This is a genomic window from Streptomyces sp. XH2 (genome assembly GCF_049725035.1).
Lineage (GTDB): Bacteria > Actinomycetota > Actinomycetes > Streptomycetales > Streptomycetaceae > Streptomyces > Streptomyces roseoverticillatus.
The window spans coordinates 233,065-290,228 of record NZ_JBMMMZ010000009.1; the positions used below are offsets into that span (position 1 = coordinate 233,065).

Below are 57,164 nucleotides of genomic sequence, written 5' to 3' on the forward strand. Positions count from 1 at the left end.
TCCAAGAACGCCTGGCTCGCCGATGCCATCGCCCACCGGCTCTCCCCGCAGGAGCAGCGGGCCCTCGCCGACGCCACCCGTCTGCTCCAGCGCCTGGTGGAGGAATGAAAGCCTTAACCGCCGGGGGCACCGGCACCGCGACCGGCGAGGGGTTCGGCGCCCGCCTGATGACGCCGCTGCTCCTCGGCGCCGTCCTCAACCCCCTCAACAGCACCATGATCGCCACCGGCCTGGTGGCGATCGGCCGCGACTTCGGCGCCGGGCCCTCCGGCACCGCCTGGCTGCTGTCCTCCCTCTACCTCGCCAGCGCCGTCGGCCAGCCCCTCATGGGCCGCCTCGCCGACTCCCTCGGCCCCCGCCGCGTCTTCCTCGCGGGCCTCCTCCTCGTCTGTGCCGCCGGCCTGCTCGGCACGCTCGCACCCGGCTTCGGATGGCTGATGGCCGCCCGCGTCCTGCTGGGCCTCGGCACGTCGGCCGCGTACCCGGCCGCGATGGCGATGCTCCGGGCCGAGTCCCTGCGCACCGGCCGTCCCGCACCCCGCCCCGTGATGGGCCGCCTCTCGCTCGCCGCCCTCGGCAGCGCGGCCCTCGGCCCCACCCTGGGCGGGCTCCTCACCGCGACCACCGGCTGGCGGGGCATCTTCGCGGTCAACGTCCCCCTGGCCCTCCTCGCGCTCGCAGCCGCCCTGCCGTGGCTCCCGCACGACAAGCACGACAAGCACGACCGGCACGGCCCGCAGCGCCCGGCCGGCGACGGGACCCGCCCCGTACGGCAGGCGCAGGACCCCGGCGGACCCGCACCGTCCCGGCCCGCCCTCCTGCGCACCTACCTCCGCCACGGGCTCGCCTACCTGTCCATCTACTCCGCCCTCTACGGATACTCCCAATGGCTGGAGGAGGCCCACGGCTACACCTCCTTCCAAACCGGCCTGGTCATGCTGCCGATGTCCCTCGCGGCCGCGGCCTGCTCGCTGCTCGGCGCCCGTACGAAGGGCCTCCGCGCCCCGCTCACCACGGCCGCCGCGCTGCTCGCCGCGGGCAGCGGCGTCCTGGTCGCCGCCACCGGCGGCACCCCGCTCGCCGCACTGCTCGTCGCCGCCGCGCTCTTCGGCATCCCCCAGGGCCTGTTCTCCACCGGCAACCAGGCCGCCGTCTACGCCCAGGCCCGGCCCGACCGCGTCGGGTCCGCGGCCGGGCTGCAGCGCACCGCCCAGTACGCGAGCGCGATGGCCGCCACCGGCCTGCTCGCCCTCTGCTTCGGACAGCGGGCGGGCGACGCCGGACTCCACCGGCTCGCCGCCGTCACCGGCGTGCTGAGCCTGCTGCTGCTCGCCCTCACCGCCACCGACCGCGCCCTGCGCGCACCCACCCGCAACCGACCCCCGAAACGGAGCCCACAGCCATGCCCGTCACCACGCTCGACGACACCACCGCCCTCGTCCTGATCGACCTCCAGAAGGGCATCGTCGCCCTCCCCACCGCCCACCCCTCCGAAGAGATCGTCGAACGCGGCGCCCGCCTGGCCGCCGCCTTCCGCGACCGCGGCCTGCCGGTCGTCCTCGTCCGGGTCGCCGGCGCCGCGCCCGGCCGCTCCGAGGCGCCCCTGCGCAGCGGGGAGCTCCCGGCCGACTTCGCCGAACTGGTGCCCGGACTCGGCCGCGCGGAGAGCGACATCGTCGTCACCAAGCACACCTGGGGCGCCTTCCACGCCACCGACCTCGACCTCCAGCTGCGCCGCCGCGGCGTCACCCAGATCGTCCTCGCGGGCATCGCGACCGGCGCGGGCGTGGAGTCCACCGCCCGCGCCGCCCACGAGCACGGCTACCACGTCACGGTCGTGACCGACGCGGTCACCGACACCGACCCGGAGGTGCACCGCATCGCCGTCGAGAAGGTCTTCCCGCGCCTCGCGGAGACCGGCACGACGGACGAGGTCATCAAGCTGCTGGGCTGACGGGCCGGCAGCCCTTCACTCCCCGCCGCCGGGACCTCACCACACCCAGTCCGCCGCCGCGAACCACCCCACGACCGCGGCGGCGGCCAGGGAGTACCCCAGGAGCCCGTAGAGGGCGCCCCGGTGGTGGTAGTGCTCCGCCCGCACCGGGTCGCCGCCCCGCACCGTCCAGCGCCAGGAGGCCACCGTGCCCATCACCGCCAGCAACACGTAGGCCAGGGTGAGCAGATGGAGCCAGTCGAGGAGCGTGAGCCCCACGCTGCTGGTCACCACCGCACTGACCTGCTGCATGTTCAGCATGACGACGAAGAGCCCGCCGCCCAGCAGCCCCAGACGGCTCTGCAGGGAGTCCAGCCGCTCGCCCATGGCGAGTTCCTCGCTGTGCGAGGGCAGCAGGAACGTGGCGGTGGCGACGAGCACCATGAGGTACAGCGGCCCGGTCAGCTTCAGGAAGGCGGTGGGGTCGTCGCGCTCCAGGCCGATCCGGATGCGCACCTGGCTGTGCGTGACGCCCGCTCCCGGCGGGAGGGAGGGGTCGCCGAAGTTCGTGGGGAAGCGGTGCTCCGCGGCGACGAGCCGGAAGCCGGTGATGCGCCAGCCGGACGGGGCGACGCCTTCGCTGACGGCGGAGTTGGCGTTGTCGGGCACGAAGCGGAACTCCTCCAGCGGCCGGCCGGCGCTGACCACCACCTCGATCCGCTGCCGGTCGAAGGGGAAGGCCCGCGCGTCCCAGTTCTGCCGGAACGTTCCCTGGAGGAGCATGACGTCCCGGAAGCCGCCCGGATGGACGGTCACCACCGGGTCTCCCCGCTCCGGGTCGCTGACGTTGCTGAACGAGGCCTTGGGCAGCGGGTCCAGGTCGCGCTCCGGGCACACGGACCACAGACGGAACCGCGCGGCGAAGGTGTGCTTCGCGGGCTCGATGTCGTACAGGTCGCTGAGGTAGGCGCCCAGCGTGCACGTGGGCGCGCCGGCGGCCTGGGCCGCACGGGCCGCCGGTGCCGTCAGCAGCCACCACACCGCGCCCGCCAGCACCGTCAGGAGGGCCAGGACGGCCGGCAGGGCCCTCCCCGGGCCGGACCGTCCCGTGCGCTCCCCCGCAGCCATATGTCAGTCGTGGCCCGGGCCCCGGCGGCCCAACCGGCGGCCCGGACCGATACACCCGTGTGGGTGAGGCGCACGCCCTCAGCGGGTGGGAGCGTGCCCGCTCGGGCGCACCACCATCGCCGAGCCGCCGCCGCGCCGGTTCCGCTCGGCGGCGGCCACCCAGCGGCCGTCCGGCAGCCGTTGCACGCCGGTCGCCGCGCCGATCTCGGGGTTGGGCTTGAAGACGTGGCCGATGTGCTCCAGCCGGCCGCGCAACGGGCTGTCCCACAGGGCCGGTTCCAGCTCGGTGGCCGCCGCGTTGCGCTGGCTCGCGCGCGGCGCGGCGATCGCGTCGACGAGGGGCATCCCGCGGTCGACGTGGTTGAGGAGGGTCTGCAGCGCCGTGGTGATGATCGTCGCGCCGCCGGGCGAACCGAGGGCGAACGCGGGCCGCCCGTGGTCGAGGACGACCGTGGGCGACATCGACGAGCGCGGGCGCTTGCCCGGACCCGGCAGGTTGGGGTCGTGGACGCCCGGCGTGACGGGGACGAAGGAGAAGTCCGTCAGCTCGTTGTTGAGCAGGAAGCCGCGGCCGGGGACGGTGATGCCGCTGCCGCCGGTCTGCTCGATGGTGAGCGTGTACGCGACGACGTTGCCCCACTTGTCGGCGACCGTCAGATGGCTGGTGTGCTCGCCCTCGTACGGGGTGGGCGCGGCCTTGCCGTGCGCTCCGCAGGGCACCGGGCGGCGCGGGTCGCCGGGCGCGAGCGGGCTCTTCAGCACGGCGTCGTCCTTGACGAGGCAGGCGCGGGCGTCGGCGAACCGCTGGGAGGTGAGGGCCCGGGCCGGCACGTCCTCGAAGGCCGGGTCGCCGACCCAGCGGTTGCGGTCGGCGAAGGCGATCCGGCTCGCCTCGATGTAACGGTGCAGGTACGTCTTCTCGTCGGCCTTCGAAAGGTCGCCCCTCTCCAGGACGTTGAGGGCCTCGGCGACCGTGGTGCCGCCGGAGGACGAGGGCCCCATGCCGTAGACGTCGAGTCCGCGGTACGACGTACGCGTCGGCGCCTGGCGCTTCGCCCCGTACGCGCGCAGGTCCCGCTCGGTGAGGTCGCCGGGGCGCGCGACGCGCCCGGACGCGGGGTCGACGGGGGGCTTGCGCACGGTCCGGACGATGTCGCGGCCGAGGTCGCCGCGGTAGAGGGCCCCCACGCCGCGCTCGCCGAGCAGGGCGTAGGTCCGGGCGAGGTCCGGGTTCTTGAGCGTGCTGCCGACGGCGGGCGGGGCGCCGCCGGGCAGGAACAGCTTCGCCGTGGCCGGGAAGTCCTTGAAACGGGACTGGTTGTCGGCGGTCTGCTGACGGAACGTGGCGTCGACGGTGAAGCCGGAACGGGCGATGCGCTCGGCGGGCTTCAGCACCTGGGCGAGCGAGCGGCTGCCCCACGTGCGCAGGGCGGTGTCCCAGGTGGCCGGGGTGCCCGGAGTGCCGACGCTCAGGCCGCTGGTGACGGCGTCGGCGAAGGGGATGGGCTTGCCGTTCTCCAGGAAGAGGTTCTTGTCCGCGCTCAGGGGGGCGCGTTCGCGGCCGTCGACGGTGGAGACCTGGTGCCGCTTCGCGTCGTAGTACACGAAGTAGCCGCCTCCGCCGATGCCCGCGGAGTACGGCTCGGTGACGCCGAGGGCGGCGGCGGTGGCCACGGCGGCGTCGACGGCGTTGCCGCCCTTGCGGAGCACTTCGATGCCGGCGGCCGAGGCGTCGGCGTCGACGCTGGCGACGGCGCCCCCGTAGCCCACGGCTACGGGGGACTTGGCGGGCGTGCGGCCGCCGGCCTCGGCGGCGGCCGCGGCCGGCGGAAGGGCGCCGAGCCCTACGACCAGGGAGGCCGTCGCGGCGAGCACCGGCAGGCGCCGGCGCGGGGGTTTCGTTCTCGGACGGGCCATCACTGCCTCCAAGGGGACGAACGGGCCCCGGAGCCTACCCCCGCCGAGACGGCGCGCAACCCCACGGGACGCAACCGGAGGCACGAGCACCGGCCCGTACCGGAGCGGACCGCACGCCGCGTTCCCTCCGCCGCAACGGCGATCAGCCCCCACCGGACGCAACCGGCGGTGCCGGACCCGCCTCAGGCCGTACGGCACCGCCGAACACCACCATCGTGGCGCGCCGCCGCTGCGGCGGAGAGTGACGGCCGGCCCCGGCCGAAGCAGAAACCGCACGCCGAACTCCCGGTACGGCACCGCCGCCGAACCACCCCCGCCGCAACGGCGATCAGCCCCCACCGAACACAACCCGGCGGCGCCGAACCGGCCTCGGGCCGTACGGCACCGCCGGACACCACCATCGTGGCGCGCCGCCGCTGCGGCGGAGGGAAGCGGCGCCGGCCCCGTTCCTACCGGCGGCCGGCTGCCGTCGTCACGGCCGTGGCCATCGCCGCCTCGCCCTTCGCGTTGGGGTGGAACGGCGCCGCCGGATTCTCCGGCTGGGCGCCTTCGATCCAGCGGTCCGCCACCGGCTTGCACACGTCGTGGCCGACGGTCGGCTTGTAGGTGTCGGCGAAGCGGACGCCGGCCTTGCGGGCCTCGCCCTGCAGCATCGTGTTGAGCTTCTTCTCAGTGTCCCGCAGGTAGGGGACGTCGCCCGCGGCGATCGGCACGGACGGGAAGCACCCGGTGCCGTCCTCCGGCATGATCGCCGGGTAGCCGACGAGGACGACGCGGGCCTTCGGCGCGCGCTTGTGCACGTCCTTGAGCACCTCGGCGACCTTGGGCGCGGCGCCGGCGATGCGGGCGGTGAGCTGGTCGGTGCCGCCCTCGGTGTACTTCGCGCGGCAGGGCGCGCCGGCCGGGTCGGTGACGGACAGCTGGGCGCAGGTGCCGATGATGTCGCCGAAGCCGATGTCGTTGCCGCCGATACCGAGGGTGACGAGGCGGGTGCCGGCGCCGAGCGCGGTGAGCTGCGCGGGGTTGTCGCCCTGCGCCTTCCACATGTCGTCGGTCTTGGCGCCGCTGCAGCTGACGTCCTTGAAGGAGGTCTGGTTCAGGGCCTTGGCCGTCAGGGCCGGGTAGTTGACGCTGGAGCGGGCGCAGTCGCCGCCGGTCTGCTCGGGGATGCCCGGGCCGGAGGTGTACGAGTCGCCGAGGGCGACGTAGCGCGCGCCGCCGGAGGGGGTCGCGGCGGCTCCCTCCGCGCCCTCCGCCGTCGCGGTGCCGGCCGCCCCCGCCGCCAGGGCCGCCGCCGCGCCGAGCGCGGCCAGTCCCTTGCCGTACCGCCCACCACGTCCATGCGCGTGTGCCACTGATGCCTCCGTGCTGTGTGCTGTCGTTCCGGGTGCGCCGTGCGGTGAGCGGTCCGGTGGACCGCGGATCCGCCGGCGCGGACGTCAGACTCGCCGCGTGGTGACCGTCTGTCAACTAATGACCGAGGGCTTAATTGGATTACAAGAATCCAATTAGGTAGAGTGCAGATGTGCGACTGACCAAGAGCACCGACATCGCGCTGCGCATCGCCATGCGCCTGGCCGTGACCGGCGACGACAGCCCCACCACCCGCGAGGTGGCCGAGGCCATCGGCGTGCCGTACACCCATGCCGCAAAGGTGGTCAGCAGACTGCAGCACATGGGCGTCGTCGAGGCCCGCCGGGGCCGCGGCGGCGGGCTCACCCTCACCACCGCCGGGCGGACGGGATCCGTCGGCCGGCTGGTGCGCGAGCTGGAGGGCGCGGGCGACGTCGTCGGCTGCGAGGACGATCCACCGTGCCCGCTGCGCGCGGCGTGCCGGCTGCGCGGCGCCCTGCGCAACGCGCAGGAGGCGTTCTTCGCCGCGCTGGACCCGATCACCGTGGAGGAGCTGACCGGACCGCCGACGGGCCCGGTGCTGCTGAGTCTGGGCACCCGCACGCGGGACTGACACCCCCGCAACACCGAAGCCCCGAAGTCCCGGAGCCCTTCGGAGGCTTCCGCACACCCAAAAATACGCATCCGAGATACCAATTCAAGGGTCGAGAGATCCGCCCAAGAGATCCAGGAGCGCCGATGCTGTCCACCAGGTCGACCGAGATCGTCCGCGCCACCCTCCCCGCCGTCGGCGGCGCGATCGGCGAGATCGCCCCGCTCTTCTACGACAAGCTCTTCGCCGCCCACCCCGGGCTCCTGCGCGACCTGTTCAACCGCGGCAACCAGGCCAGCGGCACCCAGCAGCAGGCCCTCGCCGGCGCGATAGCCGCCTTCGCGACGGCCCTGGTCGAGCACCCCGGGACCCGGCCCGACGCGATGCTCTCGCGCATCGCCCACAAGCACGTGTCGCTGGGCATCGGCCCCGACCAGTACCCGGTGGTCCGCCGGCACCTCTTCGAGGCCATCGCGGAGGTGCTCGGCGACACCGTCACCGAGGAGGTCGCGGCGGCCTGGGACGAGGTCTACTGGCTGATGGCCAACGCCCTCATCGCCCTGGAGGCCCGCCTGTACGAGCAGGCCGGCACCGCCGCCGGGGACGTCTTCCGGCCGTACCGCGTCACCGGCCGCCTCGCGGAGACCGCGGAGGTGACCACCTACCTCGTCCAGCCGCTGGACGGCCGCCCCCTGCCCGCCTCCCGGCCCGGCCAGTACGTCTCCGTGCAGGTGCGGCTCCCCGACGGGGCGCGGCAGATCCGCCAGTACAGCCTCTCCGGCCGGCCCGACGACGCCCTGCAGTTCTCCGTCAAGCGCGTGACCGGCGAACCGGACGGCGAGGTCTCCCACCACCTGCACGACCGCGTGGCCGTCGGCGACACCCTGCTGGTCAGCGCGCCGGCCGGCGACGTCGTCCTCGCCGGCGGCGACGCGCCCGTCCTGCTGGCCTCGGCCGGCATCGGCTGCACCCCCATGACCGGGATGCTCTCCCACCTGGCCGCGACCGGCTCGCGGCGCCGCGTCATCTCCGTCCACGCCGACCGCAGCGAGGCCACCCACGCCTTCCGCACCGACCTGCTGCGGCTCACGGAGAAGCTGCCGGACGCGGTCGCGCACATCTGGTACGAGGAGCCGGAGGGCGCCTGGCCCGCCGACCGCACCGGCTACGCCGACCTCTCCCGCATCGACATCCCCGCGGGCACCACGGCCTACCTCTGCGGCCCGCTGCCGTTCCTCCGCTCGGTCCGCACGCAGCTCCTGGACGCGGGGGTCGCCGCGGCCGACATCCACTACGAGGTCTTCGGCCCGGACCTGTGGCTGGGGCAGGAGGGCTGACACGGGACGGGACAGGCGGGACGGGTTGCGCCGATTGGCGCAGGACGGCTTGCGCGGCGACCATGTCACACACCGGTGCCTCACCGCGCACCGGCATCCCGAATCGTTCGCACGTTCGAGTGACGGGCGGTTGTCGCACCCTCAAGAGGGCAGCTTCCCCGCACTCACGTCCGAGGAGGGCTCCCATGCGACGTTCACCCGCCCGCACACTCTCCCGCCCGCTCATCGCCCTGCCGGCAGCACTCGCGCTGGGCGCGCTCCTGGCCGGACCGGCGGCGCCCGCCACCGGGGCGGACAGGACCACGACCACGACCGGGACCGAGACCGAGGCCACCGTGGTGATCGAGGGCTACGAGTTCGTCCCGGCGTCGGTCACCATCCACGTCGGCGACTCCGTCCGCTGGGTCAACAAGGACAACGACGAACACACCACGACGTCCGACGAGCCGGGCTGGGACTCGGGCCTCATCCCCCCTGGCGGCGACTTCACCCAGGCCTTCACGGCCCCGGGGACGTTCTCCTACCACTGCGACCTCCACTCGACCCTGACGGGCAAGGTCATCGTCGAGTAGCCGCCGCGGCCGTCAGGGATGGATCTGCCCGGCACCCGGCAGCAGGGTGCCGGGCTCCGCCGGGGCGACCTCCACCGCCTCGGTCTTGAGGCTGCGCCGCTGCCGCTTCGCGACCCAGGTCGCCAGCCACGAGAGGAGCATGCACATGCCGATGTAGATCGGGGAGATGATCATGACGACGGGGATGAACGGCAGCCCGTAGTCCAGGTTGCTGGCGATCAGCTTGCCGGCGTGCAGGAACTCCTCGTAGGTGATCAGGAAGCCGAGCGAGGTGTCCTTGAGCGCCACCACGAGCTGGCTGATGATCGTCGGCAGCATGGCGCGGAGCGCCTGCGGGACCAGCACGTGGCCCATCACCTGCGTCTTGCGCATCCCGAGCGCGTACGCCGCCTCCCGCTGGCCGCGGTCGACGGAGTTCACCCCGCTGCGGAAGACCTCCGCGAGCACCGAGCCGTTGTAGAGGGTGAGCCCGGTGACGAGGGCCGGCAGCGGCTGCACCTTGAGGGCGACGAAGACGAAGAAGATCATGACCAGGACCGGCATCGCCCGGAAGAACTCCACGAAGAGCGTGGCGGTCCAGCGCAGGATCCGGTGGTCGGAGAGCCGGCCCGCGGCGAGCAGCCCGCCGAGGGCGAGGGAGAGCACGGCGGCGTAGGCGAAGGCCTTGAGCGTGTTGCCGAGGCCGCGCAGCAGCATCTCCTGGATGCCCTCGTAGACGAACGGCCGCCACTTCTCGGCGGTGAACTGGTTGGTGTCGAAGAGCAGGTAGAGCACCCAGGCGACGATCCCCAGGATCACGACGGTGGCGGCGAGGCCGTAGACCAGGTGGCGCCGCCGGGCCCGGGGCCCCGGGATGTCGTAGAGCGCGGTGTCGGTCATCGGGGCACTCCCCAGCGCTTCTCCAGCACGTTGAAGATCGCGCTGATGGACAGGGTCACGATCAGATAGCCGACGGCGATCCAGACGAAGGTCCAGACGATGCTGTAGCCGAGCTCGTTGAGCGGCTTGTACGTGCCGAGGAGCTCGGTCACGCTGAAGGACCCGGCGATCGCGGAGTTCTTGGCGAGGGCGATCAGGGTGGAGCCGACCGGCGGGATGACGGAGCGGAAGGCCTGCGGCAGCACGACCAGGCTCAGGGTCTGCCCGAAGGTCATGCCCAGGCTGCGGGCCGCCTCGCCCTGTCCCGCCGGCACGGTGTTGATGCCCGAGCGCACCGCCTCGCAGATGAAGGCCGAGGTGTAGCAGCCCAGGGCGAGGACGGCGAACAGCTGGAAGGGCAGCACGATGCCGAACCGCGGCAGGCCCAGCAGCACCGCGAAGAACAGCAGCGTGAGCGGGGTGTTGCGCAGCACCGTCACCCACACCGTGCCGAAGACCCGCAGGGAGCCGACCGGGGCGACGCGGAAGGAGGCCATGAGGAAGCCCAGGGCGAGGGCGAGCAGCGAGGCGTAGACGGTGAGTTCGACCGTGCCGAGCAGTCCCTTGCCGTAGAGGGAGAGGTTGTCGGTGAGCACGTTCATCGCGGGGCTCCTCAGCTCGCCGGGTAGCGGTCGACGGCGGGCGGCTTCGGGGCCGGCACGCCGGAGAGGCCGAGCGTCGCGTCGTACGCCTTCTTCCAGTCGCCGTTCTTCTCGTGCGCCTCGACGGCGTCGTCCAGGGCGAAACGGAGGGCGTTGTCGCCGCGGGGGACGCCGATGCCGTAGGGCTCCTTCGAGAAGGGCTTGCCGGCGATCTTCAGCTCGTCGGGGGCCTTGGCGGCGAAGCCCATGAGGATGGTGTCGTCGGTGGTCACGGCGTCGACCTGGAGGCTGAGGAGGTTGTCCACGCAGACCGAGTAGGTGTCGTAGGCGACCGGGATCGCCTTGGGGTACTCGCGCTCGATGCGCTGCAGCGGGGTGGAGCCGGCGGCCGAGCAGACCCGTTTGCCGGCCAGGTCCTGGGGGCCGTTGATGTCCTTCTCGTCGGTGCGGACGAGCAGGGACTGCCCGGCGATGAAGTAGGGCCCGGCGAAGCCGACCTGCTTCTTGCGCAGGGCGTTGATGGTGTACGTGCCGACGTAGTAGTCGATCTGGCCGTTCTGGAGGGCGGTTTCGCGGTTCGCGGAGGCGATCGTGCGGAAGCGGATGGTCTTGGGGTCGAAGCCGAGGGAGGCGGACATCATGCGGGCGATCTCGATGTCGTAGCCGGAGTAGACGCCGGTGGCGGGGTCCTTCTCGCCCATGTAGGGCTGGTCCTCCTTGGCGCCGACGACGAGGTGGCCGCGGGCCTTGGCGGCCCGCCAGGTGGGCGAGTCGGCCAGCTGGAAGCCCTTGTCGACCTGGTAGACGGGCAGGGCCTCGGGCTTGGGGCCCTTGACGGGCGGGCTGCCGGACTTGCCGCAGGCCGCCAGCGCGGCGAGGGCGGCGAGGGCCAGGCAGGCCGGGCCGACGGCGCGACGCCCCCCGGCACGGGCCCGCGGACGCCGCGTCCCGCGGTCCGCCGCGCGGGCGGCGGCGCGGCCCTGCCGGACACCGGGCCGGTCCGGCTCCCCGCGCCCGTTCAGGTGCCGGTTCCCATGCCGGTTCATGTGCGCAGCACTCCCCGCTCAATGCTTGAGGATCTTGGAGAGGAAGTCCTTGGCGCGCTCGCTCCGCGGCGCGGTGAAGAACTCCTCGGGGGCACGGTCCTCGACGATGCGGCCGTCGGCCATGAAGACGACGCGGTTCGCGGCGGAGCGGGCGAAGCCCATCTCGTGGGTGACGACGACCATCGTCATGCCGTCCCGCGCGAGCTGCTGCATGACCTCCAGCACCTCGTTGATCATCTCCGGGTCGAGCGCGGAGGTCGGCTCGTCGAAGAGGAGGGCCTTGGGCTCCATCGCGAGGGCGCGGGCGATGGCCACGCGCTGCTGCTGGCCGCCGGAGAGCTGGGCCGGGTACTTGTCCGCGTGCGCGAGCAGGCCGACGCGCTCCAGCAGCTCGCGCGAGCGCCGGTCCGCCTCCTCCCTGGACCGCTTGCGGACCTTGAGCGGCGCCAGGGAGACGTTGGCGAGGACGGTCTTGTGGGCGAAGAGGTTGAAGGACTGGAAGACCATCCCGACCTCGGCCCGCAGCTTGGCGAGCTCGCGCCCCTCGTCGGGCAGCGGGTGCCCGTCGAGGAGGATCGTGCCGGACTCGACGGGCTCCAGACGGTTGATGGCGCGGCACAGGGTGGACTTCCCGGAGCCGGAGGGGCCGATGACGACGACCACCTCGCCGCGGCCGACGGTGAGGTTGATGTCCTTCAGGACGTGCAGCTCGCCGTAATGCTTGTTGACATCACGCATTTCGATCAGGGGATCGACGGCCATACCCAGTCCCGCCCACTCTCCGCGCTCTTCCGGTCCACGCTCGCCATCCGGGCAAACTATTCCCCTCCATAGGGGACTTCAGCCATGACACGCATTCATATGGGCATTCGTGGCACATTGCCCGCCATTTGCCCTAGGTACACAGACCGGGCCTGGGTACCTAGCCTGAGGGGGACGGACCGGGGGAACTCGGGGGAAGACCTCGGGGGAAAGGAGCCGGGGGTGGGCGACAGCAGGCCCGTCTACCAGCGCATCGCGGACGATCTGCGCCGGCGGATCGACGAGGGCGGGCTCGCCGTGGGCGAGCGCATCCCCTCCCGCTCCGAGCTCAAGCGCACCTACGCGGCGAGCGACCAGACCGTGGACCGGGCGGTGCGCGTGCTGAAGGCCGCCGGCTACGCGGAGGGCCAGTTCGGCCGCGGCGTCTTCGTCACCGACCGGGCGCCGCTCGGCAGCCTGCTCCGGTCCACCGGGGCCGTCGACACCCCCTTCGCCGCCCAGATCCGGGGGTACGGGCCGCCGCCCCGCCCGCGCCAGGGCGAGCAGTCCGGCCGGCAGCCCCCGCCCGACGGCGGCACGGGCCGCAACACCACTCTTACGTGGGAAGCCTCGTCCACCGAAACCGCCGCCCCCGAGCGGATCGCCCAGCGGCTGCACATCGGCGCGGGCACGCGCGTGCTCTGCACGCAGTACGAATACCTGGCCAACCGCCACCCCGTGCAGCTCGCCACGAGCTGGGAGCCGCTCGCCATCACCGAGGGCACCGACGTCGTCCTGCCCGAGCGCGGGCCCTACGCCCGGCGCGGGGTGCGCGGGCGGCTCGCGGCCATCGGGATCCGCGTCGTGCGGGCCCGGGAGCTGGTCGGCTCCCGGCCCGCCAGCACACCGGAGGCCGAGGCGCTGGGCTGCGCCGCGGGCAGCTGCGTCACGGTCATCGAGCGCACCCACTTCGACGGCGACGGCCGCGCCGTGGAGACCTCCGACATCGTCGTCCGCGCGGACCGCTGGAGAGTGGAGTACGACATCGCGTTCACCAGCTGAGCGGCCCGGGCGTCAGCTCTCGGCGAGCTCCGCGTACAGCTGCGAGAGCTCCGGCGCGCCGTCGGCCGCCCACGCCTGCCCCGCCTCGACCACGTCGACCTCGCGGCCGTTGGCGAGCCGCACCACCGGCTGGCCGTCGGAGCGGATCCACCACCCCGCGTCCCGGACCGTACGGATGACGACCGTGCCCAGGTAGAGGCCCGCGTCGTTGCCGAGCCAGGGCACCAGTTCCGGGTCGTCGCGCCAGCGCGGCTGCAGCTGGTCCAGGGCCTCCAGGGAGGCGGGCGAGTCGTCGAGCACCACTCCCGCGGACTGTGCGTGCGCGCGCAGCAGTTCGCACTCGGACAGCAGCTCCGCGAGCCCCTCCGGGTCCCGGTCGACCGCGCTCGACGGCGCCGCCCCGTTCCCCGGGCCGTGTCGCTTTCGCCAACTGTCCAAGAAGGGAATGTTCATACCAACAGGATCGCACTCGCACGGATGGCCCCACCACAGGCGCGCGGCGCCCGGCGTGACCGGATGGCCTCCTTGACGTTGCCCATACGTCTCCTTAGCTTCATGCAGCCACGTACCGAGCGGGGAACCGAGGGAGGCATGAGACGCATGCTCCGAACAGAGAAGCCGGGCGGTGGACGGCACAGACGGTGGACGGCGGCGCGGGCGGCGGCCCGGGCCGCCGCGGGGGGGCACGCCGGCGCCCCGTGGGCCGGCGCGGCCGCAAACACCCCGGCGCTCGCCGCCGGCGGGCAATCCGGCGCGCTGCCCGGCAGAGAGCCGCTCCCCTTGGAGCGGCTCTTCGACAGCAGGGCGGTCAGCGACGACGCCCGCCCCGGCGCGGCCGACTTCGACGGGGCGGGCAACTCCCTCTCCGCCCAGGACCTCGCGGCCGCCGGCTGGACGCCCGGCCGCGAACTCGCCTTCGACGGCGCCCGGCTGCACTGGCCCCGGCCGGCCGCCGGCCGGCCCGACAACGTCCGCGCCGCGGGGCAGGCCGTCCGGCTCGGCGGCCGCGGCGAAGCCCTCGCCTTCCTCGTCGCCGCGACGGCGAAGGGCGCGCCCGGCGGCGACGCCACGGGTACGGGCACGGTCCGCTACCGCGACGGCTCGCGCAGCACGTACCGGCTGACGGCACCGGACTGGCGCCGCGGCCCCCTGACGACGAAGGCCGTCGGCCTGCCCCACCTCAACACGCCCGGCGGGCGGCGCTCCGGGACCACCCGGCTGTACGCGGTCTCCGTGCCGGTCGCGCCCGGCCGCGAAGTCGACTCGGTGGTGCTGCCGCAGGACCCCGGGCCGGACAGCGACCTGCACGTGTTCTCCCTCGCGCTGCGCGGCGGCTCCCGCGGCTGGACCGGCACCTGGGCCGCGCCCGTCTCCGGCTACGCGGCCGTCGGGCCGTGGACGGACCGCACGCTGCGGCTGGTCGTGCACAGCAGCACGGGCGGGCCCGCGACGCGGATCCGGCTGGAGAACACCTTCGCGCCCCGCCCGGTGCGCATCGGCCACGCCACGATCGCCCTGCAGGCCAAGGGCGCGGCCGCGGCCGGCGCACCCCGGGCCCTGGCGTTCGGCGGGCAGCCGGGCACGGTGATCCCCGCCGGCGCGCAGGCCTTCAGCGACCCGCTGGGCTTCCGGGTGCCCGCGGGCACCAATCTGCTCGTGAGCATCCACCTGCCCGGCAAGGTGTCCGCGGTGCCCGTGCACAGCTACACCAGCCAGGTCTCCTACCTGACCGGCGACGGCGGCGGCGACCGGACGGGCGAGCGCGGCGCGGGCGCGTACACCGGCACGCTCTCCACCTGGCCGCTGCTGACGGGCGTGGACGTGGAGGGCGGGCCCGGGTCCGTGGTCACGCTGGGCGACTCGATCACCGACGGCGAGCGGTCCACGCCCGGCGCCAACGGCCGCTGGCCCGACCTGCTGGCGCGGCGGCTGCAGGCGCAGCACTCCCTGCCGCGGTTCGGGATCCTCAACCACGGCATCTCCGGCAACCGCGTGGTGACCGACCGCTATCCGGGCGACGGGACCAGCACCATCATGAGCGGCGTCAGCGCGCAGCACCGCCTGGAGCGGGACGTGCTGGCACAGACCTCGGCCCGTACGGTCATCGTCTTCGAGGGCGTCAACGACATCCGGTCCGGGACGTCGGCCGCGCAGGTCATCGCCGGCCTGGAGGACATCGCGGCGCGCGCCCACGAGCGCGGGATGCGGGTCGTCGCCGCGACGATCGCGCCATGCGGCGGCTTCTACGACTGCACGGCGGACGCCGAGGCCCGGCGCACCGCCATCAACCGGCAGATCCGGATGGGCGGCAGCACGGGCCGCGCCTACGACGCCGTGTTCGACTTCGACGCGGCGATCCGGGACCCGCAGCAGCCCGACCGCATGCTGCCGGCGTACGACGACGGCGACCACCTGCACCCCAACGACGCGGGGATGAAGGCCTTCAGCGACGCGATCGACCTGCGCGAGCTGGTCTGACCGCGCCGCCCGGCACTCCGGGGCGCTCTCCTTCCGGGGCGCCCCGGCTCACACCTCCAGGTCGACGACGACCGGGGCGTGGTCCGAGGCGCCCTTGCCCTTGCGCTCCTCGCGGTCCACGTACGCGTCCTGCTTCGCCTTCACGAACGGGGTGTTGCCGTAGACGAGGTCGATGCGCATGCCCCGGTTCTTGGGGAAGCACAGCTGGCGGTAGTCCCAGTACGTGTACGGGTGGTCGTACTTCAGCGGGCGCGGCACGACGTCGGACAGGCCGAGGTCGCGCAGGGCGCCGAGGGCCGCCCGCTCGGCCGGGGTGACGTGCGTGGCGCCCTCGAAGACGGCCGGGTCGTAGACGTCGTCGTCGGTCGGCGCGATGTTGTAGTCGCCGAGGACCGCGAACGGGCGCTCGCCCTCCGCGTCCGCCGCGACGGCGTCCCGCAGGGCCTCCAGCCAGCGGAGCTTGTAGGCGTAGTGGTCGTGGCCGACCTCGCGGCCGTTGGGCACGTAGACCGACCAGACGCGGACGCCCCCGCACGTCGCCGAGATCGCGCGGGGCTCCTGCCCGCCGTCGTAGTCCGGCCCGCCCGGCAGGCCGCTCACCACGTCCTCGAGGCCCACCCGGGAGATCACCGCCACGCCGTTCCACCGGCCGGTGGCGTTGACCGCCGCCTCGTAGCCCAGCTCGCGCAGCTCCGCGTACGGGAAGGCGTCGTCGGCACACTTCGTCTCCTGTATGCAGAGCACGTCCGTGCCGCTGCTCTCCAGCCAGGCCAGCAGCCTCGGGAGACGGGCGGTGATCGAGTTCACGTTCCAGGTGGCGATGCGCATGCGGCAACCCTAACGGCCGGGTCCGACAATCCCGGCGCTCAGAGGGTGACGGCCTCCCCGGGCGCCAGCCGGGTGTGCTCCGCGCCGACCCGGGCCGGCGTCAGCATCCGGTCGTAGACCGGCCGCGCGAGGTCGGTGAGCAGCGCGTCGTGGACGTCGATCGCCAGGCGCGGCGCGAGCTCCCGCACGTAGTCGATGACCTCCGAGATCTTGTTCCAGGGCGCCATGACCGGCAGCATCAGCGTGTCCACCGGCACGCCCGGCAGCGTCAGCGCGTCACCCGGGTGGAAGACCGAACCGTCCACGAGGTAGCCCACGTTCGTGATCCGCGGGATGTCCGGGTGGATCACCGCATGCAGCTGCCCGTGCACCTGCACGTCGAAGCCCGCCGCCGTGAACGCGTCCCCCTCCCCCACGATGTGCACCCGGCCCGGGAAGGCCGGGGCGATCTGCTCGGCGACGCTGCGCAGCGTCCACAGCTCCGCGGCCGGGTTCGCGTCGAGCGCCGCCCGCAGGCGGTCCTCCGCGAAGTGGTCCGGGTGCTCGTGGGTCACGAGGATCGCGTCGGCGCCGACGGCCGCGTCCTCCTCGCTGAAGGCGCCCGGGTCGATGGCGAGCGTGCGGCCGTCCTTCTCCAGGAGGACGCACGCGTGGCTCTTCTTGGTCAGCTTCAGGTTCGGCTTCTCCATGGCCCCATACTGCTACGCCCTCGGGCCCGCCTCCTCGGCGATGACACGCTGCGCGACGGCGAAGGCGGCGCCCGCGGCGGGCAGGCCGCAGTAGACCGCCGCGTGGAGCAGCGTCTCCTTGATCTCGTCCGGGCCGGCGCCGCTGCGGAGGGCCGCTCGGGTGTACGGGGCGATGTCGTCGTAATGGCCGCGGGCCGTGAGGGCGGTCAGGGTGAGCAGGGCCCGGGTGCGGCGGTCCAGCCCGGGGCGGGCCCAGGTCCCGCCCCACGCGGAGCGGGTCACGAGGTCGTGGAAGTCGGCGGTGAACGCGTCCCGGTCCGCTTCGGCCCGGTCCGCGGCCTCGTCGCCGAGGACGTCGCGCCGGATGCGCCCGCCGCGGTCGAGGGCGTCGGACTCGGCGTCCAGGTCCGCGGGCGGCGGCCCGAAGCGGCCGAACGGCCCGGCCGCGCCGGGCTCTGCCGCGGCGGCCGGTTCCGCCGCCGGCAGCCCGGCGGCTCCGAAGGCGTGCGCTCCGGAGCCGGGCGGCGGCCCGGGGTTGATCCGCACCGTGTCCGGCACCCCGGGGTCCGAGGGGATCCGCGCGCCGTCCGGGGCTCCCGTGCCGGGAGTGATCCGGACGGTGTCCGAGCCCCTCGCGCCGGGGGCGGCGCCGCGCGCGGCTGCGAAGGCGGCACCACCGGCACCGCCCGGGCCGGGCATGCCGGAACCTGGAACGGCGGGGCCCGAAGTGTCCGCGCCCGGGCCGGCAGAACCGGGCGTGCCGGGCGTGCCGGGCGTGCCGGGACCGTAGCCCGGGGTCCCGAAGGCCTGCGGGCCCGTGCCGGAGACGGAGGACCCGGCGGGACCGGGCCCATTGGCCGCACCGGAACCCGGCGCTCCGAACGCCTGCGGGCCCGTGCCGGAGACGGAGGACCCCGCGGGGCCGGGCGCGCCGGCCGGGCCGGAGCCCGGGGCGAAGGCGCCGAAGCCGTCGCCGGTACGGCCGGAGTCCGGGCCGGTCACGGCGGCGCCGCCCGGCACGGCGGGGCCGGAGCCCGGGGCACCGAAACCGCCGCCGGACGCCGCGCCCGGGGTGCCGAAGCCGGCGCCGGGGCCGGAGCCCGCGCCTTCAGGGCCCGGGGCCGGGGTGCCGGCCGGGCCGGGTATGCCGGAGCCGGGTGTCGTGGCGGAGACGGGGCCGGCGCCCGGGGCCGGTCCGGAGGCCGGTCCGCCGGTGCCGCCCGGCGGGGTACCGAAATCCGGTCCCGGCATGCCGGATCCCGGCGCCCCGAAGCCCGAGCCGGGCGCGCCGAAGCCGCCCCGGGCCGGGCCGGTGCCGCCCGGGTGCGCGATACCGCCCGCACCGGCAGCGGCTCCGGAGGACGTCACTCCGGAGCCGGCCGTGCCGGGCCCGTCGGCCCCGAAGCCCGCACCGGCGGACCCCGCGTCGGGCAGGCCGGGCCCCGCGCCGGCGGCGCCCGGGCCCGTCGGGCCGTCCGCGCCGGCGGGGGCGGAGGCTCCGGGAAGCACCGGCATCCCCTGCTGCGTCGACAGCTGCCAGGCCGTCGTGAAGTGGCGGACCAGCAGGTCCGTCACCGCTGCCGGCTGTTCGACCGGGGTGAGGTGGGACGCGCCCGGGACGACTGCCAGCTTCGCGTCGTGGATGCCCGCGACGAGGACCCGTGCGTCCGCGGGCGGCGTGGTCGTGTCCTCGGCGCCGACGATGACCAGCGCCGGGACGCTGATCCGGGTCAGCTCGGCACGGACGTCGAACGCGGCGAGCGCGTCGCACGCGGCGACGTACGCGTACGTGTCGGTGGTGCCGACCATCTGGACGGCCCAGTCGACGATGGCCGGCTGGGCGCCGGAGAAGTTCGCGGTGAACCAGCGCTCGGGCGCGGAGCGGGCGACCGGGTCGAGGCCCTCCCGGCGCACGGTCTCGCCGCGCTGCCGCCAGGAGTCGGGCGTGCCGTAGCGGGGGGAGGCGGCGATGAGGGCGAGGGAGGCGAGCCGGTGCGGGTGGCGGAGGGCGAGGTCGATGCCGATGGCGGCGCTCAGGGAGCAGCCGGCGTAGCCGAAGCGGTCGACGCCGAGCGAGTCGAGGGTGGCGACGAGCCGGTCGCCGAGGTCATCGACGGAGGCGGCGGGCGCGGCGGGGGCGCCGCCGTGTCCGGGCAGGTCGAAGCGGACCACCCGCCAGTGCCGGGTCAGCTCGGGGATCTGGCGGTCCCACATGTGCCAGGTGGTGCCCAGTGCGGGGCCCAGAACAAGGACCGGGGCGTCTTCCGGCCCGTCACAGCGGTATTGCAGGGTTTCGGCCTTCGTCTCACTCACCTGCCAACGCTCCCACATCCCGCAAATCCTCACCGTCCGGGGTCGGGACGCTCGCCGGACCGCCGCCGGGCTTCCGTCACCGGACGCGGTCCTCCCCGCTCACACGGCGCGGCCTGCGCGCACGCCGCTGCCGTGTTCCAGTGCTTCGGCGAAGCTCAGCCAGCGATCTCCGCACAGCCTGGCGGCCTGGGCGATGTCGGCGTACCGGTGTGCCGGTACCGCTCTCATCAGCCACCGCCACCTCTCGTCGTCGAGCTCGTTCGCCACGAGCAGCTGCAGCAGCACCCGGCCCGCCTCGGAGAAGCGCAGCGAGGGGTCCCTGCGCAGGTTCGCGAACTGCCCGGTGGCCTGGATCACGACGGGCTCCGGCTGCTCGCGGGCACCACGATCGGCTTCTTCCGCCCGCACCTGGCCGCGCGCCGCGCGCCTGCCCGGCGCATCGGCGCGTTGCACGGCGTTCCGCAGCTTGGGCGGCACCGGGTCCTTGCCTTCACGGATGCGCTGCCGGACGTCCCTGGCGGTTGCCGGAGCGATCCCCGCCTCCTGGGCGATCTCACGCAAGGAAGCATCCGGGCGTGCCGCGATGACCTGGACGGCGCGGCGCCTGCCGACCGCGCTGTCGACCGGCCGGGAGCGCCCGTCGCGTCCGGTCCGCGCCTTTCCCTGGTCGATCTGGGCGGTGGAGCCGCTCCGCAGCGAGGCGACCGTGCCCGGTGAAAGACCGGTCACTTCGGCAATGCGCCGGTCCGACCAGTGGGCATGGCTGCGGATGATGCGCTCGGCCGCCGCGACCCGGTCCCGGCGCGACAGCGGCATGCCGTGTTCGGCGTTGAGCCGGACGGCCAGGACGAACGCGTCCTCAGCCGAGCCGTCCACGTACTGAACCTCGACGGATTCCTCTCCCCGCAGCACCGCCGCCTGCACCCGGTGCATGCCGTCAACAATCCGCATGGTCGGTCTGTGAACGACAATGGGGGGCAGTGGAGTCTGTGCGCCGGCCAGCATCTCGGCATGCTCCGCACTCCCCCCTGCCGTTCTCGGAGAGTCTGACGCTACCAATGAGCTGATCGGGATCAACTCCGTGACTGGCTGCGGAGATGGGTCCGGCGCTTGCAGCCTGGTCCCGTCCACCGTTGCCGCGTCGAGCATCAACGCCTCCTCAGGCATCGTCGGTTCGGGGGGTTCGGTGCGGGCTGACGCTACCAAGAAAAATACCGACCGTACTGCTTTGCAGTCGGATCCAGAGCCGGGTGCCGTCAGCGACGTACGCAGAGAACGTGGTGCGGGATCACCATCCGCGCTGAGCCACGGAGGGTCAACACGTCCATGACCACGAACGGCCGCGGGTGACGCGCCCCTCAAGGAACCCATGATTCCGTCTTCGCGAAGGCCCGGCCGCCGAACTCACCGGCGATGCCGGCCCACCGGCAGCCGGCACCGCGACCACGCCGACTTCCCCGGATAAACCATTCTTGACACCCATTCAGGGCCCGTGGCCATCATGGGGCCCCATTCACCGCATTACCTTCCGCGGAGATTTCATGCCGAAGGACAGAGAGGTACGCATGCCGGGTGGACTCGTTGAACAGCATTCCATTGACGTCATTCCCGATGACAAGCGGCACGGCAGGCCGTCCGGCCTGTTCTTCCTCTGGTTCGCCGCCAACCTGCAAATCAGCGCGGTCGTCACGGGATCGCTTGCCGTGGTGTTCGGGCTCGACGCGCTGTGGTCCTTGGTGGCGCTCCTGTCCGGGAATCTTCTGGGCGGAGCGGTCATGGCGCTGCACGCCGCCCAGGGGCCGCGGCTCGGGCTACCGCAAATGATCTCTTCCCGAGCCCAGCTCGGGGTGCGGGGCGCAGTGGTCCCGCTGGTCTTCTCGATCGTGATGTACATCGGGTTCTTCGCGAGCGGCAGCGTGCTCGCCGGGCAGGCGGTGGGGCACCTCGCGCACACGGGCGAGGCCACCGGCATCGTGGTCTTCGCTCTCGCCACCGCGGTGACGGCCGCGATCGGCTACCGGCTGATCCACCGCGTCGGCAAAGTCGCGGCGGTGGTCGGCGCCGCCGCCTTTCTCTACCTCGGCGCGGAGATGGCGCGCACCGCGCCGCTGGGATCGATACTCGGGGAGCATCACTTCTCGGCACCGCTGTTCCTGCTCGCGATGTCCCTTTCCGCCTCGTGGCAGCTGGGATTCGGCCCGTACGTCGCGGACTCCTCCCGCTACCTGCCGCGCGACGTTTCCCCGCGCGCGGTGTTCTCGGCGACGATGGGCGGCAGTGTGCTCGGCGCGCAATGGTCGATGGGATTCGGGGCGCTGGCAGCGGCATGGCATGGCGGCCGGGAGGGGGACGAGGTCGGCGGCATCGTCGGAATGGGCGGCTCAGCAACCCTCACCCTATTGCTGTACTTTGCCATCGCTTTTGGGAAATTGACGGTCAATGTACTCAACACCTACGGCGGCTTCATGTCCATCGTCACCGGGGTCAGCGGATTCCGCCGGATCGGCCCGGTCGGCCCCCGTGCCCGGAGCCTCTACGTCGGCGGCATCATGCTCGCGGGAACGGCACTCGCGCTCTTCGGCCGAGGCCACTTCCTGGAGTCGTTCTCGACCTTCCTGCTGTGCCTGCTGACCTTCCTCACGCCGTGGAGCGCCATCAACCTGGTCGACTTCTACCTGTTGTCCGAGAAGCGGTACGACGTCGAGGCGCTGGCCGACCCCCACGGCCGCTACGGCGCCTGGAACGTACGGGCCCTGACGACGTACGCGGTCGGCATCCTCGTCCAGCTGCCGTTCATGTCCAACGAGCTGTACACCGGGCCGCTCGTCGCCCGGCTCGGCGGCGCGGATGTTTCGTGGATCGTGGGCCTGGTCCTGCCGGCGCTCATGTACTGGCTGCTCGCCGACCGGGGCCGGGGCGCCGCCCCCGGGGAGAGTGACGGCGCCCTGGAGTCCGGTGGGCCGGTCCCCGCCGGGATCAGGCGTCGGTAGGCGTGTACCGGGTGCGCAGCCAGGCGGCGAGCACGGTCAGGGGCACCGCCGTGACGGCGGCGAGGGCGAACAGCTCTTGGTAGTGCCCGTGCTCGGTGAGCGGGCCACCGAGCGCCGAGCCGATCGAGCTGCCGACGAACAGCGCGGACACGAACAGCGCGACAGCGGTGCCGCGGGCCGCGGGCACCAAGGTGGTGGCCCAGGTCTGGAGTGACGAGTGGAAGAAGGACCAGCCGCCTCCCAGCAGGATCGCGGCCACCCCGATCCCCACCACGGACGGGCTGAGGGAAGCGACCAGGAAACCACCGGCCATCATCACGCCGCCCGCGGCCAGCAGCGACCACGGCGGGCGCATCGCCACCCGCTTGAGGAGCCGTGAGAAGACCAGGGTGCCGACCCCGTAGAGGGCGGTCACCCCGCCCGCGCCCAGTGTGCCGACCCCCCGGTCCTGAAGGGCCGGGGCCAGGAAGGTGAAGCAGCCCAGCAGCACGGCACCCTCGACCAGGCCGAAGAACATGACCACCCAGGACCACCGCAGGCGCAGCACCGAGGCGAGCTGCTCGCCGGGGCGGCGCAGGGTGGACGCGGACTGGGATTCGGACAGACCGCGCGTGGCGGCCACCGTGATCGCCGCCAGCACTCCGGAAAGCGCGAGCATCGCTCGCCAGCTGAGCAGTTCGGACACCCCGCCGGCCACCAAGGTGGCCGCCGCGGTGCCGATGGCGAGAGCCACCTGCAGGTCCGACAAGGCTCGCTGGCGGACGGCGGGGGGAACGGTGTCCCCGACGTACGTCAGGGACGTGGGTACGACCGCCCCGAAGAAGGCTCCGGTGGCGATCCGCAGGACCACGAGCACGGACAGGTTCGGGGCGGCCGCGCTCGCCAGCCCGCACACCGCCGCGGCACCGAGCGAGAAGCGGATGACGCGTATGCGCCCGTAGCGGTCGGACAGCATGCCCCACAGCGGCTGGGCGCACCCGTACGCGAAGAAGTAGCCGCTCGCGACCAGCACGACCTGGTCGAGCCGCATGTGGAATCCGGCGGCGACGGCCACCAGGAGGGGCGTGATCGCGAAGCGGTCGAAGTTGCTGAGGAAGCAGGCCACGGTGAGGACCGGTGGCACACGGCCGGCTGCGGGCGGCAGCGGTGCCGGGCCGGCCTGCGCGCTCGGCGGCGGTTCGGGGCCGGTCGTGCCGGGCCGTGTCTCTTGGGGCATCCCAGGGCCTTTCTGCGACGCGCGGATACTGGTGGCTCCAGCCTCGGTCCGGCACCGGGCAGGAGCCAGGAGACAAAAAGTCCTAGCATCAGCGCTCCCCGCTTCGGGTGGCACCGGCCGGGGGTACCGGGGATACCTTTGATCCTGGATCTTGAGAGGGGATTCCCCGAGCCACCGCCCCTGAGTCACCGCCCCTCGTGGCGCGTTGCGATTGCGGACAGGAGAAGAGAAGGCCATGTTCGACGACCTCGAGCTCTCATCGTTGACCCGTCGCCCGGGAGTGAAGTGGAGCCGGGCCGAGCCGGGCGTGCTTCCGGCGTGGATAGCGGAGATGGACTTCCCGCCGGCCCCTGCCGTGCGGGAGGCCCTCATGCGGTGTGTGGAGGAGGACCTGGGATACCCCTCGTGGGACGGGCGCCCCGAGCAGGGCCCCCTGCGGGCCGCTTTCGCCGAGCGCATGCGCGAGCGCTACGGCTGGGTGCTCGACCCCGGTCACGTAAGGGAGTTCACCGACATCAACCAGGGCCTCCAGGCTGTCCTGCAGGCCGTCACCCGCACCGGCGACGGCGTCGCCGTGCACACGCCGACGTATCCGCCCTTCCTCGCGACGGTGACGGGCATGGGGCGGCGCGTGCATTCCATCCCGTATGTCCTTCAGGACGAAGGCTGGGCCTTCGACGCCGAGCGTCTCGACGGGGAGTTGGCCGACGGCGGCTGCCGGGTGCTGCTGCTGGTCAACCCGCACAACCCCACGGGGCGCGTACTGCGCCGCCGGGAACTGGAGACCCTTGCCGAACTGGCCCGGCGCCACGATCTGCTGGTGATCTCCGACGAGATCCACTCCGACCTCGTGCACGAACCCCACCGGCACATCCCCTTCGCCTCCTTGTCGCCCGAAGCGGCCGCGAGAACGGTGACCCTGACCTCTGCGACCAAGGCGTTCAACGTGCCGGGGGTTCGCTGCGCCGTCGCCCATGTCGGCGCGTCCGGTGTGCGGGCGGCACTGTCGTCCCCGACTCATCTGTACGGCGAGCCCAACACCTTCGGCGTGGCAGCCACCTTGGCGGCCTGGCGGGACGGCGACTCCTGGCTGTCACGGCTGCGGCCGGTCCTGGAGCGGAACGCGGCACTGGTGCGAGCAGAGCTGCCCGAGCGCATCGGGTACTCCGTCCCGGAGGGCTCCTTCCTGGCCTGGCTGGACTGCCGCGCCCTTGATCTCGGCACCGACCCGCACACGTTCTTCCTGGAGAAGGCCCGTGTCCTCCTGAACGACGGCCGCGCCTTCGGACCCGGTGGCGAGGGCTTCGTCCGGCTCAACTTCGCCACGTCCGCGGACATCCTGCGGGCGATCCTGGGCCGGATGCGCGAGGCCGTGGGCTGACCGCGCCCTTTCGGGATCCGGCGGCCCGGACACCGGCCTAGGCCTCCAGCGGCAGCCTGCCCCAGGCCCGGGGCACGGAGTTCCCCGCCGGAAACGGCGCGCCCACCAGGTGCGGATCTACGGTCAACCGCATCACGCCCAGCGGTTCGGCCAGCGCCCGCAGCATCGGCTCGGCGAGTTCGACGCAGGCGTGGCCGTCGCCCAGCGCCGTGGCCAGCCGTGCCCGCGACGTGAAGCCGACGACGGTGCGGCCGCCCGGCGCGGCCTGGAAGATCCTGATCAGGTAGCCGCGCGGCCGCGGCCGTACCGGAACGAACAGCCGTCCGACGGGGGTGTACTGGGCCCCGACGCCTTGCCTGGGTTCCATGGATTCCTCCGTGAGGGTTGTTCGGCGGCCCGGGAGGGGCCGACGACTCGTGCTCCGTGCACTCGCGTCACCATGAAGCGGTCAGCCGGACGCGTTCGGCCGCGTACTGCCCGGCCGGTGCGCTCAGCGGCACACCGGGATGGGCGGCCAGCCTCTCCGCGGCGACGCGCAACGCCAACGGCAGCCCCCCGCACTGCGCCACCAGATGTGCGGTGAGCGCTTCCTGCGCCTCGAGTCGTCCCCCGCTGAGATCGGCCAGCAGACGCGCCGACTCCTCGTCGTCCAACGGCCCGATCGTGACCAGGTGCGCACCGTCCCGCGCCGCAAGCCCGCTGAGGCGCTGCCGGCTCGTCGCCAGGACGCAGGAAGAGCCCCGGGGAATCAGCGGCCGCAGCTGATCGGCGCCGTACGCGTCGTCGAGCACCACCAGCATCTTCTGGCCGTGCAGCAGGCTGCGGTAAAGGGTGGCGCGGGCGGCCGGGCCCGCGGGTATCCGGGAGCTGTCCACCCCCAGGCTGACCAGGACCTGTCCCAAGGCGTCCCCGGCACTCACCGCCCGGCCTTCCGGTCCGCTGCCGCGGAGGTCCACATAGAGCTGGCCGTCGGGGAAACGGTCGACGAGCCGATGCGCCAACTGCAGGACGAACGCCGTCTTCCCCGCGCCGGCCGGGCCGTCGACCACCGCCACCGGTGTCGTCGCGCCACCCCGCGCGCTCTCCCCGCTCACCACTTCTTCCAGCCACGCCAGCTCCTTGGCCCGCCCCACGAACCCGCGTGCGGAGGAGGGGAGTTGTACCGGCTTGGGTGTGTCCCGGAACGCGGACCGCCGGCCCGCGAGCGGTACGGGTGCGGTGTCCGTGCCGGGCAGGCGCGGCTCCGGACGTCCGGACAGGATCTGGTGGTAGAGGTCGCGCAGGTCGGCGCCGGGCTCGATGCCCAGATCCCTGCGCAGCAGCTCCCGGGTCTCCTCGTACACCCGCAGGGCGTGGGCCTGTCGTCCACCCCGGTAGAGCGCTACGATCAGGAGCCAGCGCAATTTCTCCCGCAGCGGCTCCTCGGTCACCGCACCGGTCAGATCGGGAACCAGATCGGCATGCCGTCCGACCGACAGCATGTCGAGGGCCCACTCCTCAAGGGCAGTAAGCCGCAGGTCCCGCAGTCGCGCGCGTTCCATCAGGGCGAACGGCCCGGGGACTCCGTGGAGCGCCTCGCCCTGCCAGAACGACAGGGCCTTCTCGTACAGCCGCAGTTTCACCTCGGTGTTGACCTCGCCCCGCGACTTCCGCGCCTCGCCCAGGCACTGGACGAAGAGCTTGGCGTCCACGTCCGCGGGGTCCAGCCGCAGGCAGTACCCACCGGATTCGGACGTGAGCACCGCCCCCGCCGCTCTCCTGCCGCGGCCGGGCTCCAACGCCCGGCGCAGGCCGGCTACATACGTGTGCACGCCGTTGGCGGCGGTCTGCGGTGCGACACCGCCCCATACGGCGTCCACGATGTTCTCGACGCCCACGACATCACCGGCGCGGCTCGCGAGCAGGGCCAGCACGGCGCGCTGCTTGGGCGGGCCCAGCGCCACCTCCATCCCGTTCCGCCAGGCGCGCACCGGCCCTAGGAGCCGTATGTGCAGCGATGCTCCCGCGGTTGCCATGGGTGATTCGCCTCCTGAAGTACTTTTCCGTCCGCTCCTCCATCGGCTCCCCATGCCGGCGGCAGCCTCCGGAGAGGAATGATCTGCGTGAACAAGAAGAAGGGAAGGCACCGTCACGCGCCGGAACCGTGACAGCGGCTCAAAAGACGGCCCTGCGCGGGCGCCGCACGATAACGCACCGGAGATAGGGGATGGCTGCACGGTTGCGCTTACTCACCCGAGCCGAATCCCGTTCAGAGAGGGGGAGTCAGCGGATCAACCTGTCCGACAGCTGCTGAACGTGCGCCTGCCTCCCATTACATGGAAGGATACGCGAAAATTACCAGTAATGCCGCTGCGGCTCAATCACCATTCCGCTGAGGCGGCCTTCCGCAACAGCGGGGGCGCCGCGGCGCGTTCGGTTCCCGCAATGCAGTGATGCCGGGCCGTGCGCGGGCCCGTGAGGGTGTGCAAGTGCCCACTCTGGGCAGTTGAACACGCGCCGCCGTGCCTCTGCGGCACCGGGGCCGGAGGCGGCGGGCCGGCGACTGCTAACTTGTGCTGATGGCAGCCACGACACGTTCCAGCGACTCCGGCCGCCGTACGCTCGGGGCCTTCGTGCGATCGCGACGCGAGCGCCTGTCCCCCGAGGACGTGGGGATCCCCGACTCATCGCGCCGCCGCACTCCCGGGCTGCGCCGCGAGGAGGTGGCCGCACTCTCCGGGGTGAGCCTCAGCTGGTACACGTGGCTGGAGCAGGGGCGGGACATCAAGGTCTCCCGCCAGGTCCTCGCCTCGCTCTCGCGGGCCCTCAAGCTCTCCGCGCCGGAGATCCGGCACCTGTACCGGCTCGGGGACGAACTCCCCCCGGACCTCGGGAAGGCGCACAGCTGCCCCGGCGCGGACGACCGGCTCGACGCCATGCTGCAGGCGCTGGAGCCCAATCCGGCGGTACTGCTGGACCACCACTGGGACGTCCTGGCGTGGAACCGGGCCGAAGCAGGCCTCTTCACGGACTTCGGTGCGCTGCCCGTCGAACGGCGCAACACGCTCTGGGTCATCTTCGGCTGGGAACCCGCGCGTTCCCTGATGACGGACTGGGAGGCCCAGGCCGGCCAGGTGCTCGCCCAGTTCCGCATGCGTGCCGACGAACAATTCGGCGATGCCCGCTTCACGGAAATAGTGGCCGATCTGCTGGCCCACGCGCCGGACTTCGCCCGCTTCTGGCAACGGCACGAGGTGGCCGACTACCGGGCCGTTCACAAGCACTTCACGCACCCGCGGGCAGGGCGGCTCGCGCTGCGCCAGTCGAAGCTGATCGCCGCGGACGACCCCCGTATCCACCTGCTGGCCCGCTTCCCGGCCGACGAGCGGACGAAGGACGCTCTCCCGCTGCTGGTGGAGTGAGGGGCGCACGCCGCCGTCCACCCGGATCCCGCACAGCGTCCGGAACCGCGCCGGCCCCCACGACCGGGTGCGGTCGAAGGGGCCGGTGCGAGAACGGGGGTCACTGCTCGTGCAGGAACTCCCGGATCGGGTAGCCGACGTGACGCTGGTCGGTGAGCGCGTAGCCGAGGATGACGTCACCCGGCTTCAGCTCGGTGATGTTGTGGACGCTGCCGCCGGGGCCGAGCACGCGCACGTGCCAGTCGTCCTGGGCGATCACGTTCACCTTGCCGCCCGAAGGCGACTCCGCCTCGATCAGGAGCATCGGGCGGCTCTCCATCTTGATGCGGCCGACCACGATGCGGCGCGTGTTGCCATCGGTGTCCACGGCCAGCAGCTCGGAGCCGGAGCGCAGTTCGGCGAGGTAGCGCGTCCGGTTGGCCGGCGTGAGGCTGTAGGAGTGCAGCGCGGCCGCGTTCACCCGGAAGGGGCGGGTCGGCATGTACGGCAGCGGGTGCGTCTCACTGCTCACCAGGATCATGCCGGTGGCGTGCGAGCCGACCAGGATGCCCTCGTTCTGCTTGAAGTGGGAGCAGGTGTCGACGCACACCCGGTCTCCCAGGCCCACGTGGGCGAGCCTGGTCACCGTCAGCTCCTCCAGCTTGAGCTGCTCGGTGCCTTCCTGGCAGATCTCGGTGAGCGTGGTCGCCTCACCCACGGCGGCGGGCTTGAGCAGCACGCCCTCGGGGCCGCGCTCCAGCACGGTGAGCGTGATCTCGGCGTCCTCCAGGTCGGTGACGATCGTGATCAGGTTCCCCTCGGCCTTGTCCGTGGCACCGAGCAGGATCTCCAGCGGGATCTTGCTGGGGTCCTGCTGGAACTCCACCACGGTCCAGGGCGCCGTGGACGCGACCGTGCAGGCCACGTTCAGCGACTCCTCGCCGGTGACGGTGACGAAGACGCCCTTCTCCGCGCCGGCCGACGCGGGCTCGTACTGACCGGCCAGGGTGTGGTCGACGATCAGCAGGTCAACGGTCTGCGCCAGCTTCTCGGCCGCGGCCTGCGGGGTGTCCGGGAGGATCAGGCCGATCTTGCGCTTGGTCGGCGGGATCGTGGCCAGCAGTTCCGGGTCATCGGAGACGAACCCGTCCACGCCGATGTGCACGGCCTCCTCGATCACGGGGGCGGTGAGGTCCTTCAGCCCGCGGACGTCGATCCAGGTGAGCTTCACTGCGACTCCTCAGTAGTCATGTCGGTCAGGTCTGGGAAGGTGCGGGATGAGCGGCCGCGAGCGTCCGGTCGGGGCGGGCGGGGTCTCCGCCGCCGGTGGGGTCGACGGCCGGCAGATGCAGGGCGTCGGCGACCCGGCGCACGGCGCCGGCGACATCGGGCGAGGCCCAGACGTTGCGCCCCATGGCGACGCCGAGCGCGCCGGAGGCCACCACCTCGCCGACGGTCCGGGTCAGCTGCCGGCCACCCACCGGGGCACCGCCCGCGGTGATGATGCCGATCGGGCAACTGCGCACCACCTCGGCCATCGTGGCCGGTGAGCCGGTGTAGGGCACCTTCGCGATGTCGGCACCGAGGTCAGCCGCAAGGTTCGCGGCATGCGCCACCAGATCGGGGTCGGTCGGGTCGGTCACCCGGGGCCCGCGCGGATAGATCATGGCGATGAGCGGCAGGCCCCAGCGGGAGCAGCCGTCGGCGGCCCTGGCCAGGTCGCCCAGTTGCTCGGCTTCGGTGTCGGAGCCCATGTTGATGTGGATGCTGACCGCGTCGGCCCCCAGCTCCAGCGCTTCCTCGACCTCGGCGAGCCGGACCTTGGCGTTGGCGTCGGGGGCGTGCCGCGTGATGCCGTTCAGGTGGAGCACCAGGGCCGTGTCGCGCAACACCTCGGCCGGCAGGAACCGCATGCGGCCCTTGTGGACCAGCAGGGCGTCGCCGCCGTTGCGGGACACCGCGAGGGCGATGTCGCGGAAGGCCGGGGCAGAGGCGATCGGGCCGTCGGCGACCGAGTGGTCAAGAGGCACCACGAAGGTCCGGCCGGACACCGGATTGATGAGGCGGCTCAGCCGCAGGCTTTTTCCCGGAGAATGATGGACCAATTCCATGGCGATTCCTCTCACACCGGACGCGGCCACCCTGGCGCAGCCCGGTCGTTCCACGGAAGCAGATGGATGGGAGAGAACGTCCCGGAACTGCGGCGGATGGCCTGATCAACGGGACTCGCCCTTATCGAAGTGGCAAGGGTTCACGCATGTCAAGTGACCGCCCATAGCGGAATATTGAGCTCCGAGACGTGTGATTGACACGAGGCCCGGCGAACGTATCGTTGACCCCTGTCGAATCGCGCCGCACCAGCCGCGGTTCCCCTTCCCCCGGTGACGGGAAAGTCGTAGTAACACTTCCGCTTTCGACGCCGGCGGCCCTTTTTGCCGCCGATTTGATATCGATTCGCGCGCGATGCCCTCTGATACCTCAGGAGAGCTCCATGAGTAATTTTCCGCAGAACTATTGGTATGTCGCTGCCTGGAGCAAGGAAGTGGGAAGAAAGCTCCTCAGCCGGACGATCTGCGGCGAGCCGATCGTGTTCTACCGGACCCGCGACGGACAGCCCGTGGCCCTGGCGGACCGCTGCGTGCACCGCCGGTACCCGCTGTCGCTGGGCCGGCTCCAGGACGATTCCATCGAGTGCGGCTACCACGGCTTCGTCTTCGACTGCTCCGGTGCCTGCACCTTCGTGCCCGGCCAGGACCGCATTCCGCGCACCGCGCGGGTACCGCGCTATCAGCTGGTGGAGCGGGACAAGTGGATCTGGATCTGGATCGGCGACCAGAGCAAGGCGGACCCGGGCCTGGTGCCGGACGCACACTGGCTGGACGACCCCGCGTGGGCCTCGGTCGAGGACATGGCGCACTCGCCGTTCCGGTACGGCCTGCTGATGGACAACCTCATGGACCTGTCCCATGAGACGTACCTGCACGCGGGTCTGATCGGTACGCCCGAGATCGCCCGGACACCGTTCACCACGCAGGTCGACGACGTGAACAACCGGGTGACGTTCTCACGTCACATGGAAGCCGTGGAATGCCCGCCCTTCTACGAGAAGACCACCGGGTACACCACGCCGATCGACCGCTGGCAGGACGTGGCGTTCCAGCCGCCCGCGTTCTGGGTGAACAACGTGCGGGTAGCGCCGCAGGGAACGCCGGTCGGCCCGAACGGGGACGAGGGCGGTGCTCACGTGAAGATCCTGCACGGGCTCACTCCGGAGACCGAGAACAGCACGTGGGACTTCTGGGCCGTGGTCCGCGACTTCGCGCTGGACGACGACTCCGTCAGCCAGGCGCTGCTGACGATGAATCAGGAAGTGGTGCAGCAGGACCTGGACGCCCTGACCGTGCTCGAGAAGGTCGTGGCCAGCGAGCCGCCGGGGACGCAGGAACTGAGCGTCGCGATCGACGCGGGCGGCCTGGCCGCGCGCGAGATGCTCCGCAAGATCACCCCGTAACGGTCCGCAAGAAGCCCCGGAGGACGGAAGACATGGCCGGCGACACGTTCGAGGTCCTGGTCCGCGAGCGGACCGAACTCGCGGCGGGCGTAATCGGTCTGGAGCTCGTGGCCCCCGACGGCGGCGCACTGCCTCCTGCGGAGCCCGGCGCCCACATCGACCTCATACTGCCCTCAGGGCTCGTACGCCAGTTCTCTTTGTGCGGCGCCCCCGACGACCGGGCCGGCACCTGGCGCATCGCCGTCCTGCGCGAGCCGGGCGGCCGCGGCGGGTCGGTGGAGGTGCACGACGAGGTCGCCGCGGACATGCGGCTGCGCGCCGCCGGACCGCGCAACCGCTTCCCGTTGCTGCCCGCCGACGACCTGCTGTTCATCGCGGGCGGCATCGGCATCACCCCGTTGCTGCCGATGCTCGCCGAGGCCGAACGCAGAGGCAGCCGATGGCATCTGGTCTACGGCGGCCGGACCCGGGCGTCCATGGCGTTTCTCACCGAACTCGCACGCTACGGGGACCGGGTCACGGTCGTTCCGCAGGACGAGTACGGGCTCCTCGACCTCGACGGGGTGCTGTCCGGGGCACCGGCGGGCGGACGGGTCTACTGCTGCGGTCCCGAGCCGCTGCTCCAGGCGGTGCGGGAGCGATGTGACGCACTGCCGCAGGTCACACTGCACACCGAGCGGTTCTCCGCCGCGGCCCGCGACGCCGTCCCCGAGGGGACGGACACGAGCTTCGAAGCCGTACTGGAGCGCAGCGGCAAGACGGTCCTGGTGCCCGCCGGGACCTCGGTGCTGAAGGCGCTGCGCAACGCCGGTGTGGCCGTGCTGGCCTCCTGCGAGGAGGGCACCTGCGGCACCTGCGAAACCACCGTGCTGCAAGGGACGCCGGAGCACCGGGACAGCCTCCTCACACCGGATGAGCATGCCGCCGGCGACCTGATGCTCATCTGCGTCTCCCGCTCCCGCGGCCCCCGCCTGGTCCTCGATCTCTGACACCCGCCCGAGCCCCCGCCCCCGGTCACACCTGGAGAACACCGATGACGCACCCCCCGTCCTGGGACGGCCTCATCGAGGATGCCTTCCTCGACCAGGTCCGGGCCCGCCCGTCGGCCACGGCCCTGGTCGCGGGACCCTGCGTACTGACCTACCAGCAGTTGTACGAGCGTGCGGCCGGCGTCGCCGCCGGGCTGCGCCGGACCGGCGTGCGGCGCGAGACCTTGGTCGGCCTCGCCTTCGACCGCTCGGCCGACTCGGTCATTGCCCTGCTCGGCATCGTGCTCGCCGGCGGCGCGTACGTGCCGATCGACCCGGCGTACCCCGAGAGCCGTGTCCGTCACATCACCGAGACGGCCGCACTGCGGACAGTGGTGTGCCCGGAGCCGGTGCGCGAGCGGTTCACGGCACCGGATCCCGTACGCACGTACGGACTTCAGGAGCTGCTGCGCCTCGGCGACGCACCGGACGAGCCGCCGGCGGCCCGCCGGGAGCCCCGTTCCGGGCAGTCTCCGCTGGCCTATGTGATGTTCACGTCCGGCAGCACCGGGCGCCCCAAAGGCGTGATGGTCGAGCACCGTGGCGTACTGCGGCTGGTCAAGGACACCGATTACCTCGACCTGTCGCCGGAGCAGCGCGTGCTCCAGTCGGCCTCGCTCGCCTTCGACGCGGCGACGTTCGAAATCTGGGGCGCGCTGCTGAACGGGGCGTCGCTGCACGTCATCGACCACGAGACCGCCGTCGTGCCGTGGCGCTTCGCGCAGGCGATCCGCGAGCAGGGCGTGACCGTCGCCTTTGCCACCGCCCCGCTGTTCCACAGCATGGCCCAGGAGGACCCGGCCGTCTTCGGCTCCCTCTCCACCCTGCTGACCGGCGGGGACGTGGTGTCCCCCCGCCATGTGCAGCAGGTCCGCGAGGTCAACCCCTCGCTCACCGTCGTCAACTGCTACGGCCCGACCGAGAACACCGCCTTCACCACCACGTTCCCCGTGCCCGAGCACACCGGCGACCCGCTGCCGATCGGCCGGCCGATTCCCGGCACGACCGTGCTCATCTGCGACGAGCAGGGCCTCCCGGTGCCCGCCGGTACCGTCGGCGAGCTGTACACCGCAGGTGCCGGACTGGCACGCGGCTATCTGGCCGAGCCCGATCTGACGGCACGGAAGTTCGTCCTGCTGGACGGCGTGCGCCACTACCGCACCGGCGACATGGTGCATGCCGGCGAGGACGGGCTGCTGCACTTCCACGGCCGTCAGGACGACCAGGTCAAGATCCGCGGCCATCTGGTGGAGCTCGCCGAGGTCAACGCCGCGCTGCGGGCGCTGTCGGGCGTGGCCGACGCGCACACCCGAGTCGTCGGCGAGCCGGGCGAGGAGCGCTCTCTGGCCGCGTACGTGGTGGCGCCCGGCGCCGACGCCGCGGTGCTCCGGCGCACGCTGCGCGAGCGGCTGCCGGAGTATCTGTGCCCGGACCGCTTCGTGCTGCTGGACCGGCTGCCGCTGGCGTCGAGCGGCAAGGTCGACTGGCGGTCCCTGCCTCCGGCCACGGCCGGGACGGCACCCGGAGGCGGCGGCCACGCGCTCACGGCCGCAGAGGCCCGGCTGGCCGGGCTCTGGGCCGGCGTCCTCGGCATCGACGCGGCAGCCATCGGCCCGGATGCGGACTTCTTCGCGCTCGGTGGCAACTCGCTGCTCCTGGGCGCGCTCATCGGCCGTCTCGGCCGGGAGGGCATCGCCGTGGGGTACGCCGAGGCGATCGCGGCTCCCGCCCTGGCGGAGATGGCCCGCACGCTCTCCACCGCAGGCTCCGCCCCGGTGCCGGAACTCCCCCGGCCGGCACCGGGTGCGGTTCCCCTCCACCCGCAGCAGCAGGGCCTGTTCGCGATCTGGCAGGCCGAACCCGAGTCGCTGGCCTACAACATCCCGGTGCGCCTGGAGCTGACCGGGCCTCTGGAGCCCGAACGGCTCCGGGCGGCGCTGACCACCCTGGTGGCCCGGCACGAGGCCCTGCGGATGCAGTTCACCGTCGAGGCCGGCGGTGTCCGCCAGGAGCCGGCCCCGCCCGCCGCACCTGAGTTCACCTTCCTGCCCGCGCCCGACGAGCGGACCGTCGCCGGCTTCGTACGTCCTTTCCTCCCGTACCGCCCCGACGGCGCTCCCCTGCTGCGCGCCCTGCTGGTGCGTACCCCCGGCCCGGACCGGCATGACCTCCACCTCGATACTCACCACATCGTCTTCGACGGGGTCTCGCTCCGGATCCTGGTCGAGGAGCTCCTGGCCGCGTACGCGGGAGAGCCGCTTCCCGAGCAGGCGGCGGACTACAGGTCGGCGGCGCAATTCGCCGCCGACCGGGCCGCCGGCGGGGACGGCGCGCAGGACGCCGACTACTGGCTGCGGCAGCTGGCGGACTTGCCCACCGATCCGGTGATGCCGGTGGACCATCCGCGCGGACCGGCCCGGGCTGCCCGGGGAGCGGTGGTGAGCGCCCTGCTGGAGGCCGGGCACTGCGCCGGCATCCGCGCGGCGGCGCGCCGGCACCGCACGACGGCGTTCGGGGTGATGTTCGCCGCGTGGGCGGCAACGCTGGCGCGGGTCTCCGGGCGCCGCGACTTCGCCGTCGGCACACCCACCAGCGGGCGCGACCATCCGCAGCTCGACGCCGTCGTGGGCATGTTCGTGAACACGGCTTGTCTGCGCGTGCGCCTGGACGACGGCGCGGCGACACTGGGCGATCTGGTGGCGCAGGCGGACCGGCTGGTCCGGGAGGCGCTCATGCACCAGGGGCCCCCGTTCCCGCAGCTGGCGCAGCGACTCGGGGTGCTGCCCCAGGCGGGACGCAATCCGCTGTTCGACGTGTTGTTCGCGCTCCAGGACATCGACTTCCACGTGGTCCGCGGGGCCGGGCTCACCGCCCGCACGGAACTGGTCAATCCGGGGACCACCCGCTTCGACCTCAACCTCCAGGCGTACCTGCGCCCCGACGAGCTCAGGATCGACCTGGAGTACGCCACCGGCCTCTACGACAGCGCGTCCGCCCAGTGGCTCCTCGACGCGTATCTGGAAGCCGTAACCGAGCTGATCGACGATCCCGCGGCCGCGGTGATCCGGGCCGGGCACACGACGCCGGCCGCCGAGATCCCGGACTTCGACCTGTGAGGGCCGCCGAAGTAGACACGAAGGGAACCATGAGCACCGCGTTCCAGCTCAGCCGAGCCGTCCACGCCTTCCCGGAGCAGACCGCGTACTGGTCGTCCCGCCTCGCCGGCTGGGAGCAGCCCACCCTCCTGCCGCGCGACTTCCTGGCACACGCCGGCGAGCTCTCCCACGACCAGGTCCTGGTGCCGCTCCCCGCGGAGTGCGCCGCCCGCTGCCGCGCCCTGGTCAAGGACCGGCCCGCGCTGGCCCAGGTGCTGGTCACGGCCGTCGTCGCGGTGCTCGGCGCCCGCGCCACCGACACCGAGCAGGTGCAGGTGGTGACCGGCTACCGGCACTCCCCCGCAGCACCCGGCGCCGCCTTCCCGCTCGGCCTCACCATCACCCGGGAGACCACTCCGCGCGCTCTGCTCGCCACCGCCCGGGCCGCCTACCAGGAGGCGACCGCGCACCTGGACGTGCCGGTGGCCCACTTGATGCGCACCGAGGGGCACACCCCCACCGATCTCGCGGCAGGCGCCGACGGGGAACTCTCCGCGACGCAGGCCGCGGACGCCGGTTGCGTGATCCAGGTCGACGTGCGGCTGCGTGCCGAGGAGCCGCAGCTGATGCTGCGGTACCGCGCCGACCTGTTCACCGCGGCCACCGCGCAGCGGCTGGCCGACGCCTGTGTCCGGCTGCTCGACGCGGTCACCCGCGACCCGGACGCTCCGGTGGCGGACCTCCTCGACGCCGCCCCCGGCGAGTGCGCCGCGATCGCCGGGTTCAACGCCACCTCGCGCGACTTCCCCGCCGACGTCCCGCTCCACCGCTTCCTGGAACGCCGGGCGGCCGAGACTCCGCGGTCGGTCGCGATACGCGACGACGGCACCACCTACGCGGAACTGGACCGGCGCGCCAATCAGCTCGCGCACCGGCTGCGCGCCGCCGGCGTTAGTGCCGGCACCGTCGTCGGCGTGTGCCTGACGCGCTCGCCGCTCACTCTCACCACGATCTACGCGGTGCTGAAGGCGGGCGGCGCCTACCTCCCGATCGACCCGACGCTGCCCGCCAACCGCATCGCCTACATGCTGGAGCACAGCGAGACGCGCATCGTGGTCGGCGACGGCGCCACACGGGACGTGCTCCCGGCCACCGGGACGTTCCTCGACGTGAGCGCACCGGGCGTCCTCGACGGCGACGCGTCCGCGCCCGAGGGCGGAGCGGGGCCGGACGACCTGTGCTACGTCATCTACACCTCCGGCTCCACCGGCCGCCCCAAGGGGGTCATGCTGGACCACCGGGCCGTCGTCAACCGGCTGGTGTGGATGCAGCGCGCGTATCCGCTGACCGCCGACGACGTGATCCTGCACAAGACGCCGTTCACCTTCGACGTCTCCGTGTGGGAGATCTTCTGGTGGACACTCGCCGGGGCGTCCGTGTGCACCCTGCCCTCGGGTGCGGAGAAGGACCCGGCGGCGCTGGTCGCCAGGATCGGCGAACACCGCGTCACCGTGATGCACTTCGTTCCGTCGATGCTCCAGGTCTTCCTGCAGTACGTGGAGCGGGACGCCGCCGCGCTGGTCTCGCTGCGCCGGGTGTTCGCCAGCGGCGAGGCCCTGGGCATGGCGCACGCCGTCCGCTTCGCCGAGCTGCTGACCGGCCCGCTCGGTGCCGAACTCGTCAACCTGTACGGCCCCACCGAGGCGGCCGTCGACGTCACGCACTTCCCGTGCGCGGCCCTCGACCCGCGGTTCCCCGTACCGCTGGGGCGTCCGATCGACAACATCGTCCTCAGGGTGCGCACCCGCGCCGGCACCACCGCCCCGATCGGGACACCGGGCGAGCTGTGCATCGGCGGGGCCGGCCTGGCCCGTGGATACCTGAACGCGCCGGAACTGACCGCCGAGCGGTTCGTCGACGACCCGCAGCTCCCTGGCGGGCGCGGCTACCGCACCGGCGACCTGGCCCGCTGGCTGCCCGACGGGACGCTCGAGTACCTGGGCCGGATCGACACACAGGTGAAGATCCGCGGCTACCGCATCGAGACCGCGGAGATCGAGCACGTCGCCGAATCCACGCTCGGTGTCGCCGCCTGCGCCGTCCTCGCCCTCGACGACGGCGGAGACCGCAGCCTGTGCGCCTACGTGGTACCCGGCACGGGCTACGACGAGGCGGCGGTGCGCGAACGGCTGGCCGCCGAACTGCCCTCGTACATGGTCCCGCAGTTCGTCGTCACGGTGCCCGCCATACCCACGACCCACAACGGCAAGCGCGACGTCAAGGCCTTCCCGCCACCGCCCCGGGCGGCCGGCACGTCGGGCCCCGCACCGGAGAGCCCGGTCGCGGTCCGGCTCGCGGAGATCTGGGCGCGCGTACTCGGCGTGGAGAACATCGGCCTGGAGGACAACTTCTTCGCCCTGGGCGGCGACTCGATCAAGATCGTGCGGGTGCTGGCCGAGGCGCGGCGCAGCGAGCTCGACTTCTCGTTCCAGGACCTGTTCGCCCATCCCACGCTCGCCGGCCTGGAGCCGCACGTACGGCAGGGCCTGCCGGACGCCGACACGGACGAGAAGCCGGGTCTGCTCACCCCGGACGACGCCCGCCGGCTGCCGCCGGACGCCGAGGCCGCCTACCCCCTGTCCGCGTTGCAGGCCGGTCTGCTGTACGAGGTGGAGCTGACCGGAAGCCGGCCCGGTCTCTACCACGACGTCGTCAGTTACCGCATCGGCGAACCCCTGGACCTGGACGCCTTCCGGGCCGCGGCCCACGCGGTCGCCGCCCGTCATCCGATGCTGCGCACCTCGCTGCACGTCTTCGGCTACAGCGAGCCGCTGCAGATCGTCCACTCCGGCGCGACGGACATCGTCGAGGTCACGGACCTGTCGCAGCTGGACGAGGCGGCGCAGGAGCGGGAACTGGCCGGCTTCTACGACCGTGAACTCGCCCGCGGCTTCCGCCCCGCGGAGGGCGGCCTGGTGCGCGTCCGGCTGCACCTGCTGGGCGAGCACGGCTACCAGTACAGCCTCAGCTACCACGCGGCCGCGCTGGACGGATGGAGCGTCAGCGTGGTCCACCACGACCTGTTCGCCGCCTACCTGGCGCTGCGCGCGGGCCGGGCCCCCGAGTTCGCCCCGCTCAGCTCCGGCTACCAGGACTTCGTGCGCCTCGAACGCGCCGCGGTGGCCTCGGCGGACAGCCGTGAGTTCTGGCAGGGCGTCCTCGACGACCACGACGGAGCCCGCCTGCCCCGGTATCCCTTCGACCCCGCGGGCGCCTCCGGCGTGGTCATGCACGACGTCACGCTGGACGACCCCGTCCCGGCCGCGGTCGAGCGCGTCGCCGAACGGCTGAACGTTCCCGTGAAGTCGGTACTGATGGCGGCGCATGTGGCGGTGCTCGCCTTCGTCACCGGCTCCGGCGACGTGCTGACCGGCTACGAGCACAGCGGCCGGCCGGAGGTCGCCGGCGGCGACCGGATCACCGGCCTCTTCCTCAATACGGTGCCGTTCCGGGTCCGCCTCGCCGACGGCAGCAGCTGGGCCGATCTGGTCCGGGAGGTGTACCGCACGGAGACGGAGCTGCTGCCGCACCGGCGCTACCCGATGGGTGAGACGAAGCGCGTGAGGCAGGTCCAGGAGCCGCTGTTCGAGGCCGTCTTCAACTTCACGCACTTTCACGTGCTCGACGATCTGCGCCGCGACCACGGGCTGCGGCTGGAGCGCAGCCAGGTCGCCAGCGAGACCGAGTTCCCTTTCCGCGCCGAGTTCTGGCAGGACGCCTTCAGCGGCGAGGTCGCACTGTCGCTGCACTACCACCGCGACGTCTTCCCTCCCGAGCAGATCGAGAGAATCGCGGACTACTACCGGCGCGCCCTGGAACTGCTGACCGGGGAGCCCGAGTCCGCGCACCGCGCGGTGACGCTGATGGGCGACGAGGAGCTGGAGCTGCTCACGACGCGCTTCGCCGGGCCCGCGCGGGAGCTGCCGGACGGGGGAGTGCTCGGCCTGTTCGCCTCACAGGTCGCGAGCCGGCCCGACGAGATCGCCGTGCGGCACCGGACGAGCACGCTGACCTACCGGGAGCTGGACGCCCGTTCCGCTCACCTGGCCGGCCGGCTGCACGCCGCGGGGGTGCGGGCGGGTGATGTGGTGGCCACTCCGATGGACCGCGGAATCCCCTGGGCGGTGAGCGTCCTGGCCGTGCTGCGGCTCGGCGCGGTGTACCTGCCCCAGGAGCCCACCGATCCGGCCGCACGGCTGCGGAGCATGCTGGCGCGGTCCGCGTGCCGCCACGTGCTCACCAGCGCCCGGCACCGGGACACGCTGGCACACCGTCCGGCCGGTGACGGCGAGGAGGGCCCCGCGGTCCTCTGCTACGAGGAGCTGATCGCCGAGCAGGCCGGGACGTCCCCGTCCGAGGCCCCTCCCGGTCCCGCCTCCCCGGCCTACCTGATCTTCACGTCCGGTTCGACCGGTGAGCCCAAGGGCGCGCTGATCCACCACGAGGGCATGCTCAACCATCTGCTCGCCAAGATCGACGATCTGGGGATGACGGCCGGGGACGTGGTGGCGCAGGTGGCCACCCAGTGCTTCGACATCTCTGTGTGGCAGCTGCTCTCGGCCTGGCTGGTGGGCGGCCGTACGGTCGTCTTCGACGCCGAACTCGTCACGGACCTGCCTGGTTTCGCCCGGGCGCTGGAGGACGAGGCCGTCAGCGTGCTGGAGGTGGTGCCCTCGTTCCTCGACGCACTGCTCGGCGAACTCGACGACCGTCCGCGTGCGCTTCGGGCCCTGCGCTGGAACCTGGTGACCGGCGAGGCCTTCCCGCCCGCGCTGACCCACCGCTGGTTCGAGCGCTACGACGTGCCGATGGTCAACGCCTACGGGCCGACCGAGACCTCCGACGACGTCACCCACCACATCCTGACCGGTCCGGCGACCGGAGAACGCGTGCCGGTGGGCCGCCCCATCGCCAACACCAACATCCACATCGTCGACTCCGCCGGCCGGCCCGTGCCCCTCGGCACCTACGGCGAGATCCTGGTGACGGGGACGGGCGTGGGTCTCGGGTATCTGAATGACCCCGAGCGCACCGCGAGGGCGTTCGTGCCGAACACCCTCGACGCGTTCTCCTCGGTGTCCGGACAGCTCTACCGCACCGGTGACATCGGGCGCTGGCTGCCCGGCGGGGTCCTCGACTGCGCCGGCCGCCGCGACCACCAGACGAAGCTGCGGGGCTTCCGCATCGAGCTGAGCGAGGTGGAGGGGGCGCTGGCCGCGGTGCCCGGCGTGGACCACGCCGTGGCCCTCGTACGCCGCGACGGCGGCCGGGACCGGCTCGCCGTCTGGTACACGGGCACGGCCGAGCCCTCGCCCGGAGAGCTGGCCGCCACGCTCGCACAGATGCTGCCCCGGTACATGGTGCCGGACGTCTTCGAGCGGCTGGAGGGCTTCCCCGTGACCCGGAACGGGAAGGTGGACCGCGCCGCACTGAGCCGCCGTCCCCTCACCGACCGGAACCAGGAGGCGATCGAACCCCCCGCGAACCCCGCCGAGTCCGCGATGGTCGCCGCGTTCGCCGAGATCCTGGGCGTGCCCGAACACACCGTCTCGGCAACCGCCGGCTTCTTCGACCTCGGCGGCCACTCCCTGACCGCGATGCGGCTCGCGGCCAGGCTGCCCGGCGTGACCCTGCGGGACGTGGTGGCCCGTCCCACGCCACGGGCGCTGGCCGCGTGGGCCGACCCGACGGATCCGGGCGCGGATGCCGGGCCGGCCGGGAGCGGGCTGACGGCGGGCCGGGGCGTCGCCCCGCTCACCGATCTGACCGCGGCCGCCGGGCTCCGGCCCTCCGGCCCCCCGGCCACGGTCGTGTGCTTCCCCTTCGCGGGCGGCACGGCCGCCAGCTATCTCGCCTTCACCAGGGCACTGCACCGGGCCGGAGCGCCCGTGCGGGTGCTGGCCGCCGACTTCGGCGCCGCCCTGGCCGACGGGGCCGGCGTGCAAGAGCTGGCCGCCGCGATAGCCGACCGGGCCGAGGGGCCCCTCGTGCTCCTGGGCCATTCGGCGGGCGCTCCACCGGCCCTGGACACCGCGTTCGCGCTCCGCCGCGGGGGCCGGGAGCCCGCACACGTCTTCGTGGTCGCGTCCCTGCCCCGCTCCGACGACCCCGCGGACTACGACCCGGACGCGTCCCTGCGCCGCAGCGACGAGGAGGTGTGGCAGTGGCTCGGGCAGTACACCGGCCTGGACACGGCCGGGCTGCCCGCGGCCGGGCTGCGCCGGCTCGCCCAGGACTTCCGGCGGGACTCGGCCGCCGCGGCCCGCTCCTGGACGCGGCTGCTGGCCGTGCCGCCCGGCAACGCGCTCGACTGCCCCCTCACGCTGCTGCTCGCCGCGGACGACCCGCTCACCCGGGACCACGAACAGCACGTGCACCGCTGGGCGCGGCTGACCCGCGAGCTCGACCTGAGCATCGCCGGTCACGGCGGTCATCACCTCAACGCGACCCGGCCGGACTTCCTGGCCGAGCGGATACGCAAGGCGGTCCGCCCGTGAGGGCGCGGGGTGCCGCTGGTGTGGCTCAACCAGTACACGAATCCGGCCGATCCCGGCTCCCACCGGGACGGCACCGAGGCGATCGCGCCGGGCTCCACCGTGCTCGCCGTCTCCCCCGATCCGGGCGACCGCTACCTGAACACCGTGTACGACGACGACTGGGTGTACGACCGCTTCGGCGTGACGGATCCGACCGGCATCGAAACCACCGGCATGACGAAGGCGGGGGCATGACGAAAGGCGAGGGGACATCGATGGCAGCGTTCTCGGTCCTGAACGGCGATGACGTCCAGGCCCTGCTGGACGGCCGCGAAAAGGACGTCATGGAGCGGGTGCGTGCGGCGTATCTGACGCACCACGCGGGCGAAAGCGTCAACCCGGACAGTTGCTTCCTGCGCTTTCCGGAGAAGCCCGACGCCCGCATCATCGCGCTGCCCGCGTACCTCGGCGGCGAGGCCGGCGTCGCGGGCATCAAGTGGATCAGCAGCTTCCCGGGCAATGTCGCCAAGGGCGAGCCCCGCGCCTCGGCGGTGCTGGTCCTCAACGACTACGCCACCGGCCGCCCGATGGCCCTGATGGAGGCGGCCGGAATCAGCGCGGCCCGCACGGCGGCGTCGGCGGCCCTGGCGTGCACCGTGCTGAGCGACGCCGTACCCGCCACCGTCGGCGTCGTGGGCGGCGGTGTGATCGCGCGCACGCTCTGCCAGTACCTGCACGCGGCCGGCGTCCCGCTCGGCCAGGTCCGCTGCCACGACCTCGACCCCCTGTCGGCCGGGGCCCTGACCCGCCATCTGCGCGACCGGTACGGCTCCGATGCCCGCGAGGGCGACCTCGAGGCCGCCCTGGACTGCGACCTGGTGCTCCTCGCGACCACAGCACCGACCCCGTACGTGCCCGCCGGGCACCGCTTCCGTGCCGGCCGGCTGGTGCTGAACATCTCGCTGCGGGACCTGGCGCCCGAGACGCTGCTCGCGGCCGACAACATCCTGGACGACGTCGAGCACTGCCTGAAGGCGGACACGTCCCCGCACCTGGCCGAACAGCTCACCGGCGGACGGGACTTCGTCACCGGCACCCTGGCCGGCGTGCTGCGCGGCGAGGTGGCGCGCCACCCGGACCGGCCCACCGTCTTCTCGCCGTTCGGCCTCGGCGTCCTCGATCTGGCGGTCGGCCACTGGCTGTACCGGCGAGGGCTGGAGGAGGACCGGCTGCTGCCGCTGCCCGGCTTCTTCGGGGAAACCCGGCGATGGTGAGCGGAGGACGGCCCCCGGCGGCGGCCGGCGCCGGGCGGCCGGCGGCCGCCCGGCAGCGGACCGCCCGGGGGGTGGCACGGGCCCCGAGCGGTGCGGGCTTCTTCGCCGTCCTGCCCTACCTCGGGCTGTGGCTGGTGGACACCCGGGGCCTGTCCGGCGGCGGTGCCGGCCTGGTCGTGGGCTCCTCCATCCTGGCCAACCGGGCCGGCGCGGTGCTGCTGATACCGCTGATCCACCGGCTGGGGCTCAAGGCTTCGGTGGTGACCGGCTACGTGGGTGCCGTCGCGGTCTTCGCCCTGCTCGGCACAGGGCCGGGCCTTGCGGTCACCGGCTGGCTGGTGCTCGCCGCGCTGGTCGGCCTGTTCCTGGCGATGGCGACGACCGCGATGAAGGCCTCGGTCGCGGCCCTCCCGGCGGATCAGCAGCTGCGGGGGTTCAGCTACCTCAACATGGCTGTCAACGCGGGATCCGCGGTGGGCCCGGTCATCGGGGGCCAGTTGCTGCACTGGCACGCGAGCTGGCTGCCGCTCTCGGCGGCGGTGCTCCACCTGGTGGCGCTGGCCGCGGCGCCGGCGCTGCCCGGCACCTGGCGACGCTCCGAGCGTCCCCGGCCGGCCGCCGGAGGCAGCGGGCGCCGCCCGCTCGTGCAGCGCCGGTTCGTGGTCTTCTCGCTGCTCGCGTGCGGCGCCTGGGTGGCGTACGCGCAGGCCTTCGACGTTCTTCCGGCCTATCTGGGCGACACCGTCGACGCCCGAGACCTGGGCCTGGTGTTCACCCTGAACGCGGTGATGGTGGTCGCCCTGCAGGTGCCGGCGACCTGGCTGTCCCGCCGGGTGCTGGACGCCCCGCGCGGCGGCTTCGGCGTCCTGTGGGCCGCGGCCGGGTCGGTACTCGCCGCATCCGTACTGCTGTTCGCGCTCGGCCGCTCGGCCGGCCTGAGCGTGGTGCTCGTGGCCATGGTGCTCTTCACCCTGTCCGAACTGGTGTGGGGTCCGCTCTACGACACCCAGGTCAGCGAGCGCCGCGGGACGCTGTCCCTGCCGGCCGCCTACGCCCTGGCGGGGGTGGCCTCGGGTGCCGCGGAGTCGGCGGGCGCGTGGCTCGGGACGCTCTTGGTGGTCGGCCGCTCCGGGACGGGACCGCTGTCGCCGGCGGCGGCACCGTACTGGGGCGCGGCCGCTCTCGCCCTCCTCACCGCCCTTGCCATGGCCTGGGACGGACGCTCACCGTCCGCCGATCCGCTCGACACACGAAAAGGAGAAGGAAATGACCACGACGTGGATGTGTCTGCTCGGGCCTAGCCCCGGCGGAGCGAGGGCGATCACCTTGCACGGCCACCGGCCGGTGGTGCTGGTCTCCCCCGGCACGGCGGTGCCGCGCGAGGTGACGGCGCATGCGGAGCGCGTCGTGTTCTGCCCCATCACCGACCACGACGCGGTGCGGGAGGCCGTGGGCCGTCTGGTCGCCGAACTCGGGCCGCCGCGCCTCGTCCTGTCCTTCACCGAGTACGCCCAGGAGGTCTGCGCCCGCGTCGCGACCGGCCTCGGACTGCCGTCCGTCTCCCCCGCCGCCGCGGCCCGTGCCCGCGACAAGGCGGCGATGCGCCGCCTGCTCGCGGACACGCCGTACGCCTGGCGCTACGCCGCCGGCACCGCCGACGAGGTCGCCGCCGCGGTGCGGGAGGAACCGGACGGCGTCCGCTGGATCGTCAAGCCGGCCGACGGCGCGGGCAGCGCGGGGGTGTCGGCCCTGCGGTCGTACGCCGAGCTCGCGCGGTGGCAGGCCCGGGTGGCGGCCGCCGAGGCGCACGGGACGGCATCCGCAGAGGCCGGCGCCGCCCGCTACATCGCCGAGCACGCCGCGGAGGGACCGGAGTTCAGCGTCGAGGCGGTCAGCGCGGCGGGGCGGCACACCGTGCTGGCGATCACCGCGAAGCAGACCACGGGCAGCCCCGGCTTCGTGGAGACGGGACACATGGTCCCCGCCCCCCTGGCCGAGAGCGACGCCGAACAGCTCCGGGAGGCGGTGCGCTGCGTCCTGGACCGGCTGGAGATCGGCTACGGCGCCAGCCACACCGAGCTGCGGCTGGACCCGGTGCACGGCCCCGTCGTCATCGAGACGCACACCCGCGTCGGCGGTGACTGCATCCCGGAACTCGTCGAACTGGCCACGGGCCAGGACCAGTACGAACGCGCGGTGGCGGCCCTGCTGGGCACGGACCCGGCTCTGCCCGCCGCCCCGGCCGCGCCGGGAGCGGCGATCAGCTTCGTGCTGCCGCCCGCCTCCGGAACCCTCACGTCCATTGCCCTCACGCCCGCGAACGACATCCTGCGCTGGGACTTCGACCGCAAGCCGGGCGACGGGATCTCGGGCCTGAACAGCTCCGAGGACCGGGTGGGCTACGCGATCGCCCTGGGCGGGACCGCGGTGGAGGCGAGGGAAAGGGCCACCAAAGCGACGGCCTCCGTCTGTCTTCAGATCACCGCGCCCTGACCCCGTACGCGCGGCGCCCTCGGCTCGAAGACGCTCTCTGCCCGCCGCCCCCGGCACCCGGCTCAGGCCGGGACCGGGGGCGGCGGGCATTCCGGTGGGCATGCGGCTTCAGATCCAGCGCGAGTCCCGGGCGATGCGCAGCGCGTCAATGCGGTTGCGCGCCCCCATCTTCGTCACCATGGATGAGAGGTAGTTCCGCACCGTGCCCTCCGAGAGGTACATACGGGCCGCTATCTCGGGGACCGTGTCCCCCCGGGCGACGTATTCGAGCACGGAGAACTCGCGTGCGCTGAGGGGGCAGTCACTGTTGTTCAGCGCCGCCACCGTCAGCTCCGCGTCGAAGACCCGCTCCCCTTGGTGCACGCGGTGGATGGCCTCGACGAACTGGCGCGGTGACACGCTGCGTTCCACGACGCCGGCGATGCCGGTGGCGAATGCCTGGCGGACGACCGACCGCGTCACCGCGGTGGCGAGCAGCATGCTCCGGCAACCCAGGTCCGCGATCTTCTCGGCGACGGTGATCGCGTCGCTGTCCTCGCCCTCGAAACTGATGACCGCGACATCGGGCCGGTGCGTCTCGGCGAATTGCAGCGCGACGGAGTTGCTTTCCGCGGGTCCGACGACGCGGAGCTCCTCGCGCCGCTCCAGCAGTGCGGCCAGCGCGAAGCCGGACAGATACAGGTCATCGGACACCAGGACATCGATTCCCATGCACTCCCCCTGAGTATTTCCTCGAATATCTCGTCATTGTGGGGAGTGCGACTGGGCAAAGTCTGGACGCCGTCTATATGCGAGCCCGGGTGCCGCATCGCGGACCGTCACGTCACGACGTCTGCGCTCCGTCGGCGGTGGCGCGGGCGGGCCGGGGCAGGACGAAGACCGCGATGACGACGCCGCAGACGAGGATTCCGGCGCCGACCAGCATGCCGAGCGTGTATCCGCCGTTGAGGCCGCCGGGCGTGATCGCATCGCCGGTGCGGTCGGCGGCGACGGTGCTGAGCGCGGCGAGGCCGAGCGAGGCACCGATCTGGCGCGTGCTGTTGAGCACGCCGGAGGCGGCACCCGCCTCGTGGGGCTTGACGCCCCCGGTGGCGATGGAGACGGCCGGCGCGAGGCACAGGCCGATGCCGACGCTGGCGAGGACGGACGGGCCGAGGACGTCGACCAGGAACGTGCCGTCGGAGCGCATCAGGCCGAACCAGGCGTAGCCGAGCGCGGCCAGCGTGCCACCGGTGATCAGCATGTTCCGGGGCGCGAACTTGTAGCCGAACTTGACGGCGAGGGTGGAGCCGACGATCACTCCCAGCATGAACGGCAGGAACTCGGTTCCGGCGCGGGCCGCGCTGCCGCCGAGCACCCGCTGGAGGTAGAGGGAGACGAAGTACAGGGCCGAGGCCATGGCGCCGCCGAACAGCAGCATGAAGAGGTTGGCGCCCGCGACCGAGCGGTTGGCGAACAGGCCGAGGCGGATCAGCGGGTCACGCTTGGTGGTCCGCTCGACCTGGATGAACGCGGCCAGCAGGACGACGGCGACGGCCAGGGTGATCAGGGTGGCCGGCGAGGTCCACGGGTGCTGGTCGGTGCGGACGACGCCGAACACGAGCAGGGCCGCACCCGCCGTGGCCAGCACGGCGCCCAGCACGTCCGGGCGGCCGCGGTGCGCGGCCGGGGTGTCCTGGGCGATGCCGCGCCAGGCCAGGGCCAGCGCCAGGGCGGCCATCGGCAGGTTGATGTACATCACCCACTGCCAGCCCGCGTACTGGGTGAGCAGTCCGCCGGCCAGGACGCCGACGGCGCCGCCGGAGGCGTTCACCGCGCTCCATATGCCGAAGGCCTTCACGCGTTCCTTGCCACTGGGAAAGGTCGAGGCGAGCAGCGCCAGCGCCGCGGGCGCGACCGCCGCGGCACCGACGCCCTGCGCGGCGCGCGCGGCCACCAGCTGACCGGGGGCCTGCGCGAGGCCGCCGACGAGGGAGGAGATGCCGAACAGGCCGAGCCCGAACAGCATCACGCGCTTGTGCCCGTACCGGTCGGCGATCTTGCCGCCCAGCAGGAGCAGGCCGCCGAAGGTGAGGGCGTAGGCGTGGATCACCCAGGTCAGGCCCACCGCGCTGAAGCCGAGGCCGCTGCCGATCTGAGGGAGTCCGACGTTCACCACCGTCAGGTCCAGCGACACCATGAACTGCACGACGGAGACCGCGGCAAGGGTGGTCCCGGGCCGGGCACCGCTCGTGACAGTCGTCTTCTCACTCGCTACTTGCGTACTTGCCACCGCACCCAGCCCCTCTGCGTCTGGTCGTGCCGGAAGAGTTTCCGACGGTGTTCTGAAATTAGCAGCGGGGACGGAGAGGTGTCGACCACTCAGGTCAACGCCTGGTGCCGCGGCGAGGCATGATGGGGTGATGCCCCGATCGAACGCACCGCGTCGGCCCGTCGGCCGTCCCCCCGTGACCTCCCGCGAACAGATCCTGACCGCGGCCCGCCGGCTCATCGACGAGCACGGCTGGGAGAAGCTCACGGTCCGTCGGCTCGCGTCCGAGATCGGCGTCGGGACGACGACCCTGTACTCGCACGTGCGGGACAAGGAGGATCTGCTGCTCCTGCTGATCCACGAGTACGCGGAGCGGATTCCGCACCCCGAGCTGCCGAGCGAGCCGCGGGAGCGGATCATCACGGCCGCCGTCGCGATCCACGACGGCCTGGCGGCGTGGCCCTGGGCGGCGGAGGTCCTCACCACCGACGGGTTCATCGCCCGGCTCGGCGACTCGTTCCTGTGGCTGGTCGAGACGATCCTGGCCGGAGTCGTCGACGCCGGATGCCCCCCGGAGGAGACCGTCCGGATCTTCCGCAGCATCTGGTACTACACGGTCGGCGAGATCCTCGTGCGCGCGCACACCCGCCACCGCAAGATGCACGAACAGGACCCCACCTGCCTCAACCCCTACTTCGGCAACGCCGACGGCCCGCTCCGCCACCAGCACCTGGCCGCCATCGCCGGCCGGTGGGCAGCACTGGCCGGGCAGGACACCTTCGCGCAGGGGCTCCGCGCCTTCGTCGACGGCCTGCTCGCGCAGTGCCTGGCGGAGACGCCGGGAACACCGCGCCCGGAGTCGGCCTGACTGTTCAACTGTCCTCCATGGGCAGTTGAACATGCGAGCGCAGCCGTCGCGAGCGTAGCGGGTCAGCGTCTTCGAATTCAGCCCGCGCCCATCCCAGGTGCGTCGCACACAGATTTCCGTGAATCCCTCCCGGTAACCGCCTTGTCCGGACCGGGCCCGGTTGACGACGCCACCGGAAGTCATGAGAAATGCATATACGAGCGATTGGGGTCGGCATTGTAGCGTGGCCACGTCTCACCACGAACCATTGCCGGACGGGCATCGGACTCAGAAGAGGAATCAGACGATGAATATCCCTGTCTATATCGCATCGGCTGCGGCCTGGATTCCACCTGCGGAATCGGCAGCGGAAGCGGTGGCTGCCGGTAATTACTCTGCCGACGACAACGCCACCAACAAAATACCCTGCCTCCCGGTGGCCCCGGACGGGATATCGGTTCCGGACATGGGAGCGATCGCGGGGCGAAAGGCCCTCGAGCGGGCCGCGGACGTGGTCGGAGACCAGGTCGATCTGATCCTGCATGCATCGATTTACCACCAAGGCCGCGACCACCACTGGAATTCGGCTCCGTACATCCAGCGCGAGCTGGGCATTACCGATGCCTTCGCCCTGAACGTGGAGGGGATGTCGAACGGAGGCATGGCGGCGATCGACCTGGCGACGGCCCAGCTCGAAGCCGGCCGGGGGACGAGCGCTCTGGTCACCACCGCGGACCGGTTCTGCCCGCCCGGGTTCGACCGGTGGCGGGGTTCGTACGGCATCGTCTTCGGCGACGGCTCCACGGCCATGGTCCTCTCCACCACCGGTGGTTTCGCCCGCATCCACGCCATCGCGTCGACCACCGACGCCTCACTGGAACCGCTGCACCGGGGCACCGCCCCGTTCACCAGCGCGTACGGGGTGGTCGCCGACGAGAATCTGCGCACTCCCAAGAAGTCGTATCTGGAGGAGGTCGGGACGGAGTCGGTGCTGCGGCGCGCCGAGGAGACGATGACGGGCGCCATCTCCAAGGTGCTCGACCGGACCGGGCACAAGCTCGACGACTTCGCCAGGATCCTGGTGCCCAACATGGGACACGGCTTGATGGAAGACCAGTTCTTCAAGCCGCTGGGCATCCCGGCCGAGCGCACCGTGTGGAACTGGGGCCGCCACGCGGGTCACTTGGGCGCGGGCGACCTGACCGCGGCCGTGACCCGCCTGGTGGAGAAGAAGGAAGTCAGCCCGGGCGACCTCGTGCTGCTGATCGGTACCGGCGGCGGCTACTCGGTGACCGTGGCGGTGCTGGAGATCGAGTCGGTACCGGAGTGGCACGAGACCACCACGGACTTCGACCTGCCCGCCGGCGTCACGGAATAGGAGAGCCGTCTTGGCCATGGACCGTTTCGTCCGAGCCCTGATCCAGTGGCAGGCGGGCGGCCGGCCCGAACCGGCACGCACGCTGCCCGTGGCACAGCTGCGCGACCGCTACGCCGCGCAGGCGGCCCGTGTGCGCGGCAAGGCCGGCCGGGACGCGGACATCGAGACGAAGGACCAGCTGATCGACGGCGGCGACGGCGAGTTCGGCGTCCGGACGTATCTGCCGCCCACCGACCGGGGGCGTCTCGTGACGTACCTGCACGGGGGCGGCTGGATGGTCGGTGACGTCGACACGCACGACCCGGTCTGCCGTCGCATCGCCGCCGCACTCGGCGCGGTCGTCGTCTCCGTCGACTACCGCCGTGCGCCGGAGCATCCGCACCCCGGCCCGCTCCGGGACGGCATCGCCGCGTCCGAGTGGGCGGACCGCACCTTCCCCGGCCGCCACCACGTGATCGCCGGGGACAGCGCGGGCGGGGCCCTGGCCGTGGGGATCTCGATGCACCACCGCGACCACGGCGGCCTCGGGTTCGCCGCGCAGCTGCTGGTGTACCCGCCGGCCGATCCGGAGCTGCGGTCCGAGTCCGCCCGCGAGTACGGCACGGGGTACCTCTCGGAGGTGGACGACCTGCGCTGGTACTACGACCAGTACGTGCCGGACCCGGCGCACCGCACGGCCCCGGAGATCAACCTGCTGGGCGCCGATCTCCGCGGCCTGCCGCCCACGGTGATCGGCACGGCCGAGTTCGACCCGCTGCACGATGACGGCGTCAAGCTTGCGGTGCGTCTGGCTGCCGATGGCGTCGTGGTGCACCATGTGCCGGCTCCGGGCCTGGTGCACGGCTATCTCCTCATGGCCGATATCGTCCCGGCCGCCGCGGAGGCGACGGAGAACGTGCTGGCCGCGCTGGAAGAGATGCTGGCCCCGTTGCCGATGGCGCAGTAGCCCGGCGGCCCCACCCCGGACGGCATGCCACCGCAGTGGTCGCGCGCGAGGCGCGTGACCACTGCGGTGGCATGCCGTCGTTGAGATGCCGTATGCCCGGACCTCAAGGACCCGTGGGCCCGCCGCCGTTGCGGCGGCGGAAGACATGGCCGGCGGTGGTGCTCACGGCGACGCGGTTGTGGCCGAAGCGGTCCTCGCCGCTGACCAGGACCGTCCCGTACCGGTCCAGGCTCGCCCTGCCGCCGTACTCCTCGACCTCCGAAGCGCCGGGATAGACCTGCACGGACGTGGGCACGTAGCGCGCCGAGAAGCCCATGCGCATCCGCTTGGTCCGGCCGGCGTGCGGGTGCGAGGCGTGCATGAGACGCGACCAGAAGATGACGAACTGCCCGGCCCGCAGCTCCATGGACACGGCCTTCGACTCGTCCGGCTGCCAGTCCGGGTCGATCTGGAGCTCGCGGTAGTCGTAGCCGAAGAAGCCGCGCCGGACGCCGTTCTTCACCACGGAGATGTTCCGGTCGGGGTCGTAGCGCATCCGCTTGGTCTCGTCGTAGTGCATGGTGCGGTGCGTGCCGGGGATGAACTGCAGGCCGCCCATGTCGGCGGTGGCGTCGGTGAACGCGCACCACACGGTGAGGGAGCCGCCCGGGCCCGAGCCCCGCGGCCACTGGATCTGGGGCCGGCCGGACGCGTTGGCGAAGGTGGCGGACTGGTGCCAGTCCGTGCCCTCGTTGCCCGGGTACTTGGGGAAGAAGTCCGAGCGCCAGCACAGCACGTCGGGGCCGAGCACGGAGACGACCCGGTCCACGATGCGCGGCTGGGTGATGTGGTCGGCCAGAAAGGCGTTGTCGAGGTGCCGGTCGTAGTTGGGCAGGTCCGCCGCCGCGCCGTCGGAGGCGTCCCGGTACACCGCGCCGCTGCGGTCCGTGAGGTCCTGGCGGGTCCGGGCCCACTCCCGCTCGATCTCGTCGGGCTCATAGAGCGTGAAGGGGCCCGCGTATCCCGTCCGGTGGAACTCCGCCACCTCGTCGGCGGTGAGCAGGTAGTCGTGCTGTCGAGCGGACATGTATCTCCTGGGTCGTGGCTCGGGACGAGTCCGCTTCAGCCCGCCACCGCGTCAGCGGGCGGTGATCCTCACGGACGAAGCCGGGGGAAAGGCGCCCGGCTGCCGCATCTCGCCGATCAGTTCGTCGACGCGCTGCCTGGTGAGGTGGCGCATCGCGTAGAGGTGGACGTAGGTGCGCGTGGCGCCGTCGGCGTGCACGGTTTCGCTGGAGAGGGAGTAGCGGCGCACGATGTCCGCGCGCGGCTGGCGGAACCGTACGGTCAGTGACTGCGGGCTGCGCGCCACCCACAGGTCCTGGCCCAGATCCTCCTGCAGCGCGACGAGTCGCTCGAACGCATAGGCGGCGAGGCCGTCGCACTCGACCGCGAGCCGGGCCTGGTCGTCGTAGGAGTGACGGGCCAGGAAGTCCCACATCAGCAGCGAGGAGAAGCCGTTGCGGGAGCCCGCGAAGGTGGTGTCGGCGGCGCCGATGTACTCCGACGACCGGGGCGGAACCATCTGCAGCCCGGTGCGGGTCATGTACACGCCGCACGCCCACGGCGTCCCCATCCATTTGTGGCCGCTCATGGTCAGTGAGTGCACGTCGGAGAGCCGGAAGTCGAAGGCGGGCGGTATCCGCTCCACCATGCCGGCGTCCCGGGCCATCTCCAGGTAGGGCACGTACCCGGCTCCGAGCGCCCCGTCGACGTGCAGCCAGTATCCCGACCGCTCGTCATCGTCGCCGTTCTCGCCGCCATGGCGGTGCAGGCGCCGGTTTTCGAGACCGTATTCCGCGCAGATGCCGCGCACCGTGCGGCCGACCGCCTCGACGTCGTCGTACGCGCCCTTGAAGGTGGAGCCGTAGTTGAGGCTGACCAGGATCGGGTAGCCGCGGCCGGCGAAGAACCGCACCAGAACGGCGAGTTTTTCGATGTCGATGGCGCCGTCCTCGGTGGAGGGCACCTCCCGCGGCCAGGGGGTTCCTGGTGCGAGGGGGTTTTCGCCGGGATAGCGCGTGGAGCCCAGGACGTGGAAGGTGTCGATGGCCAGCGCCCGTACCGCCTTGGTCAGCGAGTAGTGGGTGTCTTCGGAGAAGAACACCACCGGGTGGAAGGCGTTCGGGCCTTCGCCGCACGGTGCCTGTGTGACGGCCGCATGGTCCGGCTCGCGGTGGTGCGCGCGCAGGGGCTTGCCCGACAGGTAGTCCCGTGCGTTCCACAGGCCGTAGAGGTTGCCTTCGCTGGAGCCCATGGTCAGGACGTAGCCCCAGTACGACTCGGGGTCCTCCGGGTCGTGCGGCCACTTCGCGTGCCACAGTGAGGCGAAGTAGTCGAGCACGGCCCGCTCGAGCACCTTGGAGTTGAGCGTGTACGAGCTGGACTGGTAGGGGTCTCCGACGTTGTTCAGGTGCCGGTTGAGGTAGTGCCCCAAGCGCTCTTCGTAATCGAGGGTGCTGGTGACCTGGTAGCCGGCGAAGTTGCGCGTCTGGGTGTCGATGTGACGGCGGAACAGCCCCTCGGCCTCGGTGTACTGCTCCGCGTCCAGTCCGGTGGGCGGCAGCTGCACCTTGTGATGGGGCACTTCGGGAACGCCGGCGTAGGCCGCCCGGGGGTCGGAGGACGGGGCCGTGCCGTACGGGCGGCCGCCGACGATCCGCAGGCCGCTGAAGGTCTTCTGCCACGGTGTGTCTTCGGGACCGAAGGGTATGTCTGTGTGCGTTTCGGCTTCACGAGGCATGGGAGCTGGTCCTTTCACTGCGCGGCTCCCGGATCGGGCCGGAGTCACCGCGCTGCTTGGGAGAGGCCGCCGGCAGGGTCCTTGGCCGGGGCGGTGGGCGGCGGCGCCGGCACGGAGGCGCCGCCCAGGTGCGCGTACCGGTCCGGGCGGTTCGAGCGCAACCAGAAGGCGAGGGCGACGCCGAGGCCGCCGACGATCAGCAAGAGCCACGGCAAGGCGGTGACGACGGGGTCGGTGGTCCCGGTCAGCACGTCGAAGTTCGACGCCACCAGGATCGCCGCGGTGATCAGCCCCAGGGCACCCAGCGCGGGCGCGATGACGGTCTGCCAGCGTCCCTCACGGCGGTTCCGGAAGTAGCCGATCACGGCCATCGAGGCCACTGCCTGGAGCAGGATGATGCCGAGGGTGCCGAGACCCAGCATGCTGGTCGACATGTTCACGTACGGGTCGAGCCCCGCGGCCGCGAACAGAGAGACCACCACCGTGCTGAAGACGGTCTGGAGCACGCTGGCCCGGTGCACGGAGCCGCGCCCCTTGTGCATGGCGTTGAGGCTGCGCGGCAGCAGCCCGTCGCGGCTCAGGGCGTACATGTACCGGTTGGCGGCGTTGTGCAGCGCCAGCCAGGAGGCGAACAGGCTGGTGCACAGGAGGACTTGCATGGTGACGGTGGCCGGACGCCCCAGGTAGCTGTCGCTGAGCTGGAAGAACAGATCTCCGAGGTGGCTCTCGGCCTGGGTGCGCACCCGGTCGGGTCCCAGAGCGCCGACGGCGACCCAGCTGGTCAGGGCGTAGAACGAGGCGACCACCAGCACGGCGATGACGGTGGCGCGGGGCACGCTGCGGTGCGGTGCCTTGGCCTCCTCGCCGTACAGGGCGGCCGATTCGAAGCCGAGGAAGGAAGCGAAGCCGAACATCACGGAGACGCCGAGCCCGGGGGCGAACACCGTGTGAGGCGCGAAGGAGGTGGAAGGAAGAGCCGTGCCGCCGTGGCGGGCCAGGACGGCGATGTCCAGGGCGACCAGGACGGCGATCTCGCACACCATGCAGAGGGACAGCAGCCGGGCGCTGAGATCGGCCTCCCGGTAGCCGAGCAGTCCGACCAGGAGCAGGCCGAGTCCCGCCCACACCTGCCAGGGCAGGTCCAGCCCATGGGCCGCGGCCACGCTCCGGGTGAAGTAGGCGAAGGCGCCGAGGACCCCGACCGTGGCGGCGTTGTAGGCGAGCACCGCGAGCAGTCCCGCCCCGGACGCCGCACGGCGGCCGAGGCCGTGCGCGATGTGGGTGTAGAAGCCGCCCATGTGGCTGATCCGCCGTGCGATGGCGGCATAGCCGGCGGAGAAGCACAGCAGGGTCAGGCCCGCGAAGAGGAACATGGCCGGCACGCCGGGGCCGGTGCCGATGGCGAAGGCGAGCGGGACGGTGAACACCATCGCGGCCAGGGGGGCGGCCGCGGCGATGATGATGAACACGATCTTCGGGGTGGTCAGCGTGCGCTGGAAGCGTGCGTTCCCCTCGGGCAGGGGTGTGCCGGTCATGAAGGTCTCCAGATGCGGGCGACGGCCCGGAACCGAGCGATGGATCACGCTCGTACGAGGGGCGAGTGGGAAGAAGGAGGCGTCAGGTCAGCCGGAGGATCTCGGCAGCGGACGTCAGTGCCGTATCGCCACGGCGAACGAAAGATCCGCCTCCGAGCGAATCCGCACAGGCACCGATTCGCCGCGGTACGTTGCGGTCAAGGCGCCGCCGGACCGGCTGAGGCCGATCTGCCAGAACAGGAACTCTCCCAGTGTGCCGATGCAGCTCATCGCCTTGAAAGCGGCTTCCTTGGCGGCGAACAGGTCGCGCGCGGTGTAGGGCCCGGCCGGGGCGAGCAGCAGGCGCCGCTCCTGTTCCCGCAGGATGAACGCGGCCGTACGAGCGGTGATGACCGCGGGCTCGATGTCGACGCCGACAGCCTCGGCGCCGGGGGCCACCACGGCGACCGCGAGCCGGCCGGTGTGGGAGATCGAGCCGGCGAACCCTTGGGGGAAGAGCGGCCTGCCGTCCCGGGCCCGCGGCACCGTGCGCTCGGCCGACCCGGCCGCGGCCAGTGCCGCGGCGGCCGCACGACGACCGGCTGTGAACTGCTCGGCCGGGCCGTGGGGCGGCAGCACCAAAGACGTCTCCACGGACATCTCCGGTGCCGCGCCCCACGGCGCGGCCGGCAAAACGGTCACCGTGAGGCCCTCAGGCGCGCAGCGCCACGACGTGGCGTGCCAGTGAGTCGATCGAGCGCAACGCCTCCGGCCGGACGTCGTCGTCCCACTCGAAACCGAACGCGTCCTCCATCGCGACCAGCAGGGCGACGAGCGCGGTGGACGGAACCCCGGCCTCGCGGAGCGACACGGTGTCGTCCACTCCGCTGACGAAGGAGGGGCCGCCGAACACGTCGACCAGCAGCTCGCGGATCCGCTGCCGTACGTCCACCGCCGTGTCAGACATTCTCTTCCGCTTCGTCGATGAACTTCCGTACGAGCTCCTGGAAGCCCAGAGGGTCGTCCAGGAAGG

General features: G+C 72.4%; 47 protein-coding genes (2 of these 47 only partly in view). 22 read left to right on the forward strand and 25 right to left on the reverse strand.

The window, feature by feature from the left end; genetic code table 11:
• The 3 genes in view from ACOTKD_RS20050 to ACOTKD_RS20060 are tightly spaced (each overlapping or abutting the next) and all read left to right on the forward strand, a layout consistent with a single transcriptional unit that may run on beyond the window.
• Positions 1-108: the final stretch of a MarR family winged helix-turn-helix transcriptional regulator gene (locus ACOTKD_RS20050; RefSeq protein ID WP_424890338.1), read on the forward strand. It extends 438 nt beyond the left edge of the window; the window shows 108 of its 546 coding nt (coding positions 439-546); its start codon lies beyond the left edge, outside the window; the stop codon is at positions 106-108.
• The gene (locus tag ACOTKD_RS20055) at positions 105-1,445 is read left to right on the forward strand and encodes an MFS transporter (protein WP_424890339.1); all 1,341 of its coding nucleotides are present in this window, start codon (positions 105-107) and stop codon (positions 1,443-1,445) included. Before ACOTKD_RS20050 ends, ACOTKD_RS20055 begins: the two co-directional genes overlap by 4 nt.
• Entirely contained in the window at positions 1,403-1,954 is a 552-nt protein-coding gene (locus ACOTKD_RS20060; RefSeq protein WP_424890340.1) for an isochorismatase family protein, read from the forward strand. The genes ACOTKD_RS20055 and ACOTKD_RS20060 overlap by 43 nt, the downstream gene beginning before the upstream one ends.
• Before the next feature lie 36 nt (positions 1,955-1,990).
• Here the strand turns inward: ACOTKD_RS20060 and ACOTKD_RS20065 are convergent, their stop codons facing one another.
• From ACOTKD_RS20065 to ACOTKD_RS20075, 3 genes are all read right to left on the reverse strand, one after another.
• Entirely contained in the window at positions 1,991-3,061 is a 1,071-nt protein-coding gene (locus ACOTKD_RS20065; protein WP_424890341.1) for a hypothetical protein, read from the reverse strand.
• A gap of 78 nt (positions 3,062-3,139) precedes the next feature.
• On the reverse strand, positions 3,140-4,978 hold the full coding sequence (ggt, locus tag ACOTKD_RS20070) for a gamma-glutamyltransferase (RefSeq protein ID WP_424890342.1): 1,839 nt from the start codon (positions 4,976-4,978) through the stop codon (positions 3,140-3,142).
• A gap of 449 nt (positions 4,979-5,427) precedes the next feature.
• Positions 5,428-6,333: an SGNH/GDSL hydrolase family protein gene (locus ACOTKD_RS20075; protein ID WP_424890343.1), complete on the reverse strand. Its 906-nt coding sequence runs from the start codon at positions 6,331-6,333 to the stop codon at positions 5,428-5,430.
• Positions 6,334-6,503: 170 nt separating this feature from the next.
• On the opposite strand from ACOTKD_RS20075, the gene ACOTKD_RS20080 reads away from it, so the two are divergent.
• The 3 genes from ACOTKD_RS20080 (at position 6,504) to ACOTKD_RS20090 (ending at position 8,832) form a co-directional block, all read left to right on the forward strand.
• The gene (locus ACOTKD_RS20080) at positions 6,504-6,944 is read left to right on the forward strand and encodes an RrF2 family transcriptional regulator (RefSeq protein WP_424890344.1); all 441 of its coding nucleotides are present in this window, start codon (positions 6,504-6,506) and stop codon (positions 6,942-6,944) included.
• Between the two features lie 125 nt (positions 6,945-7,069).
• Entirely contained in the window at positions 7,070-8,260 is a 1,191-nt protein-coding gene (locus ACOTKD_RS20085) for a globin domain-containing protein (protein WP_424890345.1), read from the forward strand.
• A 185-nt stretch (positions 8,261-8,445) separates the two neighbouring features.
• Positions 8,446-8,832, forward strand: coding sequence for a cupredoxin domain-containing protein (locus ACOTKD_RS20090; protein WP_424890346.1), 387 nt, complete (start codon positions 8,446-8,448; stop codon positions 8,830-8,832).
• 12 nt (positions 8,833-8,844) lie between these two features.
• Here ACOTKD_RS20090 and ACOTKD_RS20095 read toward each other — a convergent pair whose 3' ends face one another.
• Genes ACOTKD_RS20095 through ACOTKD_RS20110 form a run of 4 tightly spaced genes read right to left on the reverse strand, consistent with a single transcriptional unit; the run spans position 8,845 to position 12,160 of the window.
• A complete protein-coding gene (locus ACOTKD_RS20095; protein ID WP_424890347.1) occupies positions 8,845-9,711 on the reverse strand; it encodes an amino acid ABC transporter permease in 867 nt (288 codons plus the stop codon).
• Positions 9,708-10,352 (reverse strand): amino acid ABC transporter permease, encoded by a 645-nt coding sequence (locus tag ACOTKD_RS20100; RefSeq protein WP_424890348.1) that lies wholly within the window; start codon positions 10,350-10,352, stop codon positions 9,708-9,710. The genes ACOTKD_RS20095 and ACOTKD_RS20100 overlap by 4 nt, the downstream gene beginning before the upstream one ends.
• Positions 10,353-10,363: 11 nt before the next feature.
• The gene (locus tag ACOTKD_RS20105) at positions 10,364-11,398 is read right to left on the reverse strand and encodes a glutamate ABC transporter substrate-binding protein (RefSeq protein WP_424890349.1); all 1,035 of its coding nucleotides are present in this window, start codon (positions 11,396-11,398) and stop codon (positions 10,364-10,366) included.
• Positions 11,399-11,416: 18 nt separating this feature from the next.
• Positions 11,417-12,160, reverse strand: coding sequence for an amino acid ABC transporter ATP-binding protein (locus tag ACOTKD_RS20110; protein WP_424890350.1), 744 nt, complete (start codon positions 12,158-12,160; stop codon positions 11,417-11,419).
• A 222-nt stretch (positions 12,161-12,382) separates the two neighbouring features.
• On the opposite strand from ACOTKD_RS20110, the gene ACOTKD_RS20115 reads away from it, so the two are divergent.
• Positions 12,383-13,201, forward strand: a complete 819-nt coding sequence (locus tag ACOTKD_RS20115; RefSeq protein ID WP_424890351.1) for a GntR family transcriptional regulator — start codon at positions 12,383-12,385, stop codon at positions 13,199-13,201.
• A 12-nt stretch (positions 13,202-13,213) separates the two neighbouring features.
• Here ACOTKD_RS20115 and ACOTKD_RS20120 read toward each other — a convergent pair whose 3' ends face one another.
• Complete coding sequence (locus tag ACOTKD_RS20120) at positions 13,214-13,654, reverse strand: DUF6278 family protein (RefSeq protein ID WP_424890352.1); 441 nt, start codon at positions 13,652-13,654, stop codon at positions 13,214-13,216.
• A 147-nt stretch (positions 13,655-13,801) separates the two neighbouring features.
• Between ACOTKD_RS20120 and ACOTKD_RS20125 the strand changes: the two genes are divergently transcribed.
• Positions 13,802-15,679 (forward strand): SGNH/GDSL hydrolase family protein, encoded by a 1,878-nt coding sequence (locus ACOTKD_RS20125; protein WP_424890353.1) that lies wholly within the window; start codon positions 13,802-13,804, stop codon positions 15,677-15,679.
• Between the two features lie 48 nt (positions 15,680-15,727).
• Here ACOTKD_RS20125 and ACOTKD_RS20130 read toward each other — a convergent pair whose 3' ends face one another.
• The 4 genes from ACOTKD_RS20130 to ACOTKD_RS20145 form a co-directional block, all read right to left on the reverse strand.
• Positions 15,728-16,507, reverse strand: a complete 780-nt coding sequence (locus ACOTKD_RS20130; protein ID WP_120755697.1) for an exodeoxyribonuclease III — start codon at positions 16,505-16,507, stop codon at positions 15,728-15,730.
• Between the two features lie 38 nt (positions 16,508-16,545).
• Positions 16,546-17,181, reverse strand: a complete 636-nt coding sequence (locus ACOTKD_RS20135; protein WP_424890500.1) for an MBL fold metallo-hydrolase — start codon at positions 17,179-17,181, stop codon at positions 16,546-16,548.
• A gap of 27 nt (positions 17,182-17,208) precedes the next feature.
• Positions 17,209-19,509 carry an alpha/beta fold hydrolase gene (locus tag ACOTKD_RS20140; RefSeq protein WP_424890354.1) on the reverse strand — a complete coding sequence of 767 codons (2,301 nt, stop codon included), beginning with the start codon at positions 19,507-19,509 and terminating at the stop codon, positions 17,209-17,211.
• 99 nt (positions 19,510-19,608) lie between these two features.
• Positions 19,609-20,514, reverse strand: a complete 906-nt coding sequence (locus ACOTKD_RS20145; RefSeq protein ID WP_424890355.1) for a ParB N-terminal domain-containing protein — start codon at positions 20,512-20,514, stop codon at positions 19,609-19,611.
• 536 nt (positions 20,515-21,050) lie between these two features.
• Here ACOTKD_RS20145 and ACOTKD_RS20150 point away from each other — a divergent pair.
• Positions 21,051-22,499, forward strand: a complete 1,449-nt coding sequence (locus ACOTKD_RS20150; RefSeq protein ID WP_424890356.1) for a purine-cytosine permease family protein — start codon at positions 21,051-21,053, stop codon at positions 22,497-22,499.
• On the opposite strand, the gene ACOTKD_RS20155 is transcribed toward ACOTKD_RS20150, so the two are convergent.
• Positions 22,486-23,715: an MFS transporter gene (locus tag ACOTKD_RS20155; RefSeq protein WP_424890357.1), complete on the reverse strand. Its 1,230-nt coding sequence runs from the start codon at positions 23,713-23,715 to the stop codon at positions 22,486-22,488. The two genes, ACOTKD_RS20150 and ACOTKD_RS20155, sit on opposite strands and share 14 nt — an antisense overlap.
• Before the next feature lie 235 nt (positions 23,716-23,950).
• On the opposite strand from ACOTKD_RS20155, the gene ACOTKD_RS20160 reads away from it, so the two are divergent.
• Positions 23,951-25,096 (forward strand): MalY/PatB family protein, encoded by a 1,146-nt coding sequence (locus ACOTKD_RS20160; protein WP_424890358.1) that lies wholly within the window; start codon positions 23,951-23,953, stop codon positions 25,094-25,096.
• A gap of 37 nt (positions 25,097-25,133) precedes the next feature.
• Here the strand turns inward: ACOTKD_RS20160 and ACOTKD_RS20165 are convergent, their stop codons facing one another.
• Both ACOTKD_RS20165 and ACOTKD_RS20170 read right to left on the reverse strand, forming a co-directional pair.
• Positions 25,134-25,463, reverse strand: coding sequence for an SAV_915 family protein (locus ACOTKD_RS20165; protein ID WP_424890359.1), 330 nt, complete (start codon positions 25,461-25,463; stop codon positions 25,134-25,136).
• 67 nt (positions 25,464-25,530) lie between these two features.
• A complete protein-coding gene (locus tag ACOTKD_RS20170) occupies positions 25,531-27,111 on the reverse strand; it encodes a BTAD domain-containing putative transcriptional regulator (protein WP_424890360.1) in 1,581 nt (526 codons plus the stop codon).
• Positions 27,112-27,654: 543 nt separating this feature from the next.
• Here ACOTKD_RS20170 and ACOTKD_RS20175 point away from each other — a divergent pair.
• A complete protein-coding gene (locus tag ACOTKD_RS20175) occupies positions 27,655-28,497 on the forward strand; it encodes a helix-turn-helix transcriptional regulator (RefSeq protein ID WP_424890361.1) in 843 nt (280 codons plus the stop codon).
• Positions 28,498-28,597: 100 nt separating this feature from the next.
• On the opposite strand, the gene ACOTKD_RS20180 is transcribed toward ACOTKD_RS20175, so the two are convergent.
• Positions 28,598-29,707 carry a 3-dehydroquinate synthase II family protein gene (locus ACOTKD_RS20180; protein WP_424890362.1) on the reverse strand — a complete coding sequence of 370 codons (1,110 nt, stop codon included), beginning with the start codon at positions 29,705-29,707 and terminating at the stop codon, positions 28,598-28,600.
• A gap of 25 nt (positions 29,708-29,732) precedes the next feature.
• The gene (locus ACOTKD_RS20185) at positions 29,733-30,587 is read right to left on the reverse strand and encodes a 2-amino-3,7-dideoxy-D-threo-hept-6-ulosonate synthase (protein ID WP_424890363.1); all 855 of its coding nucleotides are present in this window, start codon (positions 30,585-30,587) and stop codon (positions 29,733-29,735) included.
• A 380-nt stretch (positions 30,588-30,967) separates the two neighbouring features.
• Here ACOTKD_RS20185 and ACOTKD_RS20190 point away from each other — a divergent pair, with 380 nt between their 5' ends.
• The 8 genes from ACOTKD_RS20190 (at position 30,968) to ACOTKD_RS20225 (ending at position 46,413) form a co-directional block, all read left to right on the forward strand.
• Positions 30,968-31,987 carry a Rieske 2Fe-2S domain-containing protein gene (locus ACOTKD_RS20190; RefSeq protein WP_424890364.1) on the forward strand — a complete coding sequence of 340 codons (1,020 nt, stop codon included), beginning with the start codon at positions 30,968-30,970 and terminating at the stop codon, positions 31,985-31,987.
• A gap of 32 nt (positions 31,988-32,019) precedes the next feature.
• Entirely contained in the window at positions 32,020-32,976 is a 957-nt protein-coding gene (locus tag ACOTKD_RS20195; RefSeq protein ID WP_424890365.1) for a PDR/VanB family oxidoreductase, read from the forward strand.
• A 44-nt stretch (positions 32,977-33,020) separates the two neighbouring features.
• Positions 33,021-36,131: an amino acid adenylation domain-containing protein gene (locus tag ACOTKD_RS20200; RefSeq protein ID WP_424890366.1), complete on the forward strand. Its 3,111-nt coding sequence runs from the start codon at positions 33,021-33,023 to the stop codon at positions 36,129-36,131.
• A 29-nt stretch (positions 36,132-36,160) separates the two neighbouring features.
• Positions 36,161-42,667: an amino acid adenylation domain-containing protein gene (locus ACOTKD_RS20205; RefSeq protein WP_424890367.1), complete on the forward strand. Its 6,507-nt coding sequence runs from the start codon at positions 36,161-36,163 to the stop codon at positions 42,665-42,667.
• Between the two features lie 9 nt (positions 42,668-42,676).
• Entirely contained in the window at positions 42,677-42,901 is a 225-nt protein-coding gene (locus tag ACOTKD_RS20210; RefSeq protein WP_424890368.1) for a hypothetical protein, read from the forward strand.
• A 20-nt stretch (positions 42,902-42,921) separates the two neighbouring features.
• Positions 42,922-43,920, forward strand: coding sequence for a 2,3-diaminopropionate biosynthesis protein SbnB (sbnB, locus tag ACOTKD_RS20215; RefSeq protein ID WP_424890369.1), 999 nt, complete (start codon positions 42,922-42,924; stop codon positions 43,918-43,920).
• A 71-nt stretch (positions 43,921-43,991) separates the two neighbouring features.
• Positions 43,992-45,221 (forward strand): MFS transporter, encoded by a 1,230-nt coding sequence (locus tag ACOTKD_RS20220; protein WP_424890370.1) that lies wholly within the window; start codon positions 43,992-43,994, stop codon positions 45,219-45,221.
• Complete coding sequence (locus ACOTKD_RS20225) at positions 45,187-46,413, forward strand: ATP-grasp domain-containing protein (protein WP_424890371.1); 1,227 nt, start codon at positions 45,187-45,189, stop codon at positions 46,411-46,413. The genes ACOTKD_RS20220 and ACOTKD_RS20225 overlap by 35 nt, the downstream gene beginning before the upstream one ends.
• 108 nt (positions 46,414-46,521) lie before the next feature.
• On the opposite strand, the gene ACOTKD_RS20230 is transcribed toward ACOTKD_RS20225, so the two are convergent.
• Positions 46,522-47,124: a response regulator transcription factor gene (locus ACOTKD_RS20230; RefSeq protein WP_424890372.1), complete on the reverse strand. Its 603-nt coding sequence runs from the start codon at positions 47,122-47,124 to the stop codon at positions 46,522-46,524.
• A 112-nt stretch (positions 47,125-47,236) separates the two neighbouring features.
• Positions 47,237-48,685, reverse strand: a complete 1,449-nt coding sequence (locus ACOTKD_RS20235; RefSeq protein ID WP_424890373.1) for an MFS transporter — start codon at positions 48,683-48,685, stop codon at positions 47,237-47,239.
• A 175-nt stretch (positions 48,686-48,860) separates the two neighbouring features.
• Between ACOTKD_RS20235 and ACOTKD_RS20240 the strand changes: the two genes are divergently transcribed.
• The 3 genes from ACOTKD_RS20240 to ACOTKD_RS20250 all read left to right on the forward strand — a co-directional run bounded on the left by ACOTKD_RS20240 (position 48,861) and on the right by ACOTKD_RS20250 (position 51,835).
• The gene (locus tag ACOTKD_RS20240; protein ID WP_424890374.1) at positions 48,861-49,532 is read left to right on the forward strand and encodes a TetR/AcrR family transcriptional regulator; all 672 of its coding nucleotides are present in this window, start codon (positions 48,861-48,863) and stop codon (positions 49,530-49,532) included.
• Positions 49,533-49,977: 445 nt separating this feature from the next.
• Entirely contained in the window at positions 49,978-50,889 is a 912-nt protein-coding gene (locus ACOTKD_RS20245; RefSeq protein WP_424890375.1) for a ketoacyl-ACP synthase III family protein, read from the forward strand.
• A gap of 16 nt (positions 50,890-50,905) precedes the next feature.
• Positions 50,906-51,835, forward strand: coding sequence for an alpha/beta hydrolase (locus ACOTKD_RS20250; RefSeq protein ID WP_424890501.1), 930 nt, complete (start codon positions 50,906-50,908; stop codon positions 51,833-51,835).
• Positions 51,836-51,938: 103 nt separating this feature from the next.
• Here the strand turns inward: ACOTKD_RS20250 and ACOTKD_RS20255 are convergent, their stop codons facing one another.
• From ACOTKD_RS20255 to ACOTKD_RS20280, 6 genes are all read right to left on the reverse strand, one after another.
• Positions 51,939-52,901: a chlorinating enzyme gene (locus ACOTKD_RS20255; RefSeq protein WP_424890376.1), complete on the reverse strand. Its 963-nt coding sequence runs from the start codon at positions 52,899-52,901 to the stop codon at positions 51,939-51,941.
• A gap of 51 nt (positions 52,902-52,952) precedes the next feature.
• Positions 52,953-54,617 (reverse strand): pyridoxal-dependent decarboxylase, encoded by a 1,665-nt coding sequence (locus tag ACOTKD_RS20260; RefSeq protein WP_424890377.1) that lies wholly within the window; start codon positions 54,615-54,617, stop codon positions 52,953-52,955.
• 44 nt (positions 54,618-54,661) lie between these two features.
• Positions 54,662-56,152 carry an APC family permease gene (locus ACOTKD_RS20265; RefSeq protein ID WP_424890378.1) on the reverse strand — a complete coding sequence of 497 codons (1,491 nt, stop codon included), beginning with the start codon at positions 56,150-56,152 and terminating at the stop codon, positions 54,662-54,664.
• Between the two features lie 114 nt (positions 56,153-56,266).
• Positions 56,267-56,833 carry a 4'-phosphopantetheinyl transferase superfamily protein gene (locus ACOTKD_RS20270; protein ID WP_424890379.1) on the reverse strand — a complete coding sequence of 189 codons (567 nt, stop codon included), beginning with the start codon at positions 56,831-56,833 and terminating at the stop codon, positions 56,267-56,269.
• A 10-nt stretch (positions 56,834-56,843) separates the two neighbouring features.
• Positions 56,844-57,098 (reverse strand): phosphopantetheine-binding protein, encoded by a 255-nt coding sequence (locus ACOTKD_RS20275; RefSeq protein WP_424890380.1) that lies wholly within the window; start codon positions 57,096-57,098, stop codon positions 56,844-56,846.
• Positions 57,091-57,164 carry the final stretch of an alpha/beta fold hydrolase gene (locus tag ACOTKD_RS20280; RefSeq protein WP_424890381.1) on the reverse strand. 796 nt of this gene lie beyond the right edge of the window, so only the last 74 of its 870 coding nucleotides appear in the window; the start codon falls outside the window, past its right edge — the gene reads right to left on this strand; its stop codon occupies positions 57,091-57,093. The genes ACOTKD_RS20275 and ACOTKD_RS20280 overlap by 8 nt, the downstream gene beginning before the upstream one ends.

Bases quoted from the DNA above. Each gene is read 5' to 3' on its own strand.
- ACOTKD_RS20085 (WP_424890345.1), top strand. From the start codon at position 7,070: ATGCTGTCCACCAGGTCGACCGAGATCGTCCGCGCCACCCTCCCCGCC.
- ACOTKD_RS20065 (WP_424890341.1), bottom strand. From the start codon at position 3,061: ATGGCTGCGGGGGAGCGCACGGGACGGTCCGGCCCGGGGAGGGCCCTG.
- ACOTKD_RS20250 (WP_424890501.1), top strand. From the start codon at position 50,906: ATGGACCGTTTCGTCCGAGCCCTGATCCAGTGGCAGGCGGGCGGCCGG.
- ACOTKD_RS20255 (WP_424890376.1), bottom strand. From the start codon at position 52,901: ATGTCCGCTCGACAGCACGACTACCTGCTCACCGCCGACGAGGTGGCG.
- ACOTKD_RS20145 (WP_424890355.1), bottom strand. From the start codon at position 20,514: ATGCTGGCCGGCGCACAGACTCCACTGCCCCCCATTGTCGTTCACAGA.
- ACOTKD_RS20245 (WP_424890375.1), top strand. From the start codon at position 49,978: ATGGGAGCGATCGCGGGGCGAAAGGCCCTCGAGCGGGCCGCGGACGTG.
- ACOTKD_RS20125 (WP_424890353.1), top strand. From the start codon at position 13,802: ATGCTCCGAACAGAGAAGCCGGGCGGTGGACGGCACAGACGGTGGACG.
- ACOTKD_RS20165 (WP_424890359.1), bottom strand. From the start codon at position 25,463: ATGGAACCCAGGCAAGGCGTCGGGGCCCAGTACACCCCCGTCGGACGG.
- ggt (WP_424890342.1), bottom strand. From the start codon at position 4,978: ATGGCCCGTCCGAGAACGAAACCCCCGCGCCGGCGCCTGCCGGTGCTC.
- ACOTKD_RS20265 (WP_424890378.1), bottom strand. From the start codon at position 56,152: ATGACCGGCACACCCCTGCCCGAGGGGAACGCACGCTTCCAGCGCACG.
- ACOTKD_RS20160 (WP_424890358.1), top strand. From the start codon at position 23,951: ATGTTCGACGACCTCGAGCTCTCATCGTTGACCCGTCGCCCGGGAGTG.
- ACOTKD_RS20170 (WP_424890360.1), bottom strand. From the start codon at position 27,111: ATGGCAACCGCGGGAGCATCGCTGCACATACGGCTCCTAGGGCCGGTG.
- ACOTKD_RS20230 (WP_424890372.1), bottom strand. From the start codon at position 47,124: ATGGGAATCGATGTCCTGGTGTCCGATGACCTGTATCTGTCCGGCTTC.
- ACOTKD_RS20190 (WP_424890364.1), top strand. From the start codon at position 30,968: ATGAGTAATTTTCCGCAGAACTATTGGTATGTCGCTGCCTGGAGCAAG.
- ACOTKD_RS20200 (WP_424890366.1), top strand. From the start codon at position 33,021: ATGACGCACCCCCCGTCCTGGGACGGCCTCATCGAGGATGCCTTCCTC.
- sbnB (WP_424890369.1), top strand. From the start codon at position 42,922: ATGGCAGCGTTCTCGGTCCTGAACGGCGATGACGTCCAGGCCCTGCTG.
- ACOTKD_RS20130 (WP_120755697.1), bottom strand. From the start codon at position 16,507: ATGCGCATCGCCACCTGGAACGTGAACTCGATCACCGCCCGTCTCCCG.
- ACOTKD_RS20225 (WP_424890371.1), top strand. From the start codon at position 45,187: ATGACCACGACGTGGATGTGTCTGCTCGGGCCTAGCCCCGGCGGAGCG.
- ACOTKD_RS20110 (WP_424890350.1), bottom strand. From the start codon at position 12,160: ATGGCCGTCGATCCCCTGATCGAAATGCGTGATGTCAACAAGCATTAC.
- ACOTKD_RS20055 (WP_424890339.1), top strand. From the start codon at position 105: ATGAAAGCCTTAACCGCCGGGGGCACCGGCACCGCGACCGGCGAGGGG.
- ACOTKD_RS20100 (WP_424890348.1), bottom strand. From the start codon at position 10,352: ATGAACGTGCTCACCGACAACCTCTCCCTCTACGGCAAGGGACTGCTC.
- ACOTKD_RS20155 (WP_424890357.1), bottom strand. From the start codon at position 23,715: ATGCCCCAAGAGACACGGCCCGGCACGACCGGCCCCGAACCGCCGCCG.
- ACOTKD_RS20105 (WP_424890349.1), bottom strand. From the start codon at position 11,398: ATGAACCGGCATGGGAACCGGCACCTGAACGGGCGCGGGGAGCCGGAC.
- ACOTKD_RS20120 (WP_424890352.1), bottom strand. From the start codon at position 13,654: ATGAACATTCCCTTCTTGGACAGTTGGCGAAAGCGACACGGCCCGGGG.
- ACOTKD_RS20150 (WP_424890356.1), top strand. From the start codon at position 21,051: ATGCCGAAGGACAGAGAGGTACGCATGCCGGGTGGACTCGTTGAACAG.
- ACOTKD_RS20275 (WP_424890380.1), bottom strand. From the start codon at position 57,098: ATGTCTGACACGGCGGTGGACGTACGGCAGCGGATCCGCGAGCTGCTG.
- ACOTKD_RS20185 (WP_424890363.1), bottom strand. From the start codon at position 30,587: ATGGAATTGGTCCATCATTCTCCGGGAAAAAGCCTGCGGCTGAGCCGC.
- ACOTKD_RS20175 (WP_424890361.1), top strand. From the start codon at position 27,655: ATGGCAGCCACGACACGTTCCAGCGACTCCGGCCGCCGTACGCTCGGG.
- ACOTKD_RS20260 (WP_424890377.1), bottom strand. From the start codon at position 54,617: ATGCCTCGTGAAGCCGAAACGCACACAGACATACCCTTCGGTCCCGAA.
- ACOTKD_RS20095 (WP_424890347.1), bottom strand. From the start codon at position 9,711: ATGACCGACACCGCGCTCTACGACATCCCGGGGCCCCGGGCCCGGCGG.
- ACOTKD_RS20060 (WP_424890340.1), top strand. From the start codon at position 1,403: ATGCCCGTCACCACGCTCGACGACACCACCGCCCTCGTCCTGATCGAC.
- ACOTKD_RS20205 (WP_424890367.1), top strand. From the start codon at position 36,161: ATGAGCACCGCGTTCCAGCTCAGCCGAGCCGTCCACGCCTTCCCGGAG.
- ACOTKD_RS20195 (WP_424890365.1), top strand. From the start codon at position 32,020: ATGGCCGGCGACACGTTCGAGGTCCTGGTCCGCGAGCGGACCGAACTC.
- ACOTKD_RS20090 (WP_424890346.1), top strand. From the start codon at position 8,446: ATGCGACGTTCACCCGCCCGCACACTCTCCCGCCCGCTCATCGCCCTG.